General features: G+C 48.8%; 60 protein-coding genes. 18 read left to right on the top strand and 42 right to left on the bottom strand.

The annotated features are described in order from the left end of the window. Positions 1–797 precede the first annotated feature (797 nt). Complete coding sequence (locus A8709_RS28165) at positions 798–2,141, bottom strand: FAD-dependent oxidoreductase (protein ID WP_065857548.1); 1,344 nt, start codon at positions 2,139–2,141, stop codon at positions 798–800. A 158-nt stretch (positions 2,142–2,299) separates the two neighbouring features. Here A8709_RS28165 and A8709_RS28170 point away from each other — a divergent pair, with 158 nt between their 5' ends. Further along, positions 2,300–3,331: a LacI family DNA-binding transcriptional regulator gene (locus A8709_RS28170; protein ID WP_065857550.1), complete on the top strand. Its 1,032-nt coding sequence runs from the start codon at positions 2,300–2,302 to the stop codon at positions 3,329–3,331. Between the two features lie 15 nt (positions 3,332–3,346). Here the strand turns inward: A8709_RS28170 and A8709_RS28175 are convergent, their stop codons facing one another. Further along, positions 3,347–3,955, bottom strand: a complete 609-nt coding sequence (locus tag A8709_RS28175; RefSeq protein WP_065857552.1) for a hypothetical protein — start codon at positions 3,953–3,955, stop codon at positions 3,347–3,349. 182 nt (positions 3,956–4,137) lie between these two features. Between A8709_RS28175 and A8709_RS28180 the strand changes: the two genes are divergently transcribed. Continuing rightward, on the top strand, positions 4,138–5,142 hold the full coding sequence (locus A8709_RS28180) for an RluA family pseudouridine synthase (protein WP_065857554.1): 1,005 nt from the start codon (positions 4,138–4,140) through the stop codon (positions 5,140–5,142). A 55-nt stretch (positions 5,143–5,197) separates the two neighbouring features. Further along, on the top strand, positions 5,198–6,154 hold the full coding sequence (locus A8709_RS28185) for a D-2-hydroxyacid dehydrogenase (protein ID WP_065857556.1): 957 nt from the start codon (positions 5,198–5,200) through the stop codon (positions 6,152–6,154). Positions 6,155–6,334: 180 nt separating this feature from the next. On the opposite strand, the gene A8709_RS28190 is transcribed toward A8709_RS28185, so the two are convergent. Both A8709_RS28190 and A8709_RS28195 read right to left on the bottom strand, forming a co-directional pair. Further along, positions 6,335–7,177, bottom strand: coding sequence for a 1,4-dihydroxy-6-naphtoate synthase (locus A8709_RS28190; protein WP_065857558.1), 843 nt, complete (start codon positions 7,175–7,177; stop codon positions 6,335–6,337). 2 nt (positions 7,178–7,179) lie between these two features. Continuing rightward, positions 7,180–7,818 carry a futalosine hydrolase gene (locus A8709_RS28195; RefSeq protein ID WP_065857560.1) on the bottom strand — a complete coding sequence of 213 codons (639 nt, stop codon included), beginning with the start codon at positions 7,816–7,818 and terminating at the stop codon, positions 7,180–7,182. Positions 7,819–8,303: 485 nt separating this feature from the next. On the opposite strand from A8709_RS28195, the gene A8709_RS28200 reads away from it, so the two are divergent. The 7 genes from A8709_RS28200 to A8709_RS28230 all read left to right on the top strand — a co-directional run bounded on the left by A8709_RS28200 (position 8,304) and on the right by A8709_RS28230 (position 11,926). Then, on the top strand, positions 8,304–9,314 hold the full coding sequence (locus A8709_RS28200) for a glycosyltransferase family 2 protein (RefSeq protein ID WP_084225563.1): 1,011 nt from the start codon (positions 8,304–8,306) through the stop codon (positions 9,312–9,314). Between the two features lie 3 nt (positions 9,315–9,317). Then, positions 9,318–9,764, top strand: coding sequence for a GtrA family protein (locus A8709_RS28205; RefSeq protein ID WP_065857564.1), 447 nt, complete (start codon positions 9,318–9,320; stop codon positions 9,762–9,764). A gap of 19 nt (positions 9,765–9,783) precedes the next feature. After that, positions 9,784–10,077 carry an alpha/beta-type small acid-soluble spore protein gene (locus A8709_RS28210; protein ID WP_065857566.1) on the top strand — a complete coding sequence of 98 codons (294 nt, stop codon included), beginning with the start codon at positions 9,784–9,786 and terminating at the stop codon, positions 10,075–10,077. A gap of 120 nt (positions 10,078–10,197) precedes the next feature. After that, on the top strand, positions 10,198–10,641 hold the full coding sequence (locus A8709_RS28215) for an Hsp20/alpha crystallin family protein (RefSeq protein WP_065857568.1): 444 nt from the start codon (positions 10,198–10,200) through the stop codon (positions 10,639–10,641). Between the two features lie 151 nt (positions 10,642–10,792). Continuing rightward, positions 10,793–11,011: a hypothetical protein gene (locus A8709_RS28220; protein ID WP_065857570.1), complete on the top strand. Its 219-nt coding sequence runs from the start codon at positions 10,793–10,795 to the stop codon at positions 11,009–11,011. An 8-nt stretch (positions 11,012–11,019) separates the two neighbouring features. Next, complete coding sequence (locus A8709_RS34265; RefSeq protein WP_065857572.1) at positions 11,020–11,553, top strand: hypothetical protein; 534 nt, start codon at positions 11,020–11,022, stop codon at positions 11,551–11,553. A gap of 34 nt (positions 11,554–11,587) precedes the next feature. Further along, entirely contained in the window at positions 11,588–11,926 is a 339-nt protein-coding gene (locus A8709_RS28230; RefSeq protein WP_084225564.1) for a hypothetical protein, read from the top strand. Between the two features lie 22 nt (positions 11,927–11,948). On the opposite strand, the gene A8709_RS28235 is transcribed toward A8709_RS28230, so the two are convergent. The 3 genes from A8709_RS28235 to A8709_RS28245 all read right to left on the bottom strand — a co-directional run bounded on the left by A8709_RS28235 (position 11,949) and on the right by A8709_RS28245 (position 12,980). After that, a complete protein-coding gene (locus tag A8709_RS28235; protein WP_065857577.1) occupies positions 11,949–12,209 on the bottom strand; it encodes a spore germination protein in 261 nt (86 codons plus the stop codon). Positions 12,210–12,230: 21 nt separating this feature from the next. After that, entirely contained in the window at positions 12,231–12,473 is a 243-nt protein-coding gene (locus A8709_RS28240; RefSeq protein ID WP_028553971.1) for a spore germination protein, read from the bottom strand. A 177-nt stretch (positions 12,474–12,650) separates the two neighbouring features. Further along, entirely contained in the window at positions 12,651–12,980 is a 330-nt protein-coding gene (locus A8709_RS28245; RefSeq protein ID WP_065857579.1) for a 50S ribosomal protein L33, read from the bottom strand. Between the two features lie 232 nt (positions 12,981–13,212). Between A8709_RS28245 and A8709_RS28250 the strand changes: the two genes are divergently transcribed. Further along, entirely contained in the window at positions 13,213–13,680 is a 468-nt protein-coding gene (locus A8709_RS28250) for a membrane lipoprotein lipid attachment site-containing protein (RefSeq protein WP_065857580.1), read from the top strand. Between the two features lie 53 nt (positions 13,681–13,733). On the opposite strand, the gene A8709_RS28255 is transcribed toward A8709_RS28250, so the two are convergent. Next, positions 13,734–15,278, bottom strand: coding sequence for an FAD-dependent oxidoreductase (locus tag A8709_RS28255; RefSeq protein ID WP_065857582.1), 1,545 nt, complete (start codon positions 15,276–15,278; stop codon positions 13,734–13,736). Between the two features lie 175 nt (positions 15,279–15,453). Here A8709_RS28255 and A8709_RS28260 point away from each other — a divergent pair, with 175 nt between their 5' ends. Together A8709_RS28260 and A8709_RS28265 are read left to right on the top strand one after the other, a co-directional pair. Further along, positions 15,454–15,975, top strand: coding sequence for a GNAT family N-acetyltransferase (locus A8709_RS28260; RefSeq protein WP_065857584.1), 522 nt, complete (start codon positions 15,454–15,456; stop codon positions 15,973–15,975). Positions 15,976–15,993: 18 nt separating this feature from the next. Next, a complete protein-coding gene (locus A8709_RS28265) occupies positions 15,994–16,332 on the top strand; it encodes a hypothetical protein (RefSeq protein WP_065857586.1) in 339 nt (112 codons plus the stop codon). Positions 16,333–16,456: 124 nt separating this feature from the next. Here A8709_RS28265 and A8709_RS28270 read toward each other — a convergent pair whose 3' ends face one another. The 4 genes from A8709_RS28270 to A8709_RS28285 all read right to left on the bottom strand — a co-directional run bounded on the left by A8709_RS28270 (position 16,457) and on the right by A8709_RS28285 (position 19,687). After that, complete coding sequence (locus tag A8709_RS28270; RefSeq protein ID WP_065858676.1) at positions 16,457–16,681, bottom strand: DUF1128 domain-containing protein; 225 nt, start codon at positions 16,679–16,681, stop codon at positions 16,457–16,459. Between the two features lie 125 nt (positions 16,682–16,806). After that, entirely contained in the window at positions 16,807–17,463 is a 657-nt protein-coding gene (locus A8709_RS28275; RefSeq protein WP_065857588.1) for a TetR/AcrR family transcriptional regulator, read from the bottom strand. Between the two features lie 60 nt (positions 17,464–17,523). Continuing rightward, positions 17,524–18,165, bottom strand: a complete 642-nt coding sequence (locus A8709_RS28280) for a YigZ family protein (RefSeq protein ID WP_065857590.1) — start codon at positions 18,163–18,165, stop codon at positions 17,524–17,526. Between the two features lie 166 nt (positions 18,166–18,331). Then, on the bottom strand, positions 18,332–19,687 hold the full coding sequence (locus A8709_RS28285) for a glucose-6-phosphate isomerase (RefSeq protein ID WP_065857592.1): 1,356 nt from the start codon (positions 19,685–19,687) through the stop codon (positions 18,332–18,334). Positions 19,688–19,870: 183 nt separating this feature from the next. Here A8709_RS28285 and A8709_RS28290 point away from each other — a divergent pair, with 183 nt between their 5' ends. Next, on the top strand, positions 19,871–21,181 hold the full coding sequence (locus A8709_RS28290) for an NAD(P)-binding domain-containing protein (protein ID WP_084225660.1): 1,311 nt from the start codon (positions 19,871–19,873) through the stop codon (positions 21,179–21,181). 64 nt (positions 21,182–21,245) lie between these two features. Here the strand turns inward: A8709_RS28290 and A8709_RS28295 are convergent, their stop codons facing one another. From A8709_RS28295 to A8709_RS28415, 26 genes are all read right to left on the bottom strand, one after another. Next, entirely contained in the window at positions 21,246–24,788 is a 3,543-nt protein-coding gene (locus A8709_RS28295) for a fibronectin type III domain-containing protein (RefSeq protein WP_065857594.1), read from the bottom strand. 369 nt (positions 24,789–25,157) lie between these two features. Next, positions 25,158–26,642 carry a sulfatase family protein gene (locus A8709_RS28300; RefSeq protein WP_167357196.1) on the bottom strand — a complete coding sequence of 495 codons (1,485 nt, stop codon included), beginning with the start codon at positions 26,640–26,642 and terminating at the stop codon, positions 25,158–25,160. A gap of 30 nt (positions 26,643–26,672) precedes the next feature. Further along, positions 26,673–28,127, bottom strand: a complete 1,455-nt coding sequence (locus tag A8709_RS28305) for a sulfatase family protein (RefSeq protein ID WP_065857598.1) — start codon at positions 28,125–28,127, stop codon at positions 26,673–26,675. 62 nt (positions 28,128–28,189) lie between these two features. Next, positions 28,190–29,737, bottom strand: coding sequence for an extracellular solute-binding protein (locus tag A8709_RS28310; protein WP_065857600.1), 1,548 nt, complete (start codon positions 29,735–29,737; stop codon positions 28,190–28,192). Between the two features lie 54 nt (positions 29,738–29,791). Beyond that, on the bottom strand, positions 29,792–30,661 hold the full coding sequence (locus tag A8709_RS28315) for a carbohydrate ABC transporter permease (RefSeq protein WP_065857602.1): 870 nt from the start codon (positions 30,659–30,661) through the stop codon (positions 29,792–29,794). A 22-nt stretch (positions 30,662–30,683) separates the two neighbouring features. After that, positions 30,684–31,598, bottom strand: a complete 915-nt coding sequence (locus A8709_RS28320) for an ABC transporter permease (RefSeq protein ID WP_425262361.1) — start codon at positions 31,596–31,598, stop codon at positions 30,684–30,686. A gap of 305 nt (positions 31,599–31,903) precedes the next feature. Then, on the bottom strand, positions 31,904–34,222 hold the full coding sequence (locus A8709_RS28325) for a helix-turn-helix domain-containing protein (protein WP_065857606.1): 2,319 nt from the start codon (positions 34,220–34,222) through the stop codon (positions 31,904–31,906). 85 nt (positions 34,223–34,307) lie between these two features. Next, the gene (locus A8709_RS28330) at positions 34,308–35,663 is read right to left on the bottom strand and encodes a sulfatase family protein (protein WP_065857608.1); all 1,356 of its coding nucleotides are present in this window, start codon (positions 35,661–35,663) and stop codon (positions 34,308–34,310) included. A gap of 194 nt (positions 35,664–35,857) precedes the next feature. After that, on the bottom strand, positions 35,858–36,445 hold the full coding sequence (locus tag A8709_RS28335) for a glycoside hydrolase family 73 protein (RefSeq protein WP_065857610.1): 588 nt from the start codon (positions 36,443–36,445) through the stop codon (positions 35,858–35,860). Then, positions 36,442–36,840: a phage holin family protein gene (locus A8709_RS28340; protein WP_065857612.1), complete on the bottom strand. Its 399-nt coding sequence runs from the start codon at positions 36,838–36,840 to the stop codon at positions 36,442–36,444. Before A8709_RS28340 ends, A8709_RS28335 begins: the two co-directional genes overlap by 4 nt. A 77-nt stretch (positions 36,841–36,917) precedes the next feature. Then, complete coding sequence (locus A8709_RS28345) at positions 36,918–37,454, bottom strand: XkdW family protein (protein ID WP_065857614.1); 537 nt, start codon at positions 37,452–37,454, stop codon at positions 36,918–36,920. Positions 37,455–37,466: 12 nt separating this feature from the next. Beyond that, complete coding sequence (locus A8709_RS28350) at positions 37,467–40,706, bottom strand: hypothetical protein (RefSeq protein ID WP_065857616.1); 3,240 nt, start codon at positions 40,704–40,706, stop codon at positions 37,467–37,469. 17 nt (positions 40,707–40,723) lie between these two features. After that, the gene (locus tag A8709_RS28355; protein ID WP_065857618.1) at positions 40,724–41,290 is read right to left on the bottom strand and encodes a YmfQ family protein; all 567 of its coding nucleotides are present in this window, start codon (positions 41,288–41,290) and stop codon (positions 40,724–40,726) included. Then, entirely contained in the window at positions 41,287–42,396 is a 1,110-nt protein-coding gene (locus tag A8709_RS28360; protein ID WP_065857620.1) for a baseplate J/gp47 family protein, read from the bottom strand. Before A8709_RS28360 ends, A8709_RS28355 begins: the two co-directional genes overlap by 4 nt. A 1-nt stretch (position 42,397) precedes the next feature. Further along, positions 42,398–42,871: a DUF2634 domain-containing protein gene (locus A8709_RS28365; RefSeq protein ID WP_065857622.1), complete on the bottom strand. Its 474-nt coding sequence runs from the start codon at positions 42,869–42,871 to the stop codon at positions 42,398–42,400. After that, the gene (locus A8709_RS28370) at positions 42,872–43,261 is read right to left on the bottom strand and encodes a hypothetical protein (RefSeq protein ID WP_065857624.1); all 390 of its coding nucleotides are present in this window, start codon (positions 43,259–43,261) and stop codon (positions 42,872–42,874) included. Then, entirely contained in the window at positions 43,248–44,261 is a 1,014-nt protein-coding gene (locus A8709_RS28375; RefSeq protein ID WP_065857626.1) for an XkdQ/YqbQ family protein, read from the bottom strand. Before A8709_RS28375 ends, A8709_RS28370 begins: the two co-directional genes overlap by 14 nt. Further along, positions 44,261–44,893, bottom strand: a complete 633-nt coding sequence (locus A8709_RS28380; RefSeq protein WP_065858679.1) for a LysM peptidoglycan-binding domain-containing protein — start codon at positions 44,891–44,893, stop codon at positions 44,261–44,263. The genes A8709_RS28375 and A8709_RS28380 overlap by 1 nt, the downstream gene beginning before the upstream one ends. Positions 44,894–44,900: 7 nt before the next feature. Next, positions 44,901–46,388: a hypothetical protein gene (locus A8709_RS28385; RefSeq protein ID WP_065857628.1), complete on the bottom strand. Its 1,488-nt coding sequence runs from the start codon at positions 46,386–46,388 to the stop codon at positions 44,901–44,903. 5 nt (positions 46,389–46,393) lie between these two features. After that, on the bottom strand, positions 46,394–46,546 hold the full coding sequence (locus A8709_RS34785; RefSeq protein ID WP_167357197.1) for a hypothetical protein: 153 nt from the start codon (positions 46,544–46,546) through the stop codon (positions 46,394–46,396). Between the two features lie 23 nt (positions 46,547–46,569). Beyond that, positions 46,570–46,962: a phage tail assembly chaperone gene (locus A8709_RS28390; protein ID WP_065857630.1), complete on the bottom strand. Its 393-nt coding sequence runs from the start codon at positions 46,960–46,962 to the stop codon at positions 46,570–46,572. Positions 46,963–46,998: 36 nt separating this feature from the next. Further along, positions 46,999–47,412: a phage tail tube protein gene (locus A8709_RS28395; protein ID WP_208607761.1), complete on the bottom strand. Its 414-nt coding sequence runs from the start codon at positions 47,410–47,412 to the stop codon at positions 46,999–47,001. A 10-nt stretch (positions 47,413–47,422) separates the two neighbouring features. Continuing rightward, positions 47,423–48,886 carry a phage tail sheath subtilisin-like domain-containing protein gene (locus A8709_RS28400; protein WP_065857635.1) on the bottom strand — a complete coding sequence of 488 codons (1,464 nt, stop codon included), beginning with the start codon at positions 48,884–48,886 and terminating at the stop codon, positions 47,423–47,425. Further along, on the bottom strand, positions 48,886–49,107 hold the full coding sequence (locus A8709_RS28405) for a YqzN/YkzM domain-containing protein (RefSeq protein ID WP_065857637.1): 222 nt from the start codon (positions 49,105–49,107) through the stop codon (positions 48,886–48,888). The genes A8709_RS28400 and A8709_RS28405 overlap by 1 nt, the downstream gene beginning before the upstream one ends. A 10-nt stretch (positions 49,108–49,117) precedes the next feature. Further along, positions 49,118–49,942 (bottom strand): minor capsid protein, encoded by an 825-nt coding sequence (locus A8709_RS28410; RefSeq protein WP_065857639.1) that lies wholly within the window; start codon positions 49,940–49,942, stop codon positions 49,118–49,120. A gap of 229 nt (positions 49,943–50,171) precedes the next feature. Further along, the gene (locus A8709_RS28415) at positions 50,172–50,597 is read right to left on the bottom strand and encodes an ArpU family phage packaging/lysis transcriptional regulator (RefSeq protein ID WP_065857641.1); all 426 of its coding nucleotides are present in this window, start codon (positions 50,595–50,597) and stop codon (positions 50,172–50,174) included. A gap of 165 nt (positions 50,598–50,762) precedes the next feature. On the opposite strand from A8709_RS28415, the gene A8709_RS28420 reads away from it, so the two are divergent. From A8709_RS28420 to A8709_RS28430, 3 genes are all read left to right on the top strand, one after another. Next, on the top strand, positions 50,763–51,167 hold the full coding sequence (locus tag A8709_RS28420) for a helix-turn-helix domain-containing protein (RefSeq protein ID WP_065857643.1): 405 nt from the start codon (positions 50,763–50,765) through the stop codon (positions 51,165–51,167). Positions 51,168–51,277: 110 nt separating this feature from the next. Continuing rightward, a complete protein-coding gene (locus A8709_RS28425; RefSeq protein ID WP_065857645.1) occupies positions 51,278–51,892 on the top strand; it encodes an ImmA/IrrE family metallo-endopeptidase in 615 nt (204 codons plus the stop codon). Beyond that, the gene (locus A8709_RS28430) at positions 51,889–52,260 is read left to right on the top strand and encodes a hypothetical protein (protein WP_065857647.1); all 372 of its coding nucleotides are present in this window, start codon (positions 51,889–51,891) and stop codon (positions 52,258–52,260) included. The genes A8709_RS28425 and A8709_RS28430 overlap by 4 nt, the downstream gene beginning before the upstream one ends. Before the next feature lie 81 nt (positions 52,261–52,341). Here A8709_RS28430 and ppnP read toward each other — a convergent pair whose 3' ends face one another. From ppnP to A8709_RS28450, 4 genes are all read right to left on the bottom strand, one after another. Then, complete coding sequence (gene ppnP, locus A8709_RS28435; protein WP_065857649.1) at positions 52,342–52,659, bottom strand: pyrimidine/purine nucleoside phosphorylase; 318 nt, start codon at positions 52,657–52,659, stop codon at positions 52,342–52,344. A gap of 77 nt (positions 52,660–52,736) precedes the next feature. Next, on the bottom strand, positions 52,737–54,758 hold the full coding sequence (tkt, locus tag A8709_RS28440) for a transketolase (RefSeq protein ID WP_065857651.1): 2,022 nt from the start codon (positions 54,756–54,758) through the stop codon (positions 52,737–52,739). 186 nt (positions 54,759–54,944) lie between these two features. Next, a complete protein-coding gene (gene purU / locus A8709_RS28445) occupies positions 54,945–55,844 on the bottom strand; it encodes a formyltetrahydrofolate deformylase (RefSeq protein ID WP_065857653.1) in 900 nt (299 codons plus the stop codon). Between the two features lie 44 nt (positions 55,845–55,888). Continuing rightward, the gene (locus tag A8709_RS28450) at positions 55,889–57,016 is read right to left on the bottom strand and encodes a deoxyribonuclease IV (protein WP_065857655.1); all 1,128 of its coding nucleotides are present in this window, start codon (positions 57,014–57,016) and stop codon (positions 55,889–55,891) included. A 122-nt stretch (positions 57,017–57,138) separates the two neighbouring features. Here A8709_RS28450 and A8709_RS28455 point away from each other — a divergent pair, with 122 nt between their 5' ends. Then, entirely contained in the window at positions 57,139–57,567 is a 429-nt protein-coding gene (locus A8709_RS28455) for a DUF2621 domain-containing protein (protein WP_065857656.1), read from the top strand. Positions 57,568–57,671: the final 104 nt, after the last annotated feature.

The following is a 57,671-nucleotide window of genomic DNA, read 5'->3' on the forward strand; positions in this document are numbered from 1 at the left end:
GGCAAAGTGAGGTGAGCTACGTATTGGGACGCGTGGGAGTGCGGTAAAGAAGGTGTGCTATGTATTTGGATGCGTGGGAGTGCGGTAAAGAAGGTGTGCTATGTATTTGGACACGTGGGAGAGGCAAAGAAGGTGCGCAGTGCAAGCTAGGCTCGTGGTAGAGCCAATTGCGAGTTCCATACCAACCCCATTCCTGTCTCATGCCAGTTCCTGTCCCAGCACAAAATTAACTGGAAAAGCTGCATCTAATTCTCTAGAATTTTCCTATCTATGACGATTAACTGGATTTCCTACATCTAAATTCGCTTGATTCGAAGAAATTCGCACATTCGGCAGAAATTAACTACATATAATCCATCCATTTGCACGAAATGTTGATTTTCCTCCAAATTAACTGTAGGAAATCCATCTAGTTTGTTGTGGATACCGCTAGGTTGTGTGGGTGAGAGAAATATGTTAGAGGGTAATGGGGTTAAGTAGCTAGTTTGTGGTGAGTAGGCTCCGTTGTGCGGTGATAGAAACATGTTTGAGGGTGTTGGGGGGGGGGAGTAGCTTGCTTGTTTGGTGGATAGTGCTCAGTTGGTACCGTTAGAGGAATAGGTTGCAGTCAAATGGGGTTGAGTAGCTTGCTCGTGGTGGATAGTGCTCTAGCTAACCTTCGTCATTCCCTCTTGTCTACCCTTTATTGGAATAACCCGCAACCATTTTCAGCGTGAATCTCCCCAGATGGAAGAACCCTGAAAATAGTTGCAGGTCTCCTGTTACATAATCTCGTATCAAAGAACGAAGCTGCTTCTCTACTTCAGCAACGCCCCGTCTTTCTCCAAGACGGCTTGCAGTTCCGCTACGTCGATCTCCGCAGGAAGCACGCCGTGCTTCACTGCGAGTCCGGCAGCTGAGCCAGCTGCTTGCCCCGTAGCCATGCAGCTAGGCGTAAGACGCGTGGTCGCAAGCGCTTCGTGCGTGGTGGAGATGCAGCGACCTGCGGTGAGCAGGTTCTCGATCTTTTGCGGCAGCAGGCAGCGGTACGGGATGTCATAAGCGCCGTCACCTTTGACCCAGGCTGCGGTTACACCTTTACCAGACGGATCGTGGATGTCGATCGGGTACCCGCTCCGTGCGATGACATCATGGAAATGTCGGCCTTGCACGACATCATCCACCTGCAGCGCGTACTGCCCGTCAATCCGGCGCGTTTCGCGGATTCCGATCTGGGCGCCGACATTCGAAATGGAGGCTTTTTCAAAGCCAGGCAAGTTATTTCGCATAAATTCGGCGACCATCAGCACCTGTTTGCGCCCGAGTTCCTCGGCCTCTGTCAGATCCTCGACATTCGTGCCATCCAGCCCCTGCACACGCGTAGTATTGACCAGCACTTCGTCGTCCTCTGGACCTGTGAAGAAAAGAACTTGATCGCGATTGATCGGAAGATTGGCTTCCTTCCAGTGTTTGAAATAGCCTAGTACACCAGACAGAGGGAGATCTGCGAGCTCAGAGAAAGGCGTCTTTTTATAAAACTCGTCGGGGTGATCGATCATATATTGCTTAACGGCAGGCAGATTCACACCGCGCATTCTGAATTTCATCGTCATCGGCTGGGTCGCTTTATCCCCGTCACGCCCCTTCAAGCACGGCGCTCCAGATAGGTACGCGAGATCCGCGTCCCCTGTTGTATCAATAAACACTTTGCCACTCACATCGATTCGGCCGGATTTGGACGTCAGTTGTACAGATTGAATGCGATTATCTACCGTCTCAACATGATCCACAAAGCTATGGAAAAGCAGCTTAACACCCGCTTCCTTCAGCATATCTACAGCCAAAACTTTATAAATCTCAGGATGGTACGGTGTAATGGTATTCACAAATCCAACCGTATCACGTAAATGTCCCGGGGAAGCGTTCATCGCCATGAGGCGATCAATGATTTCTTGCGCGAGCCCAGCAATGACCTGTTTGCCATCCGTTGTATGAAACGTCATCCAAGGATACACCAATGCAGCGGTCGACATCCCGCCAATGAAGCCGTATTTCTCTATTAAAACGGTTTGGGCTCCGCTCCGTCCTGCTGCAATCGCTGCATTGACACCTGCTGGTCCTCCCCCTACTACAACTACATCTGCCTCTATCCGTTTGATCATCTAATTTCGCTCCCTTAACTCAAATGTTGTTCTGTCGCCTGCGCCTTCCATACCTCTCTTCTCTCTAAGTGTAGTTTAAAAAGAACCTTACTTTTAGTTTAAATTTAGTTTAAAATTAAAGATACAGAAGGTAGCAGAAAAGGGGACAACTCAGACGTATGCGGAAACGAATTACACTTCACGATTTGGCTGGTCAGCTCGGTTTAACGATTCAAACAGTGTCAAAAGCACTTCGCGGATTGCCCGGTATGTCGGAACAGACACGCAGTGAGGTGTTCAAGCTGGCTCGTGAGCTTGGCTACATGACGAAAGATCAGAAACAAACGCTGCAGCAAGATCTCATTTCACCGTATCCCGTGGTCCAGCGCAGGTTCGTGCTTGTCCAGAATAAGCAATCCTTGAATTTCAATCGACTGCTGCTGCAAGGCTTGTATGAGCGCTTCATGGAATTTGGCCATACGGTGCAGCCACTGCTCATCCCTCCTACATTGAAACCATCGCAATTCGATGGTTGGGCCGAGGAGCAAGGACTACTGTATGCGGAAGGGGTGTTTATAGCTCCACGGATGAATTTGGATCTTTTGGAGCAAAAGTTACTAGACTTACAGCTCCCCCGTATTCTGCTGAATTTTCCGCCGCCGGAATCCAAGGTGGATAGTGTGATTTGGGATGTGTATGAAGCCGTTTATCAGGCGGTTCGAAGATTGGTCCGCATGGGACATCGGAACATTTTATATGTCGGAGATACGAAAGATCAACGGGGATTTGTTATTCGTTGGCAGGCTTTTACGGAGGCGATGAAGGAAGCTGGCTTAAGCGTGGACCCTCAAGAGCATGCGATAGCGCGAGATGGTACGGAGGCGTGGCTACGCGATTTTGAGCAGATGTATCAGCGTCGTCAGCCGACGGCTGTGATCTGCGGCATTGATGAGGAAGCAGCGCCAGTCTATCATACGCTGCGCCGAATCGGCGTAAACGTGCCGCAGCAATGCTCGCTGGTGGCACTGCTCAATGAGCAAAGTGACACACTGCCGCTCTGCTCTCGTCCCCAGCTGCCGATTCGTGAGGCCGGCTATCGTGCAGCGGATCGCATGCTGTGGCGGATTGCGAATCCGCATTTGCCTTATGAGCATGTGCGGCTGCAGGGGGATTTTTTCACAGGAAGTACGATTCAGAGATTGCAGGCCTAACTTGCCAATATCCTACTAGTGAGACAGAAAATAGATCAGAGCAACGATCGCTAAAATGAACAACATAAATAAACCAAACGCAATGCCAATGCCCGCAAACAGCTTCTTCCAGATGGTATGCGTTGTCAAATGCTGTTTTAAAGCATAGTCAGAAGGTACAGCTACTGAGCTAATCGGGCTCTCCTCAACGACACAACAGGCTCGCAGCCGCTCGATAAGCTCTTCGTAATTTTCCAAATGGCTTGGGATAAACACGTGGCTGCCAACAGTCCCACTCTCCACAGAAAGTCCGCCAGCTACCCTTACGATCCGGGTGATGTCCGATAGATATAAGGTCACATCAGGGACTTTATTTTGCTTTTTGATCAACGTTTGCTCGGACAGCATGATGCGAAAAGTAAGCCAGTCCCTTCTTACCTTTCGCAGATTTACAATTAATTTCATGAGATAATAGAGGAACATGAGCGCGAACAGTACTTTGAGGAAGCTTGCAAGAGCGAGTGTCTCTCTTGATGTAATTGCAAAGTAAATGATAAAAGGAATCAATAACCTAATGATCGACAATCGGAGTGCTCCTAGGATAACCCCAGTAAACTTATCTTTCTTGAGTGCGTACTCGACCATCAACCATAGCGCCCCTTTTATAAAAGTGAATACAAAGCCCCTCTCATTTTAGCATGGGAATACTTGGAAAATCACGCATGAATTTGTCGGACGATCATTTCATTTGCTTTTAGGAACGTGGTATATTGGAGGTTGAATGATCTGACCGGAAGGTAAGCGATCGCAATAGGAGGTCTTTAAATATGCAAAAGAAACAAGGAACACGCCCGAAATCCAACCCCAGCCATAAACCCAAACTAGGTGCTCATAAGCCACAGGGGCAGTCCTTGAATGCTGCTAAAGGGAGCCCAGAGTCTAGCACTCGTCAGTATACGGTGAAGGAGCCCATCGAGCTTCTGCCTTTCTTATTAGAAAAGCTTTCTAGCTTAGGGCGGAACGCTGTAAAAGCTATCCTGGCTCGCGGACAAGTTGCTGTCAACGGCAAAGCGGTAACGGCGTATAATTACCCTTTGAAACCCGAGCAAACGGTGACCATCATTAAAGATAAAGTCGTCGAGGATATTCCGTTGGCTGGGATGACGATTTTGCATGAGGATAACGATGTGATTGTGATTCAAAAGGATTCAGGATTGCTGTCCATCGCCACGGATTCGCAAGAAAATCAAATCACGGCCTATCGCCAGCTAACGGCACATGTGCGAAACCACGATCCGAAGGCACGGATTTTCGTCGTACATCGATTAGATCGGGACACATCAGGCGTCATGATGTTTGCCAAAACTGAACAAGCCCAGCAGCAGCTGCAAAACACTTGGCAGGAAAGTGTCAAAGAACGTACGTATGTGGCCTTAGTGGAAGGCATGGTGCGCAAGTCCGAGGGAACGATTACGTCTTGGCTCAAAGAGCATGCCAAATCGCTCAAAATGTTTTCGACGCCGTACCCGAACGATGGTCAACATGCTGTGACGCATTTCAAAACGCTGCAAGCGAACAAGCAGTTCTCGTTGCTTGAGGTTAACCTAGAGACAGGTCGCAAAAACCAAATCCGTGTGCATATGCAGGATATCGGGCATCCGGTAGCTGGGGACAAGAAGTATGGCTCCAAATCCAAAGAGATCAACAGACTTGGACTCCATGCTCGCGTACTCGCTTTTATCCATCCAACGACTGGGCAATTGATGCGTTTTGAGACACATATTCCGAAACTGTTTTTGAATCCTTTTAAAGAACCAGGTTTGAAGAAATAATACGTGATACACGTACCATACGCCTACTAAAACGTGATACATGGGGAGTAAACCGATGACTATCGTTGTACTTGATGGATATACCTTAAATCCAGGTGATTTGGACTGGAGCGGCTTTCAGGCCTTGGGTGAGCTGATTGTTTATGAACGGACTGCTGAGTCCGAAATCGTGGAACGCGCTGCGAATGCAGACATGGTGCTGACGAATAAGACACCTCTTTCCGCAGCAACGTTAGAACAATTACCGAAGCTGCGCTATGTCGGCGTTCTAGCGACAGGCTACAATATTGTTGACGTCACCGCAGCGAAAGAGCGCGGCATTGTCGTAACGAATGTTCCTGCTTATAGCACGCATTCGGTTGCGCAGTTGGTTTTTGCGCTAGTGTTGGAGTTCTGCCATCGGGTGCAGCGCCATAGTGACAGCGTACTTCAAGGCGACTGGGCACGGTCGATTGATTTCAGCTATAGCGTCTCTCCGCTCATAGAGTTGAAGGGTCAAACGATGGGACTGATCGGTCTCGGTCAAATCGGCAAGCAAACCTCCCTCATCGCGCAGGCGATGGGTATGAGAGTGATTGCATCAGGAAGCGGACGCAGCGTGCCCGAGCCCGTTGAAGGTATTGCGTGGGTATCGCTCGAGGAACTGTTGCAGCAAGCTGACTTCGTGAGTCTGCATTGTCCTTTGACGCCGGCGACGAATCAGTTCATCAACGCGGAGCGAATTGCTTTGATGAAATCGACAGCTATTCTAATCAACACAGCTAGAGGCGGTCTTCTTCATGAGGCGGATGTGGCACAGGCTTTGAATGATGGGCGCATTGCAGGCGCAGGGCTAGATGTGTTAACGATTGAGCCGCCGAAGTCCGACAACCCTTTGCTCCATGCGAAAAATGTGATCATTACACCGCATATTGCCTGGGCAACGAAGGAAGCGCGAGCTAGGCTAATGGAGGTTGCGAGTCAGAATGCGCGGGGATTCGTAGAAGGTGTGCCGGTGAATGTGATTGGGTAGACGATATCGCGCATTTCTTGTACTTATGCAGGAATCTGCAGATACGCCAACAACCAACAATTGTGTGCTCCCACCACATCTGAAATAAAACCAGCGGATGCCCGCAAACCTAATAAGAGCTGTCCATCCAAGTCTACTTGGAACGGACAGCTCTTATTGTCGTTATCTGAATCGTCGATGTTACTTCAACAAAGCCGCATAATCCATCTGCGGCACAAGCCCTGTCTCCGCAGCCCGCTGGAGCAAGGTCAAAACGGCACCATAGCCGCTATCCCCGAGATCAGCGGTGAACTCATTAACGTACAGGTCAATGTGCTGCTGCGCGACCTGCGGGTCCATTTCCTGCGCGTGCTGCATGACGTAGTCACGCGATGCTTCCGGATGCGCCCACGCGTATTCGACCGAGGCGCGAGCCCAACTCGCGAGCGCCTTCAGATCCATGGTGCGCCGCGCAATGATGGCGCCCAGCGGAATCGGCAGCCCGGTGTCGGACTCCCACCAGCTGCCTAGATCGGTTAGAAGCGCTAACCCGTACGACGGGTACGTAAAGCGCGCTTCATGGATGACCAGGCCGGCATCGATGAGGCCGTCCCGCACGGCGGGCATGATCTCGTGGAACGGCATGACCACGATTTCGCCGACGCCGCCAGGCACGTTCTGTTCCGCCCAGAGGCGGAACAACAAGTACGCCGTCGAGCGCTCGCTCGGCACGGCCACACGGCGGCCGCTCAGCGCGGCCGGGTCTGCCACGCCGCTGTCGCTTGGCTTCGTCAGCACAAGCGGCCCGCAGCCTCTGCCCAAGGCGCCGCCGCAAGGCAGCAAGGCGTAGTCCTTCAGCACCCAGGGGAGTGCTGCGTAAGAGATCTTAAGCACGTCCGGCCCCGTACCTTCGGCGGCCAGTCGGTTCGTAATATCGATGTCCGCATAAAGGACATCCAGCTCAGGCGCGCCTGGGATTAACCCATGCGCCCAAGCGTGAAACACAAAAGTATCATTCGGACATGGTGAGAACGCTATTTTCATTATTAAAGCACCTCCGCTAAGACTGAACCTGCTGCTTCTAAAGCTTTCAAGGCATCACCGATCCGCCAGGCGTCTCGGTCTCGCGGGCCGACCGCGTTCGAGATCGCGCGGATCTCGAGCACAGGCACCCCGCGCTGCTGCGCAGCTGTCGCAATGCCGAAGCCTTCCATGGCTTCGGCCGCAGCGCCAGGCACGCGCGCAGCAAGCGCAGCGGCGGTTGCCGCGGTCCCGGTGGCCGTAGCCACCGTGAGTACCGGCGCCGCTTGCGCGTGCAGACCGGCGGCTTGCAGCGCCGCCGTTACGCGCTGGGCCAGATCGGCAGCGACGCTAACCCGCGTCGAGCCGAAGCCCAGCTCATCCAAGCTGCTGAAGCCGTCCAGCAGCTCTACCCCCAGATCGGCGGCGATGATTTCGCTTGCAATGACAAGCGAGCCGATCTCCGCTTGTCCCACAAAACCGCCGGCAATGCCAGCGATGATCAATAAATCGTACTCGGCTTTGGCAAGTTCGAGCGCCCCGTTTACAGCGGCAGCAGCAAGACCCACACCAGCTAAGGCATATTCAAATCTACTGTCCTGACCAAGACCTCGCTGAATGGCATCTCGTTCAGGAGCAACGGCTGTCATAACGAGTATTCGCATGTTGAGTTCCCCTTTAAGCTATCTTTTCTTTTCATCCTATACTTATATTTTACATGACCCCTGCCCAGAAGGAAACTTTCACGCTTGACACACCGATCTCATTTAACTTTCCATCCAAAAATCAGCGAATCCCACACACACTCTCTCCCACTTGGACACGTTGCCCAATATTTATCCCACACACGAGACATTCATCCATACGCCATCTAGTTGAATGACATATAGTAATTTTGTGAAGGGAGGGATTGACATGAGTTGTGGCTGCGAAGTTGGCGTACCATATTCTAGCACTGCTGTAGTCCTCGTACTATACATCCTCTTGGTAATCGTTCTTGCAACGTTTGGATTTGGTTGGTAATGTAATCACAAGCGGCTGGGACGATTTCCGTTCTGGCCGCTTACTTTTTTTAGTCCTTTTAGGCTATAATTAAAGCTTAAGCGCTGGCATTTCATCTACTACCTATTGAGGACGGAGACGAGGTATTGTGTCTAAACCGATTTTGACCATTGTGGTCCCTTGTTATAATGAAGAAGAAGTACTCCCCGAAACGGTATTTCGGCTCAGTGATGTGTTAGAATCTCTCATTGCCGATGAACTAGTTGCCCCGAACAGTACGGTGCTGTTTGTGGACGATGGCAGTAAGGATGCGACTTGGTCGCTGATTGAGCAGTTCCATGACGCTAACCCTTTCGTGACTGGACTGAAACTAGCCAAAAATGCCGGGCATCAAAGCGCTCTACTTGCTGGTCTTCTCAAAGCGAAATCCTACTCCGACTGCGTCGTATCCATCGATGCTGATTTGCAGGATGACACCGCAGTTATCCGTGAATTTCTAGTGAAATTCCATGAAGGCTTCGATATTGTCTACGGCATCCGTCAGGATCGCTCCGCAGATACGTTCTTCAAACGGGCGACAGCGCAAGGTTTTTATAAACTCATGACATCCCTCGGTGTGAAAATACATTACAATCATGCGGATTTCCGCTTAATGAGTAAGCGCACTCTTGATAATTTGGAGAAATTCCAAGAGGTAAACTTATTTCTTCGAGGCTTGGTGCCTCTGCTAGGATTTCCTTCTACACAGGTCTATTATGATCGGAAAGAACGATTCGCTGGGGAGTCCAAATATCCGCTGCGCAAAATGCTGGCTTTTGCTTTCGATGGCATCACCTCGTTCAGTGTCACTCCCATTCGTTTTGTGACGGTGATGGGCTTTCTACTCTTCGCACTGAGTGTCGTTGCTGCCTTGTATGCAATTCTAGGTAAATTGCTAGGTGCCAACGTGACGGGCTGGACGTCCCTTGTTCTCTCCGTTTGGTTCATTGGCGGTGTGCAGCTGCTGGCACTTGGTTTGATCGGCGAATACATAGGTAAGATCTATAAAGAAGTAAAGCAACGGCCTCTGTTCGTAATTGAAAAAGAATTGACTGAGCATGCTGAGATTCTAGAGTCTGTTCCTCTGGCGGGTTCACAACCAGCCACGGCTAGGCGATAATCGATGAATGCCTTCCGATCTTTGTTAACAGGCAGCTTCGCTCGTTTCTTACTTGTCGGTGTACTGAATACGTTAGTTGGTTTGTCCGCCAGCTTTGCTCTTTATAACCTAGCTCATTTCAATTATTGGGCATCCACCTTTGTGGGAAATGCCATTGGTTCTGTGGTCAGTTATTTTCTGAATCGCGCGTTTACGTTTCGTTCGAAGGCCTCTTTCGGCAGCAGTTGGTGGAGATTCGCGCTGGTGATTCTTATTTGTTATGGTTTCTCGTATGGATTTAGCTATGTGCTTGCCGAGGCGGCAGCCTCTCACTTCCCCAGCATTCAATCAGGTTGGCTGCATAATGCTGCTATCTTGGTTGGAAATGGCTTGTACACGATTGGCAATTATGCCGGGCATAAATATTTCACCTTCCGTACTCATGATTCCAAAAAGGACAGGGCATCCTAACACCCAAGAGGTGATAGCTATGTCACGAAGAAGAAGAAACCGGGCTATGGTGCCCGGATCCGAACACGGCTTAGGGCTTCTCAAAGCCCATGTTATGCAAAATCAAGGATATGCCGTCAATCCTGAACGTCCTGACCTGGTCAAATATGAGGTCGCCCGCACACTTGGCGTTCCTTTACAACAAGGCTACAACGGTCACCTTAGCTCTGAGGACGCCGGCAAGGTCGGAGGTCCCATCGGCGGTGCGATGGTGCGCGAGCTCATCCGCATGGCGCAGCAGCAGCTGGCCAATCAACAGCCGCCACAGCAATAAGCACTAGCCGTAAGCTATTGGCGTGTTAGAGTCAGCCATAATCTGCCGCGTGAGCACATAAACTAGTAACAAGCTGCTTGCAGCCCTACTTTTTAGGATAAAGTCAGGTGATGATGGCAGATGAATCCTCCAGGCAACCGTTCGTCAAAGCCCGATTGGAAGGGGCTGTCGGCGCAAGCCGGCGATGTGCTAGGCCCCGAGTTCTGGCAGGACATTGCCAGCATTATTCCGCTAACAGGACCTCGCGTGGATATGTATGAAACACCGCAGGAGCTTGTAGTCGTTGCGGAAGTACCTGGACTGTCCTCTCCAGAGAACATTCAGCTTTCTTTTCGTGACCAATCCCTTCTCATTCGTGGGATGCTTGTTCGGCCCTATCAGGTCAGCGATGAGCAGATGCGATTGTCTGAACGCTATTTTGGCAACTTCGAGCGAGTGATCCGCTTGCCGGGTCGAGCTTTGACCGATCAGATGCGAGCCCAGTATCATAATGGTTTGCTGATCATTCGCATTCCGCTTGCTCCGCCCGATGGCGAGAAAGTCATTCCCATTCAGTTCACTTAGATAATGCTTAACACAAGGTTACTCACTCTTGAGCCTCGGGCCCGGAGCAGTGGTAATCTTTTTGTTTTGCAAAAAGAGATATGATTCTGCGTTTGTCCCCATATAAATAAAGGGAGATCTTTGCGAAAATGAGGATTTGGAGGGAATAGCGATGGTTCGGATTCAGTTTCAATCCATTCATATCGATGATATATCGGGCAATTCAAGCGTGAACAAAGGGACGAATCGGATTACTGGCAGGCGGCATCTGGTCAAATCCAATCAAGGACTTGGCGAGTTGACTGGCGATCATAATGTCGTGATGGGTGCGCAGCATGTTGTTCATGATAACGATACGTTCGATGTTAAACCGAATACACGAAAGAGCTGAGCCTACTCATGTGGTTTCAAAAAAAGAAAAAGTCGCCGCCTTCTCGATCACCCGCACCTGCCGCTGCTGCTCCTAAAGTGCCATCGCCTGTACGCAGTGAGGCTTTGCCTTCCCAATATTCGCAGCCTTCGCTGGCTGGAGGACAATCACAAACCGTTCATCTGTTGGAACAACGTTTACGTAAGCTCGAAGAACAACTGGCCGACTTGTCCGCCAAACATCCGCGCATACATATCGATAACCTTCACGTTCATCAGCCGGTTCTCGAAAATTTGACTTTTCGACTGGATCATCTCGATATTAAAGAGTTGAGTGGGTCGTTAAATTTAGGCAATAATTTCGGTGCCAAACCTACAGCGAAAGCACACGCGGAGGAAGTGGATAAGACCTTCCAGCGTGCTCAGGTCAGCAAAGATTCGAAGACCGCAAGGTCTGCGGATGACGAGTCGGATTCAGCACCGCATGCAGATTCAGGGCCGGAACGTACCTCTACGGGCTACCGATATACACCACCCGCTCCACCCCAGCAGCCCAAAGTGTAAAGATAAGATGAGGTGATGTTAGGTGTCTTCTTTCATGTCTCCGACGTTTATCATTGGCTCGATCCGAATTGGATCGGTGGAAAGTGCTTCGTGTATCAATATGGGCAACAATTGGCCGACAGATTTTCAAAGCAATCAGAAGACGGTTCAAGGCTTTGGCGCTGTCGAAGGCGATCATAATCAATTGGTCGGAACCCGCTCTATGCTGAATGATTCGGATTTCCTTGATATGCTCAATGTCGGGGATAACGAAACACCGGAGTGGCTGCAGGAGATGATTACCGCGCAAGCGCAAACGTCTGGCTTCACGACTGGAGCAGCTGCTAGGTCAACGGAAGATGAAACGATGAAAGCTCCGCAAACGGCCGAATAGGCTGGTTACGGAGCTTTTCTGCTCAAATGCGGCCAATGATGAAATCACCCTTGGTGTACGGAGCGTCGATAATGTCATTATCATACACGGTGTTGACATTGTACCATACGACATTATTTTCACCGCTCACCTCGCCGAGACCACTGTTGCTTTTACTGCTCGTTGTCCATTGGATTTGGGCATTCGTACCAATAAAAATACCGGACCCATCCGTTATTGAGTTCACATGAATCGCATCGAATTGAATACATGGCGGGTCTAACGGCCCTGGTAAATTCAGCATCGTTGACAAACCACCTTTCATCTAGACCTGATTGGTCACCGCTGGTTTAAAGTCCTGATCATTAATTGGCGCATCGATAAAGTCGTTATCATAGATGAAATTCACAATATTACATGTGACTGAATTCCCGATGAATTCACCTGTACCGTAGTTATTTTTGCTATGGGAATCCCAGCTGGATTGTGCATTCTCTCCGATCCCGATAGTTGCATTCGTATTCTGATTATTGATATTAATCATGTTAAAAACGATGGAACTCGGCATGCTGCTCACTCCCTGTCCGCTACTGGTTCTAGCTCCTCCTTGTTATGCGAGGGATTACCTTATACCTGTAAGTTAGCCTATTCAGCGCGGGGCAGATTGGTGCAGGTATCTTGAAATGCGTCATCACGCCAAAAAACCCTTTCCCCGTAGGGAAAGAGTTCACTAGTTGCCTCTTAATCAGAACCAGAGTCCCGGACCACCGAAGCCAAAGCCTCCGCCATACGGATAGCCTCCGAAGCCTCCGCCAAAGCCACCACCAAAACCACCGAAACCTCCACCAAAGCCACCATACGCATAAGGTGCTGTGCCAATAGCTAACAAATCAAATAATACCAATGGAATGATCGCTTTGATTTGCACTTTTTTCCCGTTCCGTGGAGCTACAATCAACGTGTTACCGCTGATTCGTACTAATTTACCCGTTACTTGTGTACCATCTTTCTTCACAGCCAAGATGTCTTTCCCGATCAATTTACGTACGTCTTCTTTACGAATTTTGGATGCCACGAATGTCCACCTCCTTCAGCCACCAGAGATATATTGCTCTACAGTGTATGGCACATGGGGTAACATCGCATGGATAGCTGTCCATTTTTCCTCAAAAATACGCTGTTGTCCCTAAGGAGGATGTCTCTTGTTTATTGAAAATTTATGACAATAAAACAAATTTGAACATTTCGTGTGTTGAAATAGTCATATTCGTATGACAATGATTTCCTCAATATTGGAGAGTGCTGGTTTGAGAAAAATTCTTATTTCCCTCGGAGCTGTTCTGGTTCTTGCTTCCTGTTCGAGCTACTCCAATTTCAAAGAATCAAGTACGAGCTCCACAACTACAAGTGAATTGGCTACACCTCAAGTCTTTCATCCTACGGCAGTTGCTCTCACATCTATGCACCAACAGGACCCACCTGGATACGTCAGCACCCCGAATCATTCAAGCACGATCAATAAGGAAGAAGTCCTGACACCCACGGGGAAAGCTAATCTTCTCACAATTGAACAAGATAATTTCACAGCCGTTACGGAGCATGAACCCGGTGCAAAAACAGATACGGTCTATTGGTTATATATTACGAAACCGAGTCCCACGGACAACAACGTCAATGACACTTACATCCTCTCAGGGCTTGTCACAGGAGATGCAGCCTTAGCCAAGTCTGAGATGTTAGAAGCGGCGAAAACTTGGAATCCGTTGAATAGGTAGTTGTGACAACAACAAAACTGCCAGAGATCTTCTCTCGGCAGTCTATCAGATCACTATAAACTCAACTTCGTTAACGCCTTCTTCGCCGGACCTTCAATCACATCACCTTGATAGCTGTATCGCGAACCGTGGCAAGGGCAGTCCCATGTGCGCTCCGCATCATTCCACTCGACCTCACAGCCCAAATGGGTACATGTCGTATCAACAACGTGCAACTCACCGCTCGTATCCCGATAGGCGCCAGCTCGTTTTCCTCCAACACTGACAACAGATCCTTCATCTGTCGACAGCTCTTCTGGCTGCTTGTGCTGCAAATCGAATTTTCCTGCAACAAAATGTTTCGCTACATTAGCGTTCTGCATCACAAAGGTTTTCACACTGGGATCCGCATGGAATCGATGGGGGGTGAATACCTCTTCGTAAGGACTTTGTTCCCCTACGATTAGCTTCGTATTCAACATCGCGGCTACCATACTGTTCGTCATGCCCCATTTGCGATACCCCGTCGCCATCAAAAGATGAGGAACATCATTAAATTGCCGCCCGATATAAGGCATTTTATCTAAGGTGAACACATCTTGTGCCGACCAACGATACAGAATCTCCTTGAGTCCGAATGTCTCTTCGCCAAATTTCTGGAGATTCTCATAATACTGGTGCGTGCATAGGCCTTGTCCTGTCTTGTGTCCTTCGCCGCCAATAAGAACTGCGGGCTCCCCATCGATGGTCACCGCACGCAATGAGCGACTCGGCTGTTCCGCATTGATGTACATCCCCTCAGGAAACGTTTTCTCTGTGCGCGCAGCAATGACATACGACTTCTCGGCATGCAGGCGAGTGAAGTAAGCACCTTTGATGTCATTGAACGGATAGTGAGAAGCGGTAACAACATAATCGCACGTTACTTGAGCTCCTTGCTTTGTTTTCACAGTGGAAGGCTTCTCGTGCGTTGCCCCTACAACGGTTGTTCCTTCGAAAATTTGCCCGCCCATCTGAGTGATCTCCTGAATAAGTCGGAGTAGATAGGGAACGGGATTAAATCGGGCCTGCGCCCTTATTCGAATGGCTGCTTTAGTCGCGAAAGGCAAAGGGTTTGACTCCAAATAATCAGCAGCAATTTGCAGGTTCCCATATGCCAAATATTCATCTTGTAATTGATTTAAATAAGCCTCATCACTTGTGTATACATAAGCGTCCTCTTCGGTAAATTGACAATCAATACCCAATTCGTTAACTGTATTTTTGATGAGTGATAACGCTTCGTTATTGGCTTCATAATACAGCCGAGTCTTTTCCTCACCAAAATGGGAGAGAAACTCATGATAAATAAGTCCATGCTGCGTGGTAACTTTCGCTGTGGTATGCCCTGTAGTGCCTCCTAGAATGCGGCCAGCATTCAGTACAACGACTTTTACGCCTCGTTTGGCGAGTAAGTATGCCGTTGTAATTCCCGTTATTCCGGCTCCAATGACTGCTACATCCGTCTTCAAATCTGCGGTTAGGCTAGGGAATTGAGGGATTTGATCAACCGAATCTAGCCAGTAGGATTGTGGAAATTGTGGTAAGCTAACGGTAGAAGCTTGTGAATGTTGAGTCAATGTGACGATCTCCTCTGTACCATTTTTTCCCTATCTTGTCCTAGAAGGAACGATTGTATGTATGGCAGAAGTGAAGAAGCACTTGCCAGAGAACACTTGTTCTATCATTATGAAAATAGATATATATTCATCGTTTAGTATTAAATGGTATCTTATACGAGTAGGAGTGAGTAGGATGAAAGAGAAAGTTACTGTCTCGCAGGTTCAAATCGTACCTTGGTCCGAATCCGATCTCGATCTTCTTCGACTTATCAATGCTCCCGAGATGATGGAACATCTGGGTGGACCTGAAACCGAGGAGCAGTTGCAGATTCGTCATTTACGGTATCTTGCACTCCGCGAGAATGGGAAGGGACATATGTTCAGCATCAGAATGCTCCCAGAGCGCGAGGTCGTGGGAAGTATTGGGTATTGGGATAGCCAGTGGCAGGGTGTACCTATCTATGAGGTCGGTTGGAGTGTTCTGCCTGCCTTTCAAGGGCGAGGGCTCGCTAGTGCTGCGCTTTCGGCAGCTATTGCTCATGCAAATGCGGAAGCAAAGTATCGCTGGATGCATGCTTTCCCCTCGATTCATAATCCGGCATCGAATGCCGTATGTCGTAAGCTTAACTTCACGCCGATGAGTGAATGCGAGTTTGAATATCCACCTGGGCATTACATGCAATGTCTGGATTGGCGCTTGGAGCTTCTAACATGACATAAGGGGGCATTCATTTTGAAATGGACTTTTTCCTACTTAGGCGCTGTAGCTTCTCTAGGGTGTATGCTGCTCATCTGTTGGTTCCTATTCTGGAATCCCTACTCGGAGACTGCAGCTAGCCGTGGAACGATTGGGATCCTTCTCGCCATGTTACTTCTTCCAGCTATGCTAGGTCTAATTGGCTCGCTTACAATGAAACATCGCCTCATCTACATCGCTTTCTTCTGGTCTCTTCCTTATGGGCTCTATTTCTCAGTTGCCTCCCTACCAAGTATCTGGAACCTGTTTATTATCGTGCTGGCCCTATACCTTGTATCGGCCATTCAAATTGGCAAAGTGCGAATACGTTCATAACAATCATTGCATCCAGTGCCTCGCTGAAATCTGTCCTTTGGCGCAGCACAAAAAACCGCCGTTCCGACACAAGGTCAGACACAGCGGCATTCGGTGCCATTCTTATAAATAAAGTCCTGATTGCTTACGCCTTACGGATTTTACCAAGTTCGGTCGTAATGGCATCAATTTCGCTAATGCTGAAGCGATCTTTGCTGGCTACCATTTCGTAGAGATCCTTCAAATCCTCGTACATTTCTTGCTTCACGTTCGAGGCCTTAATCGAACCCCCTGTTGCCATGCGCAGCTTCTTAGTAATGCCTTCGAACATAAATTCTACGTTCTCTTCCGACCATATATTTAAATCCATCATCATCATCCTTTCCTCGGTGTCTTTTCATCATTTTAATGCACAGGCTAGGTAATGTAAAATAAAGCTTGTCTTTCTAAAGAAAAAAGAAGCCAAGACAGTTCGTCCCGCTTCCTTCTGTGCTGCTATATAACGATCGATTTCAGAACGTTCGGTGTTACCATTTTGACCAGCGGACGCTGTAATTCTTGCGAATCCACATCCAGGCTTACACAGATCAAGCGTATGTGCTCATCTGCCAATTTACGTGCATCTTCGTAGGATAGCTTAAACTGAATACAATAAGAGATAAAGCCATGTAGGGACATAAACAAATTCCACGGAAGTGTGAATTTCCGACTCTCCGCGCTTGGTTGATCAATCATAACCTCACGAATCACAATCGCAAACATGTCCAAGCATTGTGCTTGTTCCGTACGCGAGTACTGCTGTAGTTCTGGCTCGTTAATCATAAACATCATTTCGTAATGATTCGGGTTACTTAATCCAAACCAGACGAATTCCATCATTAACTTTTGAAGCAAGTTCACGCTAAACCCATGCTCACGAACAATCAATTCCCGCTGACGCTGCAACAGTGAGGCAAAATCGTCTTTAATTAGTGCATAAAATAATTCAGCTTTCTCATTAAAATGGTAATATAACGCACCATGACTGTACCCCATTGCTTTAGCAATGCTTCGCATCGTTAAAGCGCGATAGCCAAAAGTAGCGAATAATTCCCGCGCCTCTGTAAGTATCCGTTCTCTGCTAAGTTCTTGCGCGACTGCTTTCCTAGCCATTCCTATCCCTCCGCATCCTCAGCCCATATGAAATTAGGTTTGTGTCGCCCTTGAGCCTGCCTATTCCGGCAAGCTCTCGTGATCGATATATTCGTTCTCTCCTGCGATGATCGTACCTTGACCTTGTGTAACATCAGTTGCCCAATTCATGAATGCTTCCGCTTCCGCAGCCAAAGGATAACAAGGTACGGTTACTTTATCCGTAAACGTAATCTCCCCGAGCTTCATCCTTTGATTCCTCAGCTCATTTTCCAGCTTGCCATACCATGTATAATCGACTTCAATCAGCACGAGCTGATGATTTACTTTATAGATCGGTTTTCCTGCTTCTATGCCTGCAACGGCTCCATCCGTATACGCACGAACGAGACCACCAGCGCCTAACATGATGCCACCAAAATAACGAGTAACTACGATAACGGTATTCTTGAGCCCTTGATGCTTCATCACTTCCAGAATCGGCTTCCCTGCAGTTCCGCTGGGTTCTCCGTCATCAGATTGCTTCTGGATTTGATCCCGCTCACCAATGACATATGCACTGCAATTGTGCGTGGCCGATCTGTGTTCCTTCTTGATCGCTTCAATAAACTGGATTGCTTCTTCTTCTGATTCTACGGGTTTAGCATGACCGATGAAACGTGACTTCTTGATGATAATCTCAGACGAACCATACGAATGGATTGTGCGATAATGTGCTTGCATAGCCAACCTTTCTCGGTAGAAGGAAACAACTGTTTCACTATATTCTACACACTACATTTGACTTCGACAATATAGAAAGAAAATTTACCACATAAATAATGGAAATAAAAGTGCAAAAAAAACGACCTATCCGATAGGATTGATCGTTTTTCGCTTTTGTTGGAAATTATTGCTGCAAGCGAGCCTCAAGCTCTGCTTTTTCTTTCTCATAACCAGGCTTGCCTAAGAGGGCAAACATGTTCTTTTTGTACGCTTCAACACCCGGTTGATCGAATGGATTCACACCCATCAAGTAGCCGCTGATGCCGCATGCTTTTTCAAAGAAATAGACCATGTAACCGAAAGAATAAGGCGTCATATCTGGCAAAGTTACGATTAAGTTCGGCACTTGTCCGTCTGTATGCGCAAGCATCGTGCCTTGGAAAGCCTTCTTGTTCACGAAATCCATCGTTTTACCGCTAAGGAAGTTCAGACCGTCAAGATCATCTGCATCCGTACCGATTGTGATATGATCAGCCACTAGGTCCACTTGAATAACGGTTTCGAACAGAATGCGATTGCCATCTTGCACGAATTGGCCCATGGAGTGAAGATCCGTTGAGAAGTCTACGGAAGCTGGGTAAATCCCTTTGTAGTCCTTGCCTTCGCTCTCGCCGAACAATTGCTTCCACCACTCCGACACGAAGTGCAAGGAAGGCTCATAGTTCACAAGGATTTCGATTGTTTTCCCTTTGCGATACAGGGAATTACGAACAGCGGCGTATTGGTACGCTTGGTTTTCGCTAAGCTTCGGATTGGAGAACTCTTGCTGCGCATCCGCTGCACCTTTCATGATCGCTTCAACATCGATACCTGCTGTCGCAATCGGCAGTAAACCAACCGCAGTCAACACGGAATAACGTCCACCAACATCATCCGGAATAACGAAAGTTTCGTAGCCTTCTGCTGTTGCTAGTGTTTTGAGCGCGCCTTTTTCTTGATCCGTTGTTGCGTAGATCCGTTTGCGAGCTGCTTCTTTGCCGTATTTCTTCTCCAACAATTCGCGGAAAATACGGAAAGCAATCGCTGGCTCTGTTGTTGTACCGGATTTGGAAATGACGTTCACGGAGAAGTCTTTCCCTTCAAGCAATTGAAGCAAGTGTGTCACATATGTGGAGGAGATATTATTTCCTACGAAATAAATCTCAGGCGTTTTACGTTTATCTTTCGGCAAAATGTTATAGAAAGAATGAGACAACATTTCCAGCGCAGCACGAGCGCCTAAATAGGAACCGCCAATTCCGATCACAACAAGCACGTCGGAGTCGGATTGAATTTGCTTCGCAGACGCCCCAATACGCGCAAACTCTTCACGATTATAGTTCTCAGGAAGATCAACCCAACCTAAATAATCGGATCCAGCACCCGTTTTGTTATGCAACTGATCATGGGCAAGCTCGACTTGAGCAGACAAATAATCAACCTCATGCTGGGATAAAAAGGATAATGCCTTACTGTAATCAAATTGTAGCTTTTTACTCATTTGGTTTGCCTCCATCTCTATAATTTACCTTTTCCTAGCATACTTATTTGCTTGTCCAAAAGCAAGCGAGCGATCCGAAATGGAATGACATTCAGCGGTGAGCGATCGCATAAGCAGTGAGACTTTAGCCGCTTGCCAAAGATCGCCACAAAGGCATTCACAGGTATTAATTCCCATGCTAAAATGAAGACAGAGGTGAAGGACATGAAACGTATCGGCTTTATTGGACTTGGCACAATGGGTAAGCCCATGGCTGCTAACCTGATTCAAAAAGGATTTATGGTCACTGTGTATAATCGCACTGCTGGAAAAGTGGACGAGCTTGAACAACTAGGCGCTGAAGTAGGCATCACACCTGCAGACGTGGCTCGAAACTCAGATGTCCTATTTACCATGTTAAGCAATGACGCTGCGCTGCTCGACACATTTTACAGTGAGCAAGGCATTCTGAGTGGCGTCCACCCGGCTCTTACCATTATTGACTCCAGTACTGTATCTCCCCAAACGAGTCAAAAGCTCGCGGAAGAGCTCGCGGCGCATTTCGTCGACTTCCTCGACGCACCTGTGACAGGTACGAAGCCTGCTGCTGAAGCAGGTACGCTAACGTTCATGGTCGGCGGCAGCCAAGAAGTATTCGAGGAGCATCAAGACCTGTTCCTAGCACTTGGCAGTAAAGCTCTTTACCTCGGACCGAGCGGCTCAGGCTCCTACGCGAAGCTGGCTCATAACACGATGGTCGGCATAAACCTAGCCGGACTTGCCGAAGGCTTATCCATCGCTACTAAAGCAGGGATTAATCCTGATCAATTCTTAGAAATCGTCCGCTCTGGCGGCGCCAATAGCAAGCAAGTTGAGCTCAAAGGCGATAAGATTCTGGATCGTGATTTCAGCAATCAATTCTCTTTGAAGCTGATGTTGAAAGATTTACTGCTTGCCCAAGACATTACGGGTAAATTCCAATTACCAACCCCTATGCTGCAGTCGGCCACGAATTTGTTCCAAATTGGTCTAAGCAAAGGCTTAGGTGAAGAAGATCTTAGCGCTGTCATCAAATGCTACGAGGAATGGATGGGACAGCTGGTTGTGAAACCAAGCCCGCCTCCAGTTGAAGCGGTGAAACCAGCTTCGCCTTTATCGGGCCGTGAACGCCGTAAGAACACGCGTGTGCAGCTGGATATTAACCTGAAGCTGTCCATTTATCAATGGGAGCAAGAAGGCTCATTCTCCGGCCAAAATATTGACGGTACACTCTTCGACTTATCCGAAAGCGGACTACAGATCACAACCAATGTGCTGCTAGCACCCGATATGTTTGTCGTTATTCACTTCCCGCAGGAAGCCGGATTGCCGCCGATCACGGGTCGCGTGATTCGTATTGTGACAGAGGGCCGCAGCTTCCGCTATGGCTGTATGCTGTCAGGCTTGCCGCCGTATGTGCGGATTAAGCTGGAGCAATATATTGAGGATCATATAACGAGTGCGAGTACGGTGTAATCGCCTAGCCATACGTGAAAACCCGGTGCCCATGGCACCGGGTTCTTTCCATTTTCAGATCAAATTACTGCACCTGCACATTATCGAAATACGTTTGCTCATTCGTCGAGTAGAGCCCAACTGTCCCCCAAGTGAAAGTGCTGTCCGTCGCTGTCACTTGCAGCGTACCGTCAATATAAGCATTCAATGTGCTGCCGGAGACTTGCAATTTATAGGTATGGTAAACACCTGTCGTTGGAGCGGTAATAACCGCTGAACGAGCAAGCGCCGTTTCTGTTCCGCCAGAACGTTTGTAGATCGATACTTTGCCGGAATTGTACTCAAATACCATGTAATAATAGTTGGAGCTGTCCGTATACATGCCCATGACACCTACTTTACCTCCGGTATTCCATGTGCTTACTTTCGCTTGTGCCTGAACGGCATAATTCGTCCACGAACTTGTGCCCGTTACCGATCTGGCAGCAGAAGAAGGATTGTTAGCATAATAAGCCTGCGTACTGCCATCCGTTACAACACTCCAGGTTCCCGTCGCCGTCCAACCCGTCGCATTCCCGTCTTCGAAATCATCGGTTAGTAAGGAAGATGTTGTGTCCGTCGTAACGTTCACCGTATTGCTAGACGGCGACGAATTACCCGAAGCATCTTTGGCGATGACATAGAAGCTGTAGCTTGTTCCACTGCTCAGACCCGTAGCTATATAGCTGCTCGATGCCGTATTCGTCAAGAACGAACCGTTCTTGTACACATCGTAGCTCGTCACACCAACGTTATCCGTCGCGCCACTCCAACTCAGATTAACCGTTGTCTGCGCATGACTCGGCGAACTCAAGGTTGGTGCGGTAGGCGCAGTCGTATCCACTGTTGTCGTCACATTCACGGTATTACTTGCCGGCGAAGCATTTCCCGCTGCATCTTTGGCTTTGACATAGAAGCTATAACTCGTGCCTGGCGTTAAGCTGCTAACCGTCTTCGTTGTCCCCGTCACGTTCGTCAAAAAGCTGCCATTCTTGTAAAGATCATAGCTTGTAATCCCGATATTATCCGTTGCCCCGCTCCAGCTCAAATCCACACTAGTTAGCCCATGACTAGGCGAACTCACCGTTGGCGCAGTTGGTGCTGTCGTGTCCCCGCCGCTTAGTTGGCCAACAAGCAAGCCATCTGTATCAGAGGCCATATAAATATAACCATCATTGCTAATATCCATGTTGTATAGGAATTGCCCCATGCCCCGGAAAACCGGGTCCGTTGCTGTAATATCCGTCCACGTTATGGACGTTGATGCTGTAGCTGCAGCTACATCGCTGGCGCTCGCCACATACAAGTGCGGCTCAGGGTTCGTGCTACTTGCTGGTGTAGCCACGAAAAAATTGCCATTATAAAACGCAATCGGCCCCGGCACGCCAGAAGGGAAATTCAACTTCACGCCTGCTGAGGATGAGACAGTTTCGGCACTATCGATCCGATATAGCCCATTATCCGCCGATACATAGAGCTTCGTACTGTCGCTCGGATCCAGCAATACGTGTCCGCTATAGTCACTGACAGACGTATTGATAAAGATCTTCTGCCAACTGCCCGCATCCCCATTACTATTGGAACGGAAGACCCCTTTATCCTTATCGTATAGATAAACGTAGGAAGAGCCGCCATTCCAGATCATGCTAGCCAGTCGCGTAGCTTGCGAGCCAGCCATCGCATCTGTCGTGTTCGCATCGACAACATAGGTCACTTGGCTCCACGTGCCGTTCTTCTCCTGCCATACGCCGCCATTCTCTACAGCGGCAATGACGTACTTATCTTTACCTCCGGAGCCGTTATCGCGTTGGTTCGCCGCAACCGCCATGACGCGTCTGGCTTTGGTCACGTTCGCGATGCTGAAGCGCGTTTTCACATTGGCGGCCAGTCCTTCGGACACCCATGGCGAGTTAGAGCCCGAATCCTGCAGCGTCAGCGGATTCGCATTCGCATACACCTCGCCACCCGTGTTCGAGTTGCGATCGCCCGTGCCGATGTACACGACAGCATTCGTGTTCATGCTCGAGTCCAGCGCTAACCCAGTCACGTTGCGCTGTAAATAAGGCGGCGTGACGTTCGTGTCCGACGTCAGCCTGTTCGGATTGACCGTCTGCATGTGATCGGTCGAGTAGAGGTAGTTCCAGTCCACATTCCCGATGTGGACGGTGCCGTTCGCCCGTGTCGGGTCAGAAATGACTGTAAAGTCATTCGACACGTTCAGCTTGTGGGACGCCGGGTACCACGTCGGCGTTGCTGCTGTGGCATTATCCGTACGCCAAACGCCCGCTTTACCGGAAGAGTAAAGCGTGTTGGCATTGTACGGATCCACGACCAGATAAGACGAGGCGTAGCGATCGTCGCCCATGCGTGTATGCGCGCCTTCATCGGAGTGAAGGAGCCACCAATCGTCGGAGCCGCCAGGGCCATCGACGAGGTTCTTGATTTGGCTGTCGTCCTGCGTCATTGACGTCCAAGTCGCACCGCCATCCAGCGAGCGAATGACGCCGTCATACTGGGTGGATACGGTTGTATTTTTCGGCGGATTCCACGCGCCTGCAAATAGAACGGGACCACCTGTACTTGTGTACCCCGTAATCGACATCCAACGCGTTGTTGGATTGACAGTTGTATTGTGCTGGTACAGCTTATTCCACGTAGCCCCGCCGTCTGCGGAAGAATAAATACCATCTGCGCCTGCTGCCGCATAAATAACCCCGCCGATGATCACCATTTCCTTCACGGTATTAGGTGAATTCGATAAGACGGTAACGGTAGGCGTGGCCGAACGGGAATTGGTAATTTTATACACTTTATTGAAGCGCCTCGCACTGTCTGTGGCGGCTGTCGTATCATAGGTCGATACATATAACGTATTGCTGTTGCTCGGATCGATCACTAAACTCCGCAGGAAAGCACCGCTTAAACCGATGGTATCCCAGCCAGTTCCATTGCCCGCCGTCGCATCGTAACCGTTATTGTGATTTCGCATGAGACCGCCTTGATACGTAGCAGCATAGATATAGCCGTTCGTTTCATCTAAAGCGATTAGATTACCCGTGTTTCGCGGATAGGAAGGAATGATCGCTGTGCCGCCTGAATCAACAGGGCTTTCCGTTTTGGGATTACCGCCATTGAACTGTGGCACTGTGGAGCGAATCGCCCACGTCTGTCCACCATCCGTCGATGCCATAAAGCCACCGCGTGTTCCCTGACTGCCTACACCTGCATAAACCAAGTTCGATGTGCCTGGTGCAAAGGTGATGGCCGCTACTTTCAAATGTCCTGTATCGGTAAAAGCACTATTACCGCTAATATGATTATTCACTGGCACCCAAGACGGCCACGTCGTACTTGTTGATCGGAAAATACCGGACACATCCGCACCGTCCAGTAGGACGCCTTGATGATTCGGGTCAGCGGCTACAACACTTTGGAAACCGCCGCCATCAAAGCCGCTGGGCTGAAAGGTCACCGTGGGTACAGCAGCAGCCGCTGCCTTTGGAAAGAACGGGACAGCCGCAACGACCAGACAAGCGCTGAGCAAGACGGAGCATGTTTTCGTCCATGTTAATCTCGAGAGAACTTTCATTACTAATCACCTTCCTAAAGTAGAGTCAAGTATAGCGCTTACATATTCGCTTCAATCCGTTGTATTGATGAAGAGCTTCATCTGCGCACTTGCCAAGTTGTAACGCATGACACCTCCTTGTTGTTATCTGAGAACAGAATGAAGCTGCTTCTGAAGCTTGAAGCGACTGGTAGCAGTTCGTCTGCTTCCCTGATAGGTAACAGTGCTTATATTAGAATAGGAATGGATTACGTAAAACCGACGCTGGGAAACTTCCTCGTTTAACCGGCTATAGTATCCCGCAGTTAACCTGCGACCCACCTGAGGCAACTTCTGATGCTTCGCTGCAAAAGGCGCTGCCTAGTTTGGGACCAGCAGCGCCAATTACACTTAGTCCCTCTTCGCCTCGCGACCAATCGCTAGAGCAGGGCCCACATCGGCCATCGCAATGGATGGGTATTGATTAAAAATGCGGTCCCCATTGGCCGCTGCTTCCTGCCACATTTTCTGATACAACATGGAAAGTAAGGGCTTCCTAGCAGGGTCCCCCGCCAAATTAATCATTTCATACGGGTCCTCTTGCAAATCGTACAGTTCATCAAAGTCAGCCGGATTGTACACGAATTTGTAGCGCTCTGTCCGAACCATCCGCTGGGTGTAATAAATCTCAACACCGTTACACTGATTATAAACGGCATCTCGCCAGTTCTCCGCAGGTACATTCTCATTGCGCAGCCAAGGCAGCAAGCTCCGTCCTGCTCCGCCACCATTCAAATCCCCTGCATCTGCAACCGCCATGAAGGTCGGAGCCAAATCCATGATGCTAACCAGCGACTCCACATGTCGCCCAGGTTGAACGATGCCCTCAGGCCAACGAACCACACACGGAATCCGGTACGTTTCTTCATAGGGGCTGATGCCCTTCAGATACAACCCATGGGCGCCGCCGCTTTCGCCATGATCAGAAAGGAAAACGACCAGCGTATTGTCCGCTTGCCCCGTGCGCTCGAGCGCCTCAAGCACTTCCCCAAACATGTCGTCCACCATTGTGCAATATCCCCAGTAATGGGCAATGGATTCTTTCACTTCCTGTTCGGACAGCTGATCCCAGACGCGTCTCATGCGCTCGTAAATTCTCGGTTTATCCTGCAGCGAGTCATGGTAATTCGGCGGCAGCTCCACCTCTTCCGCCTTATACATCTTCGCGTATTTCTCAGGCACGATGAACGGATCATGCGGTCCCAGCACGCCGACATACATGCACCAAGGCTGCTCTGCTCCTTTTAGCTCTGCCAATCGCTCCTTCGCCTTCGTCACCACGTCATAATCGTCGGTTTCCTCATAGCGCTTATCCGCCGTGCCGTACAGCACGAACTCATCCCAGCCTGGGCGCAGCAGTTCACCTGGTTTCCGCTCCGCCGCTGACTTCACCGTCGCTTCCATCTCCTGCCACGCTGCGATGCTTGCCCCCATGTAGACGTCTTTGCCCGCCGTTACTTTGAGCTCCTCCCAGCCTCGGTCGGCTGGATTCTCTTCCGTGGAGATATGCCATTTCCCCGTAAAATGCAAGGAATACCCGGCATCGCGCAGCTTCTCCCCGAAAGTCTCCACGCCTGGATTGAGCGCTTTCTGAATCGCTGTGGGCGTGCACACATTGTTGTGTATACCGTGTTGAGATGGATATAAACTTGTGAAAAAAGAAGCCCGAGACGGGCAGCAATGCGCCATCGTCGTATAGGTCCGATCGAACGTAATCCCTTCACGGGCGAATTGGTTCAAATGCGGCGTGCGGCACGGATGCCGCTCGTCAATGACCTGCGCCTGCTGCTGATCGGTCATGAAGATTAGCATATTCGGTCTGTTCGGTCTGCTCATCATTAACACCCCTCCTTTCTCCGTAAAAGATTACTCATTGATGATCGCCGGCCCATAGTCAGCTGTAGCTACCGTCACATAGGGATTGAAAATCGTATCCTCGTAGAGATACGCCTGCTCCCACATGCGGGTGTACATCCTCTCTTTGACTGGCTCCAGCTCCGGCTTGTCGATGATATTCACCAGCTCATGCGGATCCCTCTCCAAATCGTACAGCTCATCGATATCCGCTGGGTTGTAGACGAATTTATACTTGCGATCCTTCACCATACGGCTCGTATACAGCACTTCCGTGCCGTTGCACTGCGTGAACATAATGCTGCGCCAAGCCTCAGGCTTCTCTCCCCGCAGGAATGGCTGTAAACTGGCACCGCTGCACTTCGCCAGCGGTCCTGCCCCGGCCGCTTCAAGCAGCGTCGGCGCGATATCCATCAGCGTGACGAATTCGTCAACGCTGCTGCCGGGCTGGGTGATATGCCCCGGCCAAGAGATCAAGCAGGGCACGCGGTAGCCCTCGTCAAAGTTGCTGATGCCCTTGGCATACAGCCCATGGGCGCCTGCATGCTCCCCATGGTCGGAGAGGAACAAGATGAGCGTGTTGTCCATTTGTCCGTTCGCTTCGAGTGCTTGGAGCACTTCGCCGAACAGGTCATCCATCATCGTGCAATATCCCCAGTAATGCGCAATGGATTCTTTCACTTCCTGCTCAGTCAGTTGATCAAACACCTTCCGCATCCGCCGATACACGCCTGGTTTATCTGTCAATGCATCATGGTAATTCGGTGGCAATGGGATATCATCCGGATTATACATGGTCGCATATTTCTCTGGCACAATGAACGGATCATGCGGGCCATTCACTCCTATATATACACACCACGGGTCGGTGCTGTCTTTCAACTTCTGAAGCTGTTCAACACCCTTTTGCACGATGTCATAGTCCTTCATTTCTTCGTAGACAGCCGGTGTCGATCCATATAACTGTTTGCTCCCCCAACCTGGCCTTAGCAGCTCACCCCGTTTCCGATCTGTACGACCTCGCTCACTCGGCTTGTTCCGGAACATTTGCCGTCGGTCACCTTGTTCTTTGCTGATTTCCGTGACATAGAGCCACTCTTTCCATCCGCGATCTGTCGGTCTTTCCTCCGCTGAAATATGCCATTTCCCGCTGTAATACAAGTCATAACCAGACTCCGCCAGCTTCTCGGAAAATGTCTCTACCCCCGGCTTAAGCCCCCTGCGGTATGCCTGATCATTATCCACGTTGTTATAAACACCGTGCTGAGAAGGGTACAGCCCCGTCATGAAGGAAGCCCTTGCTGGGCAGCAATGCGCCATCGGCGGATAGACGTGAGTAAAACGAACCCCTTGCGCAGCAATACGATCTAAATTTGGCGTACGACAAGGATGATCAGGAAGCGTCACTTGCGCCTGCTCTTGATCAGTCATAAAGATCAAAATATTCGGTCTCGCGGTAGCTGACATGCTGCGTATACCTCCTCGTGAAGTGAAAAATCCTCATGGGAATGAGGATTCTCACAAATCATTTATTTTTTAGCCGTCTTCGCGTACTCCGCCGTATATTCATCAATAATCTTCTGTCCGCCAGCTTTCAGCCATTTGTCTACCTCTTGCTGGAAGCCAGCCCCATCCAATTTGCCCATGATGTATTTTACGCGAGCATCCGTAATCATTTGATCAAGCTCCGCACCTTTTTCCAGATACGTTGTTGAATTGAACGACAGGAACGGGTTAAGAATGGCATTCTTCAAATTATCCTTCGCAGCTTGGTTCCCTTTCTTCACAAGCGGATCATCCTTCGTCGCCTTCGGATTGATGCTATAATCACGTGACACACCATCGCGATACGGCTTGATGAACTTGCCGAATTTATCCGCATCTGTCTGCACGATGAGCCCGTTATCGACCTTGTACTCGATGCCTTCCATCCCGCTATTCATGAGTGTAGCCATCTCTGGATCAGCGGACATTTTCTCAAAATAGCTCAGAATGCGTCTAACTTCAGCTTCTGTTTTGACCGAGGATTTCGGGATCGCCACGAAGCCATCGTTGTAAGAAGCCCCATCGATTCTAGGGCCGCTGCCTGCATCCAATGTAGTGAAGAAATCCGTCTGTGCAGCTGGGTTATTCTTCTTCACGGCTGTTCCTTGGGACTGACCTGCTGCGAGAACGACCGCATCTACCATCCCGATCTTGCCGGCGGCCCAGTTCTTATCGACGGTCGCTTTCTCCGTGACAGCGAAGTCCTGGTTCATCAGCTTTTCATCATACAAACGTTTATACCAATTCAACGCGTCCATATTCGCTTTGGTCATCCAAGCCGGTGTCACTTTACCGTCTACAACGCCCCAACGATTCGGCCCGCCGAAGATGACGACCATTTTATCAAACGCCGTGAAATCCTTATTCATGTTATAGCCTACGGTATCGTTCTTGCCGTTTTTATCCGGATCATTGAGTGTGAACGCTTTAATAATGTTGTATTGATCCTCAGGCGTTTTCGGTTCTTTCAAGCCGAGTGCATCCAGCCAGTCTTTCCGATAGATCGTTGCATTTCGGGCAATCTCTCTGGCCTTTGGAATCCCATAAATCTTGCCGTCTACTTTAATATTATTGTAAAAAGAAGGATCAATCTTAGATAAAGTCGGATAATCCTTCAGCAAAGGACCAAGCTCCCAGAAGGTGCCATTGCGCATCGCGCTTAATACCGGTGTATCGTAGTTAACCACCATGGCCTTCGGCAGCTCACCAGATGCGATCATGATGTTTTCCTTATCTTTCATCGCTGCTGCTGGGATCCATTGCATTTTGAGCGTAACGCCTGTATTTTTCTGGATCGCTAGCTCAACTTCATTCCCAGGTGCAGGTGGTTCTCCTGCTATACTCGTCGAAAGCGACAATTCGTAAGGTTGATCGGCAGCAAATTTCTTATCTTCCGCGCTTACTTTGCCCGTTGGGCTGCTCGTTGTAGCGCTTGTATCGGTTTTGCTGGCGCAAGCCGCAAGCGAAGTTGCCATGGCTGCCGTTAGTAGGACGGGAACTGCTCGGGTTTTCAAAAATTGTTTCGAACGCATGGATGATGCCTCCCTAGAATATGTTTATTCGTTGCTGGCTCACGATCCACTGGATTATCCTTTCACAGAACCCAGCATAACTCCTTTAGCAAAATGCTTTTGTAAAAACGGATACACAATCATTATCGGAACCGTTGCGAACACGATAACCGCCATCTTCAGCGTTTCGGGATCGAGGAACTTTTGGGTGTCCGATGAACTGCCGAAGCTGTCCTGTGAAAGAATAATGATTTGGCGCAGCATCACTTGCAGCGGCCATTTGGTCGCATCGTTCAAATAGATAATCGCACTAAAATATTGATTCCAGTTGTTGACGGCATAGAACAAACCGAATGTCGCGATAGCCGGTAACGACAAGGGCAGCACAATACGGAACAGGATACCGACATCGTTACAGCCATCGATTTTCGCGGACTCTTCAATACCGTCGGGCACGTTCTGGAAAAAGTTTTTCATAATAATTAAGTTGAACGCATTAATGGCTGTCGGAATCATCAGGGACCAGAGCGAATTGATCATGCCTAGCGATTTGACGACAAAATACGTTGGCACCACTCCACCGCTAAACAGCATGGTGATTAGAATAAGGAGCAGGTAGACACTGCGGCCTTTCAGCCTCTTTTGCGCTAGCGGATACGCACCTAGAACGGTAAACACAAGGTTGATCGCTGTTCCGAGCACCGTGATATAGATGGAAACCAGCATACTGTGCGTTAGCGTAGAGGTAGAAAAAATGTAGCGATATGCCTCCACATTCAGCTTAGCTGGCAGTTTCCAAATCGAGGCCCACACCAGATCTGCAGGATTGGCGAATGATGAGATAATGATATACAGGAACGGCACCAGTGTCGACATGGCAATGATAAATAAAATGAGAACATTCACAGCATCGAACAGTTTGCCGGACCACGTTGTATGTTTCATACGAATCCCCTTTCCATGCGGCCTAATACACGCCTTCCTCACCGAATCGTTTCGCAAGCCAGTTTGCGGATAGGACGAGAACGAGCCCAATGGCCGACTTGAATAATCCAACGGCTGCGCTGTAGCTGTATTGTCCCTGCGTTAAACCGATGCGGTAGACGTACGTTTCAAACACCTCGCCGACCTCACGATTCATCGAATTCAACATCAGGAACACGTGCTCAAAGCCGACATCTAGGAAGTGGCCCAAGCGCAAAATCAGCAGAATAACGATCGTACTTCGAATCGCTGGCAACGTGATGTGCCACAACTGACGGGAACGCCCGGCACCATCCATTGTAGCGGCTTCGTATAACTGCGTATCTACCCCGGATAGCGCAGCCAGGAAGATAATCGTCCCCCAGCCTGTATCCTTCCAGATGAGCTGCAGCACCACAGTTGGCCGGAACCATTCGCTGCTAAGCAGAAATGGAATCTTTTCAAATCCGAGTCCTGCGATCGCGTTATTCACGGCACCGCCTTCTGTCGTTAGCAGTAAGTAGCTCATACTGACCACGACCACCCACGAAATGAAGTGGGGAATGTAGATCACCGTCTGCACGAATCGTTTGTACGCTTCTTTGCGAACCTCATTCAATAGAAGTGCAAGAATTATCGGCAGCGGGAAATAAAAGAGCAAGCTGTACAGCGCTAACAGCAACGTATTTCGGAATAACATCCAGAATGTCGGTTCACCAAAGAAATGTGTGAAGTTCTTAAATCCTACCCAGTCACTATGCAGCATGCCTTTTACCGGATTATAGTTCTCAAACGCCATCACGACGCCCAGCATAGGAATGTATTTAAAAACGAAAAAGTACAGCATAGCAGGAAATAACATGATATACAGCCATTTGTTCGTGACGAGCTCGTAGACGATCCCTTTTTTCTTTTTGATTAACGTGGAATTCTGCAGTGGCTTTGTTATTGGATTTGCGTTTACGTGTGCGATCTTGTGCCCCCTCCTTTTCTCGATGTTCGTTGTAACATGGCTTCATCATAAGGTAGGCGGCTGTTTCCGACTATACACACACGGCAACTTCACGCGTCATTTCGGGGTTATTTCAGGGTAATGTGCTTTGGATAACTGCTGATATCCCTCCGGCAACCTTGAAATCGTACTTTGGATAGGCAAAATGGTCTTCTGCAAACATGGCGAAGTGGCCGAATCGACGATTCAGCCCCTTCCTTATTTGACTTCTGTTAGGTGTGATCTGCGGTTTGCAGTTCTTTGCGATATTGACCTGGCGTCATGCCTTCCACCTTGCTGAAGTAACGAATGAACGTCGCCGAGTTCGAATACGACAATTTCTCCGCAATTTCCGATACCTTCATATCCGTCTCTGCCAGCAATCGTTTGGCTACCGTGAGTCGGTGTTGTGCCAAATAGTCGCTGAAGCTAACGCCCGTTTCCTTCTTAAATACCCGGCTCACATACACAGGATGGAAATTAATACGGGCCGCACACGCTTCGAGCGATAGATCCGTATCGTATTCCTCTTGAATGAATCGAATCACCATTTCGGTGATATTGTTGTACTGTGACTCGTTCCGATTGTTCTGGAATCGAATAAGAGGATGAATGACCGATTGGCTAAGCCATCTTTCTGTATCTTCTGCCGTATGCAGCTTGTAAAAGGCCTCTAGAATCGACGAATCGCTTCCAAAAACAGCGATTAACGAGCTATTCCATTCATAGACTAGCCTGGTTAGTGCTGACAGCAGCTGTGTCATGATCATCTGGTATTCATCGAAAGGCAGATTACGACTGCGCAGATGCTGCATGAATTCGTGCAAGCGTTTATCTGCCAGCAAATCATGGCCTTCTTTTACCGCGATGATGAGTTCTTGCTCGAGCGATTTCGCATAGGCGAACTCTGCCCCGCCGCCATCCGGATGAATGCTGTCCATGTCGAGAATAATGCCGGACCCTAGCTTCAGCCTATATTTGAGGGCAGATAAACCTTCCTCATAGGCTTTATTCGCTAGCGTTAGCTTCTCAAAAGGCCGGCTGATTCCTATGCTAACGGTTACTTGCAGCAGACTTGCGATAGATTCCTTGATCTGCTCCGCTGTGGCGTAGGCAAACTTCCGGCAATCCTCGTTCGTCTCGGCATCGGTAGCTAGCAAGGTCAACTGCGATTCGTCCAGCATGATCGGACTGAACCGTTGAGGGGAGGGGATGATTTCCCCCACCATATTGCTGATGGCGAAAAGTAGCAGATCGCGATCTCGTTCTTCAAAACGCGTACCCTCCAGGGTATCGATCTGCAGGGTTAAGATGGCTAGTTTCTTCCAGCCTGAAGGAAAGTCGAAGCGCGTCAGCTTATCGGTCAGTTCTTTGTCTGACATTTGACCTCGCAGCATTTTGATCATAAAAAACTCACGCAACTGCGATAGATCATGCAACATCCGGTTCTCCATCTCATTGCCCGAATCGAGAAGCGCTGCAATGCGATCGCGAACGAAGGACAGTTCGTCTTGGTTACCTGTCGGTCTTGCTTGCACACCTGCAGCATTCTTCGTGAAATCAACAAGCCGTTGAATCGGGCTATACATACGTCGCGTCCCGAAGTATGCCACTAGTAGGATCACGACCAAAATAAACAGACAAGTCGCAAGGGTGAACCACCCGATGGATCGGGAGTCCTTCGTGATTTGATGAATCGACTGAATCGTCAGATATGTCCAGCCGTTATACGGGGATTTCTGATAGTTCACCCAGAAGCGCTCACCGTGGATCGTCGTTGCAAGCTCGCCATGTTCTACATAAGCAGGATCCGACGAGGTTTGGTCCCACATGGCTTCTACGCTTTTCTTGTCTACGCCCGCCCCCGTATGATCCCCTAGCATGACATGATTATTGCGATCCAGTACAAACACTTCACCCAACTGACTATTATTCAGCAGAAACTGATTCAGCTCCGCATTGGAAATTTGGATTACGATCATCCCAGGCGGATTTTTGGACGTGTTATTGAATGGAAGCTTGGAGACCAGCGTAATGAGTCCCTCTGTATTTGATGTATGGGATGAATTCGATGTGTTCGTTCCCTCACCGCTAGCGGTCACCCAACTCAGACCATTGCTCGATTGGGCATATTTCATGAATAAATCGTGATAGGACTGATCTGTAAAGGAATTGAAGCCCTCGCTTCCGACTACCCAATTTTTGTCCAGATTAATTAAATACACGTTTCGTATGCCAAAATAAAATTGCAGACTATTCAGCCCTTTGGACAAGCTGTTAATCGTCTGAAAGTCATCGATCGTTAGTGACTGCTGAAGGGCCGACGTCACCTGCGGTGAATTGCCATACTGGGTAACCGAGTACTCCAGCGCTCGCAGAATCTGCTCGACACGCGACTCCGTTTGAAGGAGATTCTGCCGGTTGCCCTCGTTAACCTTATCTTGAATGTCTCCCGACGATTTGTAATAGGAAAATATCCCGATCATTACGACAGGCAGCACTGAAATCAGTAGTATAAACGCAATCCACTTCTTGAAGTAACTGAATTTCATGTAAGCCCGTCACCACGCTTCCTCTTGAATGTATGTCTATTATAGAACACGTGGCCGAGCTACATAAAGGTAAAAACTACCATAGCTATTGCTGTTGCTCTGCCTGTGTAACACGCCTTTGACCGCTCGGTCTTTGCGGAGCTGACTCGACGTAGGGAACGGCTTCCCCTGCTGCCGCCATTCGTCGCAGTAATTTCTCCCTTAGCACAGCTGAAACCTCTGCATGGGACTCCATGCCTGCCAAATTCGTCAGCTCATAAGGGTCTGCTTGCAGATCGTACAAGCACTCCTCGACGTACTTATCGGAGCAGGAATCTTGCCCGCCATGCTTATCGGGCGCCCAAATGCTATATTTCCAGCGTTTCGTTCGGATGGCCCGGGCCACCTGGGTTCCGCTGATTTGCACAAATACCTCCTGCGGCCAATCGGTCGCCTTTTGGTTGATTAGGGATAGCAGGGAGTGACCCTGCATCTCGGGAGGAATCGCAATCCCCGCTGCGTCGAGCAGCGTCGGCGGGATATCGATTAAGCTGACCAGCTCCTTGATGCGGCCGCCGCCTGTGAAGCCCGGTCCCGTGAGCGCGAATGGCACGTGAATGGAGCTTTCATGGCACGACTGCTTATACTGCGCGTTGCGTGTTTTGAAATGGCAGCCATGATCAGCGGTGAACAAAATGATCGTATCCTCCGCCAAGCCAAGGCTCTTGATGGCGTCCTGCATTCGGCCCAGCGCTTCGTCCAGCCGCTTGACCATGCCGTAGTAACCGCCAAGATGCTGCGGCGCCGTCCCGGTGAGGCTTGCAAGATCTGGCGGTGTCCACCTGCCTGTATAGCGTTCCTTGTAGCCGTCTGGCGCGACATAGTCGTCGAGGTGATTCTGATGATGCGGCTCGAGGAAGGAGAGAAACAGGAAGAACGGCTCCTCTTTGTGAGCGTCGATGTATCTTATGGCCGCGTCGGTCAGTGCATCGACGCGGTAGCCGGGGAGCTCAACGCGGTTGTTGTCGTTGTCCCAGAGAACAGCCGCATAGGGCTCTGACGTGCCTTCGACGGAATTGGCGGCCAGCCAATAGTCGTAGCCCGCGCGCTTATGCTCGGGGACCGGATTCTCTCCGGCCAAATGCCATTTGCCGATATAGCCGGTCTGGTAGCCCGCTGCGCGGAAGTGCTCGGCCAGCTTCGTCCCCTCCTGTGGGAGGGGAACGCGGTTATTGAAGCAACCCGACTCCGTAGCGTACAGTCCGGTTTGAATGCAGGAGCGTGCCGGTCCGCAGACTGGCTGGCATGTGAAGCCTAGCGGCACGTGCGTACCGTGCGCCGCTAGGCGGTCGAAGTTCGGTGTCAGATTCAGCGGATTGCCGTGGATACCGGTGGTATCCGCTCTCTGCTGATCCGTGAAAAAAACAATAATATTAGAACGATCGTTACGTTTTCGAGCCATGGGTATCTCTCCCCTAATCGTTAGTGGGCGAAGCTTCTCACCTATCATAGTAAGGGCTGGAGGGATTACCGGATACGTGCACGAGGCAACTTTTGAGGTTAGTGGATGTATACAGGCAAGAATCTAGCCTAAAAAATCCCACTTCTCCTCGATACGGTGATCGAGAGTAGGTGGGATTTTACTAGTACGACCGTTCACATCTGTCCTGATACTTTTCGGAGCTCATTGGCTAATCGATGAAATTCTTCCTTAGCTTCAACATCTTCCGTGCTCATCCAAGCCGCAGATAAAAAATTAATAATTTTATTGGCATCATCCGGACTCATTACATACTCCCCTTCTTCTACAATTACAACTTCATCATAACGGGTCAGATCGCTCCCCTCAATAATACCAATCAGCTTGTCTGCATATTGTGGATCTGTTGCGTATCCTGCTTGCTGCAGTCCCCAACTTGCCTTGCGGTAGTCTCGCTCATGTAAGACCTTGGCGTATCTTGGGTTGGCAGCAAGCAGTAAGGAGTGGTCGCGAATACTATCGCTCCAGCTTTCGTAAACACGAAAACCAGCTACAATTTGCAGCCATTTGCCGTTAATGAATTCCTGTGTCGCTTGCAGCTGCCCGCTGCCTTTGATCCCAAATAAATTATTGCCTGGGGCATAGCGGCCCCAACCGCTTTCTAGAATAGCCTGTGCGATGGTCACACTAGCCAAAATACCAAATGCCCGCATATCTTCTTGTGCAGCTGATGCAATTTGCTCAACAAATAGACTCGAGCTCATATTCCTTCCCCTTTGCTGCGCAAAACTTGAATCATTTGCTTCACGAAAACAGGCAGTGGCAGGCCTAAACGTCCATAATTTTCAGTGATAGAAATCAACTCATTCGCCAAGTAAAAATAGATCGCTCCAGTCATCATCAGGTCTGTATTCATGAGAATATCCATGCGATGAGCCAGCATAATGACAAGCAGCATCAGCCCTTTGCGCGCAAGGCCCCAAAAACCAACTTGACTGTTAAGGCCCTGCTGCTCTTTCATCGAGGCGGCAATACCCGTGACATAATCGACGAGTATCGCCATGAGGAAGAGGCCTATCAGTTCGCTCCACCCACCAAACGTGTAGGTCGCGATGGCTCCGAGCGTGGCAGAAATCAGGTTAAAACAGATTTGGTTCATGCGTTTGTGCTCCTTTCTTTTGGGATGGGTGGAGGCCCCTAGGATTTGTGGCTTCCTAGCGGCCCCATTACGGTGTTTCACCACATTATGGATACGATATCTTCAGCATTATTCGCTGATATTGCCTCTGCTTTTAACTCCCAATACTTGTTGATGTTGGCGTTTTTATGGGCGAGCCCGTCGGCGTATAACACCTTGAATTGTTCAAAATTATGAGGCTGTGGAACGCCTGATGCTTTCCAGATGATGTTCTCGGTAATGATCCCTGCTGAGATTGCATTAAGCATGCCTTCGAGATTAATCTGGTCATGGTATTCAAAGTCATAGGTATTATCTGTTCCGAGTGCACTTGAAGTAAATCCTTCGAGAATGGATGTATTACATGCCGCGTTGAGCTTGTTGATATGGGAGGATCGAACGTCATTTAATACTTGTTCTGGCGTCGGTTGCATAGTGTCCCATGCGGATTGCAGCTCTTCTGTAGTCGGTTGTGGATGCTCCAAGTTCCATTGTGCAATATACGGGCCGTTACCGTCTGAATCGTCTTGAACGATGAAGTCTACGGAAGAGACAGCTTGTGGATATAAATGAATGATTGCTTGTACTATGTTCATGGGTTTCCTCCTTTATGCGATACGTGTAATGCTAGCTTCTGTACTATATACATTAAGCGTTAATGCAACAGTTGAAGTATAGTAAAACTCTACATAGTCGCCTACATTAAGTTTAAGAACTATTTGTCCGTTAACTAGCGGTGGTGTTGAATTATTGGCATGAAGCATCCCAATGTCAGCTAAGTTAATCCCATTCACCCTTGCTATGATATACATAGATGACCCGGATGGTACTGTAGCATTCGCTTCTGCTGATGCACGCAAGAGATAGATACCAGACTGAGCAGCAGTAAACCTGTAGTTGATTACAGAGTCAAATTCGGACAAATTATCGTAAAACTCAGATGCAAATGCAAGTTTAGTAGACGTTGAAGCGGAAATATTTTGAGTTGTTGCTAATGTTGTCCGGAATGCGCTACGATTTGCTTGCGTGTTATCTCCCCAAGGGTTAACAACTCCGACGAATGAACTACTGTAAATAGTCGTTCCTGTTGGGATTGTCCCCGATGTTGTAACTTTACTTCCACCTGCACCACTAAATATATACGTATTTCCTGTTCCTGTATTATTCGTGATCATAACTTCGCTATTTGTACTTATGAGAAACGCAACTACTCTATTTGAAACTACACAATTCGTAATTTGCGCTTTCGATTGTACTATACTAAACCCTTCCGTCGATCCTGAGGCAGAAGTTACAGTACACATATTAAAGTCTATTGAGCCACAGTTATTAGCGCTAAAGCCTGAATTTGTTGTAGCTGTAGCGGTAAAACCAGTTATAGATGCTCTAGTTGTTCTAGACATAGATATACTATTAACAGTTACGACACCTATTGCGACAAGTTTTATGAATACACTTGTGCTACCAGCACATATGAACCCACTCAAATCTACATCTTCTGCATACGCCCCTACCAATACGTTAATTGTTACCACGTGATTTACAATTTGCGGAACGTTGTTAATTGCCCGTTGAATCGTCTTAAACGGCTTCCCTGCACTTCCATCGTTGTTGTCAGCTCCGTTTGTCCCGTCTACGTACAACACCAATACCGCACTTGTTTTTTGAGGGACGTTGTATATCTGTCTAGCTAGAATCTCAGTCGCACTAATACGTGCGTCTTGATCTGCTTGATTCGCCGCCAACACATCAACAACGGTTTTCAGATTACTTGCCGCTTCGGCCGTTACTGCTTGTACTGGTGCTGATAGTATGTATTGATCAAGTGCAATATAGCTTGCTTCGTATACGGCAGTTGGGTCGAAGTTTTCGGCTTTAATTCCCGCTTGGGAAGTACCGTAAGGCAGCCCTGTTGATAATACATACCACTTATTATCTATCTTTCCGTTTTTATAAACCATCATCATGTTTCGTGCTCTATTTCGTAGCAAGCTAGGCGTCCCCGCAGTATTGTTAATCAAATACTCGTTACTGCCCGCGAGGTACCAAGGATAGGCCTTCTCCCGGATTACAGCCCCTTGCCCCACTTCAATCTGATTCAATCCCTCATGTAGACTCATACTGCCTTCTACTAGGATTTCCTCAAATACAGGTGTAGCTAATTGGTAGGCTAGTTTATACGGTTTCCAGTTGCCATTACCAACTGGAGCTATGGATGTAGGTAACGTAAATGTCGAATATGTAGGAGTTCCCCACCCAGCTATGGTGTTCCATGTTTTTGTTCCTGAGTTATTATAAGGTAGACCCGAACCCCCACCATCATACATCCTCCAACCGTAGAAGTATGCTTGTATCTCTTGTGCCGTTGGTGTGTATGCCTCTCCCCAACCGCTATCTAAGTCTGCAATTGTAATATAAAGATTTGCAAGATCGAAAACTGTCCAATCAGGAACGGTCGATCCCCCTGCTGAAAAAGTTAAGGGCTTACCATCGAACTTTGTTACCCTCTGTGTATGTGGAGTCTGACCTGTTATCGGACTTCTTACTGATTTGCAACCCGTTAGATCAGCGTCAAATATCCAAGTTTGACTACCATCCAGCACCATATCCCTGAATCGCTTCTCGACAAAGTACTTACCATTTCGCTTAAATAACGTGTCATACATAGAACCATCTACTGAAGATGTTAGTTGGACATTAGGAAATGCAAGCATATTGTCATTACGTGGTTTGAATGGTTTGGCTGTTACTCCAAGGTTAAGCATAGGGTTAGAGAATGTGAATGTACCTATAACACCATTACTCGCAATATAAATACTCACAGTAGCTGTTCCACTTGGGGCAGTTAAGGTTATGGATTGGGAAGTTACGAATCCCGATGTAAGTAATACATTCCCTACATTGTCTCTAAAATCCATGCCTATATATCCGTTATGAGATACTGCGTATGTGTAGGCAGTACCAACAACTGCGTTTACGGTAGCAGCAGCTTGTTGGTTCGCTGTTGTAGAAGAAATGATTTTAGCTGAATATGGCGTTGGGAAAGCTTCTGCAATAGCATTAGACCATTCCCCGAAAGTAGGTGCTAAGTTTTCCCCATACTTAATCACATAAGGTGCATTAACATGCTTTACGTCATCAACATATGGGTATTTAGCAGCAATTTGTGCATCTGTCATACTTGCTAAAGCAGTATATTCAGCTGTGGATAGCTCGTACACCCTGAATCCATCAGCATAACCATATTGCCCTGCTACCCCATTTACCATAACTTGTACTCGTTGTGATACGACTGTAGCAACGAATTTCACATAACTTAATGTACTATTTATGGTTAGATTAGGGGGGGCCGTCCCCTTACCTACAACGGCAACGTTCACCCCCATTGACGAATTTCCATTTCTAACCTCAGCAACTGCGATATAATTACTGCCGATTTTAAGGGATAAATCTTGAAGTACAGCTACGTAGCTTTGCCCAACTCCAATTGTAGCTTTAACGCAGTTTGCCCCATATATTTTATTTGCTGTATCTAGTGCAATTGTTCCTTGAAAGGCACCCCATCTACTTATATCTTCGAAGTTCCCATCCCTACCCAACAAATTAACCAACGTACGCCCCTTAATATTTTGCAAGTTAAACGGCGAACTCTGTGGAACATTCACAACCTGCAGTCCATTAACCAGGTTCACCGCTGTTGGCGGTGGACTCACGGCGACTTGTGCGCCTAGCTGCGCATCAATCCTATCCCAGTTATCATTCAGCATGGTGTTAATATCAAAAGTATCATTGCCGTCTGTGGACGGATTTTTCTTATACAGTCCTACGTTCGTTGTGTTGCTGGACATATGTTTTTCCCTCCATGTTAAACGGGAATGAATGGCGCGAAGTCGGTCATTTTCCTCGTTTGAATTTCACTAATTTTCATTGCTTGGTGCAACTGACTGAGCAAAAAATATTTGTACTTATAGATCACCTGCAAATGCGCGGGCTTGATTTCCTCAACGGCTGCTTGCAGATCGTTCAAGTTCGGCGGCGTCCCCAATGTATCCACAAACCTCACCGTAAACTGGTACAGCGACGGCTGCTGCGTAACCTCCACCGCTCCGCGCTCGTAAGCCTCGGCCACGTTTTGGATCAAATCCACGGTTACGGTGCCGACGCCACGCAGCTTGGCGTTGATCACCGAGCGACGCTGATCGTCGGGCTTGTTCGGTGCCGGCGCGATGCCGAGCTCAGCTTCCCAAGCGTCCAGCCCCCAAGTCGCGGAGCTGACGAAAAATTGCCCCAGTGTCTCCTCCAAGGAGACACGCAATTGATCGAGCTCTGCCCCTTGGGCTTGCAGAATGGCGCCCATGACGCGCGATGTCTCGTAGTAATCGGGCAAGTAGCCCAGCATGCGGTTGCCGCTAGTTGAAGTCACTTGCGTCATACGAGCGACACCACCCCAATAACAGCAACTTGCCCTACGTTGATCGTGATGTTCGAGCTGCCGCCATTGATCTGCAAGTTGGCATAATCCTGCACGCCTGGCGTGTCCAACAACAAGGAACCAATGCGCACATAGCGAACCGCTGGATCACTCGAGAACGCCAGTTCGGATAAATAGGCGCGAACAGCCTCCGTAAAATCATTTTTGACCTGTGCCAATGTTCTTGACCCGTTCAAGGTAAGTACAGCCTGAATGCCAATCGCGACTTCGGCAGCAGCCACAACAGTTGCGACAGCTCCAATCGGAGCTTTCCCCACCAGGGGTGGAGCCGGGTAAATATACTGCTGCACGGCTGTGACGATGGAAGCAGACGCACTCCTTTTATCCGTGCCGATGATAACGACCTTAACGGTTCCGGGGCCCTGCCACAGGGGCAGCACCTGCGCCGCACCCACACCCGCCACATCGAGCACCCAGTTCAGATAGTCGGCTTTATTGCCGCTTGTGCCTGGGGAACGAACTTTGGCGTAAAAACGATTGAGCAATGATTCATCTTTCTCTACATCCGTCCCATTCGTCATTGGTGATGTGTTCGTCACGCTCGTGATTCCTACGATTGGCGTCACCAGTAGGCTGACCGCTCCGCTCGGCACATTGCCTTTAACCCCTCCCTCTAATGCCGATACGGACACGATCACATATCCTGAGCTATCTACAACGGCCGCATCCAGCGTTTCAAACATCCGAGATGACGTGCCGTACAAGGCATCTGCCAACGTACCAATTCGCGCTCCTTGCGGAATGATTGTCCCAACAACACCTGTGAACTTCACTTGGCCGACAGCCTTCATCGCGTCTTTGCGAGTAATGCCTCGCTCTGCACAGCGCATGTCCAGATATGGACCAAAGGTCGTCCCCGCGAATCCTCGCCGCAAAACCTCCTGTGACTGCAGCGCCGCAAGCGCTAATTCAATAGAAGCTGGAGCCAACGCATCCCAGATATAAGATCCTTCTGACTTGTCCAAATCGGAAGGGAAGCAGTTTAACATCCGGCTCCGGATCGCTTCCTCTGTCTGTTCTGTCAAATAATCGGGTAAACTTGCCATATTAACTGATCACCACACTTCCTTTTATGTTTTTTTGCTCGCCTCGCACGTTCACGATTTCACATTGAAACGAGCATTTCTCATTTTCCCACTCCCATGTAAAATGACGAACGTCCGCTGTACGCGGATCGACCTTCAAGGTCTCCGTCGTAATACGCACAATTTCCATTTCATTCGCTTGGCGGGACAAATGGCGGGCAATCAAATCGTCATACTCCTGACCGTAGGACCGGGAATACACCAGATGCGTGTAACGCCTTGCGCGCAGCGCCTTTTGGCACCATTCAACCCAGGCTTCGGTGTCCGTACACTCCGCGATTTTACCCGTTGGTGTCGTAATGAACTCCCCAAGTGAATGGTCAAATTTCGGGCTACGACCGAACGGTATCTTCCCCATTTTGCCTCCAGCCAAAAGCGCTTCCGCCCCTAATCCAGTCCCAGCGCCCGCTCCCACTAGCGGAAATAAATTCGGCATCTATTTCACCACCTTACACAGAATCACGGCATCATTGCCGTCATCGATCGGAATCGCCAATACACGGTCACCAGGCTTCAAGCCATGCTGAAATTCCATTCGCACATCCTCAACGCCCGACTCTGTAAAAGCAAATGTGCCCTGACCCGCTACAGGAACTCCACCGCTGCTTAAACCCGAAACCGTGCCAGTCAGCGCGAAATTAGGCAGATGAAGCTTAGCCATCCAATCCGCCACATAATAATCCGCGATTTCATGTTTAAAACGATCCAGCTTCAGGCCGCCAGCCGTCATTGTACCCAATTCCGCCGGTAAGCCGGAAACCGCTGAAGCGGCATGCCCAGACATCCGATCGTCCAATAGGGAAGCTAGCTTTTTATACGGATTCATTCATGTAATACCTCCTTCTGACGAGCTCAGGACTACCCAGCTCCAGCACCATTTTGCCGGGATCGCCTAACTCGTGTCTGACCGACATCGCAATGAGCTCCATCCCGCTTCCCGCCAAATCCACCCTATCTCCGGCACGAATCGTGTTAATACCAATCGACGTAACGCTAATCGTCTCTTGTACGCCTGAGAGAAGCGCACGCGCAGCCTCTTTGGCCTCACTCACTGAATTAAAACTGCTGTCTTGGACGATTTTTTGCAGAGTGCCTAGCTCAGCAAGTTCGCCCTCTTCAATAGCTAGCACTTGCGCTGCGGCATTATCCCCTGCTTCTTTGGTGCCAAGTACCTTCACTTTGGTAACGGCTCCTTCGAGCGTTCTTTTCTGCATAATGTTCATCACATTCTCACTCGGCTCCAAGGACCATACCGTCGCATTACTGCCTATTTCCACAAGCTCCAATCCGTTGATTGTCATGCGTGGACGGTACATGGGTCCGCCCTTCTTAGCTGTTTCCTTGAGATCCTTCATGATCATCGAATATATCGACTCTGAGCGATACATCGCTTTCGCAAGCTTGACACCTGTGTCCGGCAACTGCCCGAGCGGAATGTGCCAATCCTCTGCGTATCTGCGTATACGCTCATTCGCCGTCATACCGCCCGCAAACACATACTCATCATCTGACTTGGCCAAATAAATGGTGCGATCATACATCGTCACCGTCAGGCGATCTATTCGCTCATAACTGTTTTCGCACTGCCATACAACGGCTGGATGCAGCAGGTCCACTTGCTCTGCTCCTCCATAAGGAATGCCAATAACACGAACCGCTTGACCCGGCTTCATCCCCGGAAAATCCGACGTCACAACAATCGTCGATTGCGCCCGATACGAGATTTCGTCCAGCGCTTCTTCCAGCGTCATTTCATAAATCAAATCTCCCAGCACATACTGCTCATCCAGCCAAATATCATAAGACCCGCTATTCAATCCTGCCATCAGGGCATCACCAGCTCTTGATCGACTTGGATAAGATCCGGATTATCACCGATTAACGTGCGATTCAATTCATAGATTTCCCGCCAACGGCTGCCGGAACCGAGATTCATTTTCGCAATCGCCCAAAGAGAATCCCCTGACTTGACCGTGTACGTAGCCGATACAGGCTTAATATCAGGTCGTGCCTCGCCACCAGAAGTGCCGATACGCTCCGCCAGCGTCCTCACTTTATAGTCCCGCCAAGTACGAAAAGTAACATCGAAATACACATCGCCGGGCTCACCGCCCTTGAAACTGCTATTATGCGCCGACAGCATGACGAGCACATTCACATCCGTACCCGTAATTCTCAAGCGGAGTGGCTCACGACTTTCCATCCATGTATTCAGCTGGTTCATCGCTGTTTGCGGATCGGGCAACGGTGTGTACTTACAGTAACTAGCGTCATATTCTGCTGGGAAAAAGGAAGAGAAAGCGATTTCCTTCACCTTCACACCTTGCGGCACATCCAGTTCACCGCCATTAATAATGGTGACCGTTTCGAAACTTTTATCCCGGCGAATGTTCACTTCTGTCGGATTGACCGGAAAGTGCAGCAACAAACCGTTCGGATCTTCCAGTGTAAATTCCATAGCTTCATTAAGCATACGCGCGACCTCCGTTCTCTGAGCGGTTTTGCATCGCCGCATTCATTTGCGACACAATTTGATGCCCGATCGTGAAAGCAAGCTTCTCCTTATCAACTTCCTCCTTGGGAAAATTGACCGCTACGCCATCCACTTTAACATCATAATTGTTCGGAGTGGCTGCTTGCGGTCCTGAGGAGCGTATTGCAGACACAGCTTGCGTGGGATCAAATGCCACAGAGTCGCGTCCCTCAGGTACAAGTGACGTTTTGGATGCTGTATCCTCAGGATTCTTCTTCCCAGAAAACCATTTGTTCGCAAAAAAGGAACCTACTTTATCCCCGAGCCAGCCTCCCACCATTCCACCTACTGCCGTTCCTAATCCTGGCAAAACGACTGAACCCAGCGCAGCACCGAGAGCAGCGCCGCCCGCACCTGCACCTGCTTGAACCGCCGCTCCCACTTTGTTCTCTGAAGTAAGTACATCCAGAGCTGCCATGCCAATGCCAAGCGGAGCTGCCACTCTGCCCGCTCCTTTCAGCAACTTGGAGCCACCTTTGAACAGTTTGGATTGTCGTCCCTTCGGTGAAGCTGGCGGATGTCCTTCGGGATGTCCGTTGGGGTGTCCCACCGGAGCGGTTCTGTCCAGCCCAGAATCACCGCTAGGACCAACATTAGGCCTCGTCCTATCCTTGGCCTGAGATTGGGCCTTATCTCCTGCCTGCGATTTGGTTTTTTCTCCTGCCTCTGATTTCGTTTTGGTCTTCTGATCTGTGCAGCACTTCGTACCTTTTCCTTGGCCCTTGCCTGTCCCAGAGAACAAACCCTTCAGAGATTTAATACTATCTATGATGGCTTTAATACTATTGGCAACCGATTTGAAGCTATCTGCAAAAGCTTTAAAGCTGGAATTCAAGCTTTTTGAGATCGACTTGATCCCCTCAGCGAAGGATTTACATCCCTCACCAATGCTTTTGATACCTTCACCGAACGCTTGGACCGCTTCGCCAAATAACTTCACAGCCTCACCTATTTTCAATAAGCGGTCAATCCATGTATCAATCGGGCTTTTCTTGGGCGGTAATGTCTGCACCGTAATCATAGAAACAGAAGCCGAAGCTGATGCCTTAGCTTCTGCTACCGATCCCCCGCCGCCCTGCGTGCTGACCGATAAGGTCCCGCCAAGGCCATTCAGCAATTGCCGCAGCTGTTTCGCTGCGCCAATCACCTGATCGTTGATGATTAGCTTCACATCGACCTTCGTGTGGCTCAAATCCGCCAGCTGCAACAGCAGCCGGTCAATCACAAAAGAAAAATAATCCCGCACAGCAATCGTCGGTCTCGCTGTCACTTGACTCAGCCTTGCGCCTGCTTCAGCTGCCTTGCCAAACAGCCCATCCAACCGCTGCACAGCTGAGCCAGTTCTCTCAACAGCCCTGCGCAATCCATCTTGCGCAGCTGTTACCCTAGCTAAATTGCCTGTCATCGCCATGTCATTCATGGCTCTCACCTCCTTGCGCGTTCATGCTCTCGCTGCAACACTTGTTCCTGCTCCAGCTCCAATTCCAAGCTGGCTAGTAGGAATAACTGTTCCCCGCGAGGCAGCTTCAAAAATGCTCCGGGGAGCAAATGATGACGCGTCCACATCGCATGGAGCATCGCCGGGAGCCCCCCGGAGGCAATTAGTTTTTTACTTCATCCAGCGTCGTATTAAATCCGCTCAGATCGAGCACTTCATCACCTAGCGCTGACAATTCGCCGGCAAGCAAAATTCGCTTGATCACTTCCTCGCCGGAGCTGGCTTGATACTTCGTTAGCAGCCGGGAGTCCCCCCAGTTGGGGGACACGGTAGCGGCAGCGATCAACGCGACGTTGAACTGCTCTTCATCAAGCCGATCCGTTTGGACGCCTCGACGGTCCGAGCGTTCCGTGCAGCGTTCACGCAGCGCAAACACCTGTTTACCCGTTAATCCGCGCAGAATAATGGGGACGCCAACCCGTGAAAGGGTTAACGTCTTTTCTGGCAATTGATCAGCTTCAAGCAATTTTTGCAAAATTTGTTCATCAGTCAACATTAGGATTGTCCTCCTTCAAAATGGTTAAAATCAGATCTAGATCGCCTCAATGGGGTCATTCAGTGTGTAGCCTTCGAACGTAAACGTAACTTCCTCTTTCACTTCTTCGCCAGCTGTCCAGTTCGCTAACTGAAGCTTGTCCAGCATCACATTGTTCAGCGTAATACGTTCAAAGCCATAAGCATCCGGATCATCTAATCTGGAAACAAGACTAAATTTATCGAATCCGCGGGCAATCATATCGCTTGTAACTTTGAAACCGCTTAGCGTGCCTGTTCCTTTCATGGCACCTTTCTTATGACGAACCCAAAGATCGCCCGCCAAATTGAGCTCTTTCTTTTGAATCTCAACATGTGCTTCCAAATGATTAAAATTCGTTTGCCATTTACCACCAATATATACACTTCCATATGTGCCTAAAATAACTCTACTCGCATCTAAACTCATCATTATGCCTCCCTTAATTTACGATAAATGTGCCGAAAATTTGTTCCATGACGTCCGTCAACTGTGCTTCCCACTTGATGTAAACTTGATCAGCTGCAGGTGTGAGTACGGATCCTTGACCATAATAGGCTGGGTTCAAATACACATCGAAGCCCTCATTTTCAATAACGCCTGCTTGAGCCAGTGCCTGCATATATTGCTTGGCAGCTTCAACGAGCGCGAGACGTCCCTCTTCCGTATTGTTGACTTTCCCGATGTAGCTATCTTCCGCTGTGCGCAGCAAATCGTTATTAATCGTGTCCATGACACGAATCGTACGGATCTTCTTCCAAGCTGCACTCTGGCCTTGGCGTAAAGAGACCAATGCGTTCATGCCGCGAAGCGCCTTCACCTTCTGACCGTCGTGAACCAGTAGGAACACGCCATTTTTCACAGCACTTTCTTGCTCGCTTCGCGTGGAGCGGCGCGTCACATCACTGAATGGTGCAACCGCGTACGTCGTCGATTCGCTTAGTTGCTGACCCGCAATGAGGCCTGCCACATACGCGGAAATTTGCGCTGAGCTGTAGCTCGTACCCGCTAAGATAGCTCCGGTTCCTACGTTCACGATAGCCTCGTGATTGTACGTCGCACTCCTCGCCGCAGCTCGGCTGATGGCATCGACCGCTGTATCGTCGGCAGCAGCACCGCCGAGTACAGCCACGATCCCCTTGCCCTCGCTGCGGAGTCGCATTGTCCAAGCGACGACCGACGCTTGAATGCTCGCATCCGAAATGCCATCTAGCGCCAGCGCATGGAAAACTTGTGTTTCCATTGCACTCAAGGCATTCACATAATCGGTTGCCACGATGCCGCTAATACCCGAGTTGCCTCCCGCAAGGGAGCTGCCGGACACTGCGGCCAGCGTGCCATTGCCTGGAGCAAGCACCGTTGCAGTCAACCAAATGTTGCTGGTATCTTGATTGATTGCATCGGCAGCAGCTTGAATTGTACTTCCCGAGAACGTAAATGTTCTCAGTACAGCTGTGCCTTCGAGCAGCTTGAGATCCTTTTTCGTGCTATCCACGGCATTCGTTTGTACGAGAACTGAGAAGTTGTTCCCTCGCGTTCCTTCATACTTCGCATCGAGCTTCAGCACATTCGCTGATGCCGAATCTTTCAGTGTTACAGTTGCTTTAGCCGCCGATGCATCAGCGATTCGGTAAGCCAGCACTTTCTTCGGCTTGCCAAGCAATGCCAGCTTCAACACAGACGGGGCTGTCGCCGCACCAGATTGGTCATTGCTGAAAGCATCGTAGATGCCCTGTTCACTCGTAATTTCCACAAACTGCCGCACAGTTCCCCAATTCGCCTTCACTGGGATAACTACTGTACCTTGACTACCCGGCTCAATCGCACTTAACGCAGCCGCCTCAAAATTCATATAAAAACCCGGCAATACCGGACGATCCGTCTTACTCCAAGTTCCACCCGCCATTATTCCTGCACCTTCCTTTGTAAAAAGTTTTGAATGTTTTGTTTCATTTCAGCAATCGTGAAAGCTGTTTCTGCCTTCCCATGCAGTGCCCCAATGAGCACTTCTGGAGGGTAAGCGAACAACTCTTGTGAATGGTTAATTAATTCTTCTTTTGCATAACTTACAGCTTCAGCTGCTTTTTCTTCTACTTGATCCTTCGTTAGGCTTGTACCCTGTTTCAAAAAAATCACCTCAGTTTTGAATTTGTGTTTCTGTGTGCATAGCTGCCATTAGAGGGAACGTTCCTTGCGGTGCCGTAACTGCTCCTGTTACCGTAACTGTCAGTAAGCCTGTAGATAAATCGCCTGATCGCATCGCGACATTCGAATTAACAACCGTTATCCACCTGCCATAAGCGTCTACTACCGGCAGCTTAACTTGTTCAGCCAACCCTGCTAATAATGTTCGAGCAGCTAATTGATACTCGCTTGCTGACCTCGCAGCAATTTGCCCAACATAATGTTTGGTAAGCTTAGCCGTTCCTTTGGATGTTGACGCACTCTGCAAGCTCATACACTGCCACGAAACGGCTGGTCGGCATGTGCCATTGAATCCCCGATATACCCGCCATGGCGGTCCGAGAGCAGTTTCCGTGAATTGGGACAAGCCATCTAACCATGACTCTGCAACAGATTGAACTTGCCTTATAATCAATGCACATTTCATGAGGAATCTGCCGTTCGCATCCTGATCTTGCAGAGCGGGCAGCGACGTAATTTGCACCGTGTACCTGTTGCCCTCGACCTCGATCACACCCTCATCCGGTTCAAGCAGCTTCGTAATGGCCCGCCATATTCGTTCATATGCACCTGCCGAGGTCGCGCTTCTGACTTGTAAGCTTAGCTTGCGCCAGCTATCCGGCCCATCGAGTTTGAACTCTGCACTGCCACCTATGTGACCCAACCAGATGGCTTCATCTACCGTTGGCGCTAGGTTATCAAGGAAGAGGTCTGTTCCGATAACCCCCTCAGCTTGCGACTGCAGATACAAAGCCAGTTGATCTCCCAAGTTCATCATTCACTTCTGTCACCTCCTTTCGTAAAATGTTTTGAAATTCAAAACATTTTTTCTTTTCAAAACATCTTCTTCACTCCTTCACACGTCCCATTCCATCTTGCTAAGATCGAACCTTGCGGAACGGTTTTATGTGCTTCCTGTTTAGCAAGATCACCTCCCTTACTTGGCTACACAACGATCTTAACACGCCCTAAATGAGTCAGACTGCCAACCTACGGCCACCTTTCGGTCACCCTTCTAGCACCTTCACTTCCAGCCGCAGCATGTACGCTAGCTTTTCGATCGCTCGCCCCTTTTTCCGACGATAGGTACGCTCACTCAAATGAAACTCATGAAAAAGCAAAAAATCGAATGTCTTGTCCCTTTTTAAATACCGTTCCCGTATAATTTCCTGCTCTTGCTCATCTAACCGAGATATCGCTTGCTCGACTTCACCGCACATGCCTAACAAATATTGCTCTGAACCCACCTGATAGGGAGCTGCCTGCTCTGACACTTGAAACAACTTATTCATATTCGAAATAGCTTCATTTTCTTTCCGCAAATACCCCATTGCTCGATACATTCGAACGGCTTCAAGCACGCTTTCCACCCTTTTACGTGTTGCCCGGCGATCGATCTGTTCTTGCTCTATGTTAAAAATAAGTTCTGCCATCCCTCAATCATCTCCTAAAATATGTCGTTTTGAAATTCTAAACACATCATACGTCCTCTCGTTTAAAATTTCAACACAAAATGTTTTGAAAACCAAAACTTTTTCATGATCTGCTCTTGTTTTTTGCACCACTCACCATTTACAATAGAAACAGGTGATCAAACGATGAAAGATATGGTGCAATTCGGCATCCGAATCCGGCAACTGCGGAAGATGAACAATTTTTCCCTCAGAGAACTAGGCGAACGGTCTGGTGTTAGTTATTCGTTTATTAACTCCATCGAAAATAACCGCTTTAATCCCTCACGGGATACGGTTATCTCCTTAGCTGATGCACTTCGTATCGCTGAGAAGGACGAGCTCCTTTTGCTTGCCGGATTTGCTCCGACAGAAGAAGAGTCGCTCGACAGGCTTCCTGGAGCAGGTCTTGATGAAGTCGATGATCCTGATGTCAGCTTATTTTTTAAAGATTTCAAGAGCGCGCCCAAAGAGCGCCGCGATGAGATGCTCCGTTTCTGGCATTTCATCAAAGACCAGCAGCAGTCCCGAACACCTGACAGTGAGCAGTAACGAAGGTATTCGATGAACAACAATACTCATAAAGCCAAGCCCACGTGGGCTTTTCTTTAGCCAAAATAACCGAACATACATTCTTAAAATGAGGTGTATTCCCTATTAACATGTTCACTCATTACCAGGCAACCCCCCTTGAACAGTGGGTAGAAGCTCTATATCTTCAACATGATATCGCCTCGCCAGCTCAGCTCAGCATGACGAACTTGGCCGCTAAACTACATATTTGGATTTATACGATGGATATGAACAGCATGGCTATCGAAAAAAATGGTTTATTCAGCATCAATGTTGACCGTCGTTTATCCGCCAAAGAGCAATGGGAAGACTTCCTACATGAGCTTTGTCATGTATTACGCCATTCCGGCAACCAGATGGTTATGCCTGATCGCTATGTCGATTGGCAAGAGCAGGATGCCTCCGCCTTTCAGCTCTACGCGGCGATGCCTGTGTCTATGCTGAAGAAATTATCGCTGCCCGAGCAGAAGAATGAAATGGTCACTTTTCTTGCTGAAGAATTTCAGGTAACCTATCGACTAGCCAGCGAACGGATCGAACAAATTCAGCGACGCGTCCTGCAAGGGATTCTGGATCATGAATACCAACAATTCACACAACGTCAAATAAACACATACAATCCAGCCAACTGGTCGGACGCGACCCGCGCCATCATGGACAAGCTGGAGCATTTAAAGCGAAAAGGGGAATTGGCCAAATCGTGAAATTAGCCGTCTTTTATGATTTCCATGAAGAGGGCATCCACCCCTTCCTCATGGCACTGCGGTTTCGGCCCCATGAACTAGACTTTAGCAAGTCCACTCTTTACATTCCGATTCATGCTCCTTTCCAGCAGCTCCAATCCACAGAAATCCTTGATACAGAAGCAGGAATAACCGTCCTGCTTGAGGATCTCATCATCAATCCTGCACATCCTGCTTCGATTGGCATCAGCCTCTCTCACATAAAGCAACGACATATTCAGCTACGCCATGATCTCCCTACGATTCAACAATTATGGATTCGCATGACCGACATCGAAGAAGTGCTGCAGATGGACATCCGCTCCTTTTATAGCTGGGTATCCAAATGAAAAAAACCATACATCCACTGAACTTTATGTCCAAGTAGATGTATGGTTTTTGTATTTCATGAGTTCGAATTACTCGCGGTATTACTCAGCGATATACGAACAAATATAGTCGCTCACGGTTTTCACTTCAAGCTTGAATTTCGCGTTCGCTGGCACGGTGAATTCACCTTGGCCGCTGATTGTGATCCACTCGCTGCTGCCTGGCAGCAGTACGTTGAGTTCACCAGCTTGGATTTCCATAATTTCTTTGGTATCTGTTCCGAATTCATATTCACCTGGAAGCAAGATGCCAAGTGTTTTCTTCGTGCCGTCTGCGAATTGCACAGTGCGGCTCGTTACTTTTCCATCGAAATAAACATTGGCTTTCGTCAGTACGGTTACATTTTCAAAGCTGGACATGGTTAATATTTCCCCCTCTAAAATGACTACGAATAAGAGCAAGCCGAGGCCCAGACGAGCTGAACCCCTGCATGTTTTTAGCCTAACAAAGCTTTCACGCGTGCTGCAACATTCTCTGGTGAGAAGCCGTATTCTTTCAGAACACGATCCCCTGGCGCGGATGCTCCAAATGTGGAGATACCAAGGATTGAACCCTCATCGCCTGTGTAACGCTCCCAACCAAGTGGGTACGCCATCTCAACAGCAAGACGCTTCTTCACGCCTGGTAGGATAACGGAATCTTTGTATTCTTTGGATTGTTTCTCGAACAACTCCAAGCTTGGCAGGCTGACAACGCGAACGTTGATACCTTCGGCTTGCAGCAATTTTTGAGCCGCGACAGCCAGTTGAACTTCAGAACCTGTTGCCAAGATTTGCGCATCTGGTTGGCCATTTGCAGCGTCGGATACAACGTATCCACCTTTGCTTAGGTTCGCTTTTGCTCCTTCAACCGTACCTGGAAGAATAGGCAAGTTTTGACGTGTCAAGACTAGCGCTACTGGTCCTTTGGCTTCGGAAATTGCATAACGCCAAGCTTCAGATGTTTCATTACCATCAGCAGGACGGATCACAGTGATGCCTGGAATAACGCGAAGTGCCGGTAATTGCTCGATCGGCTCATGCGTCGGTCCATCTTCACCAACTGCGATACTATCATGTGTTAGCACGTAGATCACAGGAAGCTGCATAAGCGCGGCAAGACGGATGGAAGCACGCAAGTAGTCGGAGAATACGAAGAAAGTAGCTCCGTACACTTTAACACCACCATGAAGTGCCATACCGTTCATCGCTGTACCCATACCGAACTCACGAACACCGAACCACAAGTTGCGGCCAGCATAGTTGCTTGCGCTGTAGTTGGACTCGCCTTTGATCATCGTATTGTTCGAGCTTGCTAGATCCGCAGATCCACCGATTAGTTGCGGCAATTTGCCTGCAACGGCATTGATTGCATTACCAGAAGCAGCACGTGTAGCTAGCGGCTTGTCTTCTGTGCTGTAAGTTGGAAGATCAGCATCCCAACCAGCCGGTAGTTCACCATTCACAGCTGCGTTGAATTGGTTGCCAAGCTCTGGGTACGCTTTAGTGTACTCATTCAACAATTGGGTCCAAGCTGCTTCAGCTGCTGTACCTTCTTTTTGAATTTCGGCATAGTGCGCACGAACTTCGTCCGGTACTAAGAAGTCCGGCTCTTCCGGCCAGCCGTAAGCTTGCTTCGTCAATTTCACTTCGCTGCCGCCAAGTGGTGAACCGTGCGGTCCAACGTGACCACCTTTACCACCTTTGTTCGGGGAACCGAAACCGATTGTCGTTTTCACTTCAATCAACGTAGGACGCGTTGTATCAGCTTTCGCTTCTGCAATCGCTTTGGAGATGGCTGCAAGGTCATTTTGCTCTTCTACGCGCAATACTTGCCAGCCGTAAGCTTCGAAACGTGCTTGCACGTTTTCAGAGAACGCCATATTCAATTCGCCATCAAGCGAGATATCGTTGGAATCGTACATCATAATCAATTTGCCCAATTTCAAGTGAGCTGCAAGGGAAACCGCTTCAGAGGAAACGCCCTCCATCATATCACCATCGCCGCAAATTGCGAACGTGTAGTGATCGATAACTGGGAAGTTCTCTTTGTTGTAAGTCTCTCTCAAATGAGCTTCAGCCATCGCCATACCTACAGCCATACCCACACCTTGTCCAAGTGGACCCGTCGTAGCATCAACACCAGCTGTGTGACCGTACTCTGGGTGACCAGGTGTTTTACTTCCCCATTGGCGGAAGTTCTTAATTTCTTCCATTGGCAAATCATAGCCACATAGGTGAAGCAAGCTATATAGAAGCATTGAGCCGTGTCCAGCAGATAGAACGAAACGGTCACGGTTGACCCATTTAGGATTCGAAGGATTGTGTTTCATGTGCTGCTTCCACAGAACGTAAGCCATTGGTGCAGCTCCCATTACCATACCTGGGTGGCCTGAGTTTGCTTTCTCAACGGCATCAATACCCAACGTACGGATCGTGTCGACAGCTAGTTGTTCGATTGTTTTATTTGTAACAGTCATTCGAAAATTCCCTCCATCATTTCTGTTTTTTCGTTAATATTCGACTTGTACATACAAGTGACTTTTCTCGCTTGCATTATTGTACCATTTGCTTTAAGGCTTTGCCACAATAACCCGCTAAAACGTTATACTTCTCACCTATATATAAATAGGCTGCACCCATAACTGGATACAACCTGCTTAACATTAGTTAAAAACAACCGTTTTATTATTATGAACGATAATGCGATCCTCTACGTGCCAAGAAACCGCTCGTGCGAGTACAATTCGTTCAATATGACGACCGATTCTTTTCAAATCTTCAACATTATCCCGGTGGCTTACGCGCTGTACGTCCTGCTCAATAATCGGCCCGCCATCCAGCTCTTCTGTCACGTAATGCGCAGTAGCACCAATGATTTTCACACCACGATTATGCGCTTGGGCGTACGGCTTACCACCAACAAACGCAGGTAAGAACGAGTGGTGAATATTAATGATCCGATTCGCATAATGCTTGATGAACGAAGGGGAAACGATCTGCATGTAACGAGCAAGCACGATGGCATCTACGCCGTCACCAATAACCTCAAGCTGACGCTGTTCCGCTTCGGCTTTGGTAGCCGCGGTAACCGGAATATGGTGGAACGGGATGTCAAAAGGCTCAACCAGTGAACGCATATCATTATGGTTAGAGATTACCATCGCAATATCTGCGTTGAGATCACCTGCACGCCAATGCCACAGCAGTTCCAGCAACGCATGGTCTTCCTTCGACACGAAGATGGCGATACGTTTCTTCTGACTAGCCAGCGAAAGGCTCCAGTCCATGGTGAATTTCTCAGCAACCACGGCGAAATCTGATCTTAGCTTGTCCACGCGGCTCGCTAATTCTGTTAAATCAAACTCGATGCGGATGAAAAACATCCCGCCCTCTGGATCCATCGTGTACTGATCCGATTGGACAATATTCGCACCATATTCGAATAAAAACTGTGATACCGCCGCTACAATGCCTGGTTGATCCGGGCAAGAAATCAGCATTCTTGCTCTATTCATCAATTCGCTCTCCCGGCGAAGTGAACTACTCGTGCTTCCCGCTTCCATGTTTATCCCCCTAGCTATTTCTGTGCTTCTGTTTGATGAGAAGACTAAGCTTTCTTCAAAATATCATTGCCTGCAAGCCAAACAATCAGACGTTGGTTGATTTGTTCTTCGCTTAGACCCGCGAAAAGCTGTTCTTCGTGAAGAATGTCATACAAGCGCTCCAACGGCTCGCGTCCGTCTGCTTTCTTCGCTTTGGCATCATTTTTGAGCAATTCCCATGTCTTCACAACGAAATCGCGGTAGTGAATATCTTTTTTGTTCATCAAAAAGTCAATTCGCTCCACATGATCCAGGAATTCGCCGCCAAAACGGCCACTTAAGTTACCAGACAGCAACGCAATCTCCGCTTCGTACATCGGGCGCTGTGTTTTGTCTTCTTTGCCAATCCAAGGCGTCTCCAAAATCATCGGCAAATGCTGAAGCTTCTCGTGATTCGCAAGATTGTTCATCGCTTCAAAGCCAATCCAACCTGAACCTAGTGGTGCATGACGATCCTTGCCTGCTCCGCGCGGATTCTTACTGTCATTCAAATGGATGACGCCGAGTTTCTCCAGCCCAATCGTACGATCGAAATGATGAAGTACGCCATCCAAATCATTCACGATATCATAACCAGCATCATGAATATGGCAAGTGTCCATACACACGGTCAACTTATTGTTGAACTCCACGCGCTCCATAATTTCCGCGATTTCCTCGAAACTGCGACCGATTTCCGTCCCTTTACCAGCCATCGTTTCCAAGGCAATATTCACGTTCGTATCTTTGACACCGGCAAGAACTTCATTCAAACCATCAGCAATCCGGGCAATCCCGTAGTCTGCATCCTTGTCAGTATATGCACCAGGATGAAGCACGATATTGCGTACGCCAATGTAATCCGTTCGGCGAATTTCTTCTTGCAAGAAGCGAACAGCGAGTTCAAACGTATCTTCCTTATAAGAACCCAAGTTGATAATGTAAGGAGCATGCACGACGATTTCATTCATCGCATGCTTGTCCATCACAGCCTTGCCCTCTTCAATGTATTGCTCTTCAATCGGCTTGCGACGCGTATTTTGCGGTGCGCCTGTGTATATCATAAACGTTGATGATCCGTAGGAAACGGCTTCTTCTGCTGCATTCAGTAGGCCTTTATCTGAAAACGAAACGTGTGAACCAATTTTGGGCATCGTCCATAACTCCTTTATTAGTAGCTTCTACCCTCCTATTTTACCCGTATTGTCGCAAGAAATCTAGAAATAAGGTATAATTCTTACATCATAATGAATCGAATAAGTGAGGTGACAAATAAATGGCAAATGATTTCTTCATGTGGTTCATCATTTTCTGGGTATGTGTCTTGCTTTTCTTCATGTCCGTGGGCGGATACTTCATGTTTCGCAAGTTTATCAAGGTCCTTCCCAAAGAGGACGGCAAATCGAAACTCGATTGGCAGAATCACTACGTAGACAGCTCCAGGCATCTATGGACAGCCGATTCCAAAGCTTTTTTGGATCAATTAGTTTCACCTGTACCGACGGCATTCCGGGATATTGCTAAGCATTCCATTGCTGCAAGGATTGGACAAGTCGCATTAGAGGCCAATGCCGAGGAAGTGACGAGAGCGCATTGCATCGAGGGGTATATTCTTGCGACACCGAAGCGCGATTACCGGAGTTTGACGAGCTTTCTGGAAAAGCAGGAGATTGATTATAGTGCGTATCGGCATTTGTTGAGTTAAGTAGCACGTCCGCCAGGTTTTGGCGGGCTTTTTTTATTCAATATGTAAATATTTGTAAATTTTAAAATAAAAAAATAGCCTCCCTCGCCTACTGAGTAGACAAG

The organism is Paenibacillus pectinilyticus, assembly GCF_001700435.1.
Taxonomy (GTDB): Bacteria; Bacillota; Bacilli; order Paenibacillales; family NBRC-103111; genus Paenibacillus_E; species Paenibacillus_E pectinilyticus.

Bases quoted from the DNA above. Each gene is read 5' to 3' on its own strand.
- A8709_RS28360 (WP_065857620.1), bottom strand. From the start codon at position 42,396: ATGGCAAGTTTACCCGATTATTTGACAGAACAGACAGAGGAAGCGATC.
- A8709_RS34265 (WP_065857572.1), top strand. From the start codon at position 11,020: ATGTGGTTTCAAAAAAAGAAAAAGTCGCCGCCTTCTCGATCACCCGCA.
- A8709_RS28350 (WP_065857616.1), bottom strand. From the start codon at position 40,706: ATGTCCAGCAACACAACGAACGTAGGACTGTATAAGAAAAATCCGTCC.
- A8709_RS28425 (WP_065857645.1), top strand. From the start codon at position 51,278: ATGTTCACTCATTACCAGGCAACCCCCCTTGAACAGTGGGTAGAAGCT.
- A8709_RS28210 (WP_065857566.1), top strand. From the start codon at position 9,784: ATGTCACGAAGAAGAAGAAACCGGGCTATGGTGCCCGGATCCGAACAC.
- A8709_RS28290 (WP_084225660.1), top strand. From the start codon at position 19,871: ATGAAGACAGAGGTGAAGGACATGAAACGTATCGGCTTTATTGGACTT.
- A8709_RS28420 (WP_065857643.1), top strand. From the start codon at position 50,763: ATGAAAGATATGGTGCAATTCGGCATCCGAATCCGGCAACTGCGGAAG.
- A8709_RS28355 (WP_065857618.1), bottom strand. From the start codon at position 41,290: ATGACGCAAGTGACTTCAACTAGCGGCAACCGCATGCTGGGCTACTTG.
- A8709_RS28285 (WP_065857592.1), bottom strand. From the start codon at position 19,687: ATGAGTAAAAAGCTACAATTTGATTACAGTAAGGCATTATCCTTTTTA.
- A8709_RS28165 (WP_065857548.1), bottom strand. From the start codon at position 2,141: ATGATCAAACGGATAGAGGCAGATGTAGTTGTAGTAGGGGGAGGACCA.
- A8709_RS28340 (WP_065857612.1), bottom strand. From the start codon at position 36,840: ATGAACCAAATCTGTTTTAACCTGATTTCTGCCACGCTCGGAGCCATC.
- A8709_RS28335 (WP_065857610.1), bottom strand. From the start codon at position 36,445: ATGAGCTCGAGTCTATTTGTTGAGCAAATTGCATCAGCTGCACAAGAA.
- A8709_RS28280 (WP_065857590.1), bottom strand. From the start codon at position 18,165: ATGCAAGCACATTATCGCACAATCCATTCGTATGGTTCGTCTGAGATT.
- A8709_RS28390 (WP_065857630.1), bottom strand. From the start codon at position 46,962: ATGTTGACTGATGAACAAATTTTGCAAAAATTGCTTGAAGCTGATCAA.
- A8709_RS28260 (WP_065857584.1), top strand. From the start codon at position 15,454: ATGAAAGAGAAAGTTACTGTCTCGCAGGTTCAAATCGTACCTTGGTCC.
- A8709_RS28205 (WP_065857564.1), top strand. From the start codon at position 9,318: ATGAATGCCTTCCGATCTTTGTTAACAGGCAGCTTCGCTCGTTTCTTA.
- A8709_RS28415 (WP_065857641.1), bottom strand. From the start codon at position 50,597: ATGGCAGAACTTATTTTTAACATAGAGCAAGAACAGATCGATCGCCGG.
- tkt (WP_065857651.1), bottom strand. From the start codon at position 54,758: ATGACTGTTACAAATAAAACAATCGAACAACTAGCTGTCGACACGATC.
- A8709_RS28170 (WP_065857550.1), top strand. From the start codon at position 2,300: ATGCGGAAACGAATTACACTTCACGATTTGGCTGGTCAGCTCGGTTTA.
- A8709_RS28220 (WP_065857570.1), top strand. From the start codon at position 10,793: ATGGTTCGGATTCAGTTTCAATCCATTCATATCGATGATATATCGGGC.
- A8709_RS28310 (WP_065857600.1), bottom strand. From the start codon at position 29,737: ATGCGTTCGAAACAATTTTTGAAAACCCGAGCAGTTCCCGTCCTACTA.
- A8709_RS28315 (WP_065857602.1), bottom strand. From the start codon at position 30,661: ATGAAACATACAACGTGGTCCGGCAAACTGTTCGATGCTGTGAATGTT.
- A8709_RS28230 (WP_084225564.1), top strand. From the start codon at position 11,588: ATGTCTCCGACGTTTATCATTGGCTCGATCCGAATTGGATCGGTGGAA.
- A8709_RS28375 (WP_065857626.1), bottom strand. From the start codon at position 44,261: ATGGCAGGATTGAATAGCGGGTCTTATGATATTTGGCTGGATGAGCAG.
- A8709_RS28175 (WP_065857552.1), bottom strand. From the start codon at position 3,955: ATGGTCGAGTACGCACTCAAGAAAGATAAGTTTACTGGGGTTATCCTA.
- ppnP (WP_065857649.1), bottom strand. From the start codon at position 52,659: ATGTCCAGCTTTGAAAATGTAACCGTACTGACGAAAGCCAATGTTTAT.
- A8709_RS28270 (WP_065858676.1), bottom strand. From the start codon at position 16,681: ATGGATTTAAATATATGGTCGGAAGAGAACGTAGAATTTATGTTCGAA.
- A8709_RS28240 (WP_028553971.1), bottom strand. From the start codon at position 12,473: ATGCCGAGTTCCATCGTTTTTAACATGATTAATATCAATAATCAGAAT.
- A8709_RS28345 (WP_065857614.1), bottom strand. From the start codon at position 37,454: ATGAACATAGTACAAGCAATCATTCATTTATATCCACAAGCTGTCTCT.
- A8709_RS28370 (WP_065857624.1), bottom strand. From the start codon at position 43,261: ATGAATCCGTATAAAAAGCTAGCTTCCCTATTGGACGATCGGATGTCT.
- A8709_RS28330 (WP_065857608.1), bottom strand. From the start codon at position 35,663: ATGGCTCGAAAACGTAACGATCGTTCTAATATTATTGTTTTTTTCACG.
- A8709_RS28410 (WP_065857639.1), bottom strand. From the start codon at position 49,942: ATGATGAACTTGGGAGATCAACTGGCTTTGTATCTGCAGTCGCAAGCT.
- A8709_RS28190 (WP_065857558.1), bottom strand. From the start codon at position 7,177: ATGAAAATAGCGTTCTCACCATGTCCGAATGATACTTTTGTGTTTCAC.
- A8709_RS28185 (WP_065857556.1), top strand. From the start codon at position 5,198: ATGACTATCGTTGTACTTGATGGATATACCTTAAATCCAGGTGATTTG.
- A8709_RS28365 (WP_065857622.1), bottom strand. From the start codon at position 42,871: ATGCCGAATTTATTTCCGCTAGTGGGAGCGGGCGCTGGGACTGGATTA.
- A8709_RS28455 (WP_065857656.1), top strand. From the start codon at position 57,139: ATGGCAAATGATTTCTTCATGTGGTTCATCATTTTCTGGGTATGTGTC.
- A8709_RS28385 (WP_065857628.1), bottom strand. From the start codon at position 46,388: ATGAATGACATGGCGATGACAGGCAATTTAGCTAGGGTAACAGCTGCG.
- A8709_RS28400 (WP_065857635.1), bottom strand. From the start codon at position 48,886: ATGGCGGGTGGAACTTGGAGTAAGACGGATCGTCCGGTATTGCCGGGT.
- A8709_RS28305 (WP_065857598.1), bottom strand. From the start codon at position 28,127: ATGTCAGCTACCGCGAGACCGAATATTTTGATCTTTATGACTGATCAA.
- A8709_RS28235 (WP_065857577.1), bottom strand. From the start codon at position 12,209: ATGCTGAATTTACCAGGGCCGTTAGACCCGCCATGTATTCAATTCGAT.
- A8709_RS28180 (WP_065857554.1), top strand. From the start codon at position 4,138: ATGCAAAAGAAACAAGGAACACGCCCGAAATCCAACCCCAGCCATAAA.
- A8709_RS34785 (WP_167357197.1), bottom strand. From the start codon at position 46,546: ATGCTCCATGCGATGTGGACGCGTCATCATTTGCTCCCCGGAGCATTT.
- A8709_RS28450 (WP_065857655.1), bottom strand. From the start codon at position 57,016: ATGCCCAAAATTGGTTCACACGTTTCGTTTTCAGATAAAGGCCTACTG.
- A8709_RS28325 (WP_065857606.1), bottom strand. From the start codon at position 34,222: ATGAAATTCAGTTACTTCAAGAAGTGGATTGCGTTTATACTACTGATT.
- A8709_RS28295 (WP_065857594.1), bottom strand. From the start codon at position 24,788: ATGAAAGTTCTCTCGAGATTAACATGGACGAAAACATGCTCCGTCTTG.
- A8709_RS28395 (WP_208607761.1), bottom strand. From the start codon at position 47,412: ATGATGAGTTTAGATGCGAGTAGAGTTATTTTAGGCACATATGGAAGT.
- purU (WP_065857653.1), bottom strand. From the start codon at position 55,844: ATGGAAGCGGGAAGCACGAGTAGTTCACTTCGCCGGGAGAGCGAATTG.
- A8709_RS28215 (WP_065857568.1), top strand. From the start codon at position 10,198: ATGAATCCTCCAGGCAACCGTTCGTCAAAGCCCGATTGGAAGGGGCTG.
- A8709_RS28195 (WP_065857560.1), bottom strand. From the start codon at position 7,818: ATGCGAATACTCGTTATGACAGCCGTTGCTCCTGAACGAGATGCCATT.
- A8709_RS28300 (WP_167357196.1), bottom strand. From the start codon at position 26,642: ATGAGCAGACCGAACAGACCGAATATGCTAATCTTCATGACCGATCAG.
- A8709_RS28380 (WP_065858679.1), bottom strand. From the start codon at position 44,893: ATGGAATTTACACTGGAAGATCCGAACGGTTTGTTGCTGCACTTTCCG.
- A8709_RS28275 (WP_065857588.1), bottom strand. From the start codon at position 17,463: ATGGCTAGGAAAGCAGTCGCGCAAGAACTTAGCAGAGAACGGATACTT.